The organism is Novosphingobium sp. 1529, assembly GCF_040544855.1.
Lineage (GTDB): Bacteria > Pseudomonadota > Alphaproteobacteria > Sphingomonadales > Sphingomonadaceae > Novosphingobium > Novosphingobium capsulatum.
Window position 1 is genome coordinate 1 of record NZ_JBEPKW010000003.1, and the last position, 57,671, is coordinate 57,671.

The 57,671-nt window shown below is 66.1% G+C and carries 40 protein-coding genes and 1 pseudogene (1 of these 41 running past the window's edge); 25 read left to right on the top strand and 16 right to left on the bottom strand.

Annotation, left to right across the window (positions count from 1 at the left end; translation table 11 throughout):
• Nucleotides 1-21: 21 nt before the first annotated feature.
• The 3 genes and pseudogenes from ABIC78_RS08160 to ABIC78_RS08170 form a co-directional block, all read right to left on the bottom strand.
• Nucleotides 22-597 carry a tyrosine-type recombinase/integrase gene (locus tag ABIC78_RS08160; protein ID WP_354488850.1) on the bottom strand — a complete coding sequence of 192 codons (576 nt, stop codon included), beginning with the start codon at nt 595-597 and terminating at the stop codon, nt 22-24.
• A 144-nt stretch (nt 598-741) separates the two neighbouring features.
• Nucleotides 742-792, bottom strand: a pseudogene (locus ABIC78_RS08165) (hypothetical protein); the annotation flags it as partial.
• Between the two features lie 25 nt (nt 793-817).
• Nucleotides 818-946 carry an Arm DNA-binding domain-containing protein gene (locus ABIC78_RS08170; protein WP_354488852.1) on the bottom strand — a complete coding sequence of 43 codons (129 nt, stop codon included), beginning with the start codon at nt 944-946 and terminating at the stop codon, nt 818-820.
• 330 nt (nt 947-1,276) lie between these two features.
• Here ABIC78_RS08170 and ABIC78_RS08175 point away from each other — a divergent pair, with 330 nt between their 5' ends.
• The 4 genes from ABIC78_RS08175 (at nt 1,277) to ABIC78_RS08190 (ending at nt 8,166) form a co-directional block, all read left to right on the top strand.
• Nucleotides 1,277-2,653 (top strand): alpha/beta hydrolase family protein, encoded by a 1,377-nt coding sequence (locus ABIC78_RS08175; protein ID WP_354488854.1) that lies wholly within the window; start codon nt 1,277-1,279, stop codon nt 2,651-2,653.
• Nucleotides 2,650-4,533: a tetratricopeptide repeat-containing sulfotransferase family protein gene (locus ABIC78_RS08180; protein ID WP_354488856.1), complete on the top strand. Its 1,884-nt coding sequence runs from the start codon at nt 2,650-2,652 to the stop codon at nt 4,531-4,533. The genes ABIC78_RS08175 and ABIC78_RS08180 overlap by 4 nt, the downstream gene beginning before the upstream one ends.
• Before the next feature lie 139 nt (nt 4,534-4,672).
• Nucleotides 4,673-7,147 (top strand): TonB-dependent receptor, encoded by a 2,475-nt coding sequence (locus tag ABIC78_RS08185; protein ID WP_354488858.1) that lies wholly within the window; start codon nt 4,673-4,675, stop codon nt 7,145-7,147.
• An 80-nt stretch (nt 7,148-7,227) separates the two neighbouring features.
• Nucleotides 7,228-8,166, top strand: a complete 939-nt coding sequence (locus ABIC78_RS08190; RefSeq protein WP_022678421.1) for a LysR family transcriptional regulator — start codon at nt 7,228-7,230, stop codon at nt 8,164-8,166.
• 102 nt (nt 8,167-8,268) lie between these two features.
• Here the strand turns inward: ABIC78_RS08190 and ABIC78_RS08195 are convergent, their stop codons facing one another.
• The 4 genes from ABIC78_RS08195 to ABIC78_RS08210 form a co-directional block, all read right to left on the bottom strand.
• A complete protein-coding gene (locus ABIC78_RS08195) occupies nt 8,269-9,156 on the bottom strand; it encodes a hypothetical protein (protein ID WP_354488860.1) in 888 nt (295 codons plus the stop codon).
• A complete protein-coding gene (locus ABIC78_RS08200) occupies nt 9,153-10,145 on the bottom strand; it encodes an isopenicillin N synthase family dioxygenase (protein WP_354488862.1) in 993 nt (330 codons plus the stop codon). Before ABIC78_RS08200 ends, ABIC78_RS08195 begins: the two co-directional genes overlap by 4 nt.
• Before the next feature lie 78 nt (nt 10,146-10,223).
• Nucleotides 10,224-10,886 (bottom strand): TetR/AcrR family transcriptional regulator, encoded by a 663-nt coding sequence (locus ABIC78_RS08205; RefSeq protein WP_354488864.1) that lies wholly within the window; start codon nt 10,884-10,886, stop codon nt 10,224-10,226.
• Nucleotides 10,887-11,064: 178 nt separating this feature from the next.
• A complete protein-coding gene (locus ABIC78_RS08210) occupies nt 11,065-12,282 on the bottom strand; it encodes an MFS transporter (RefSeq protein WP_354488866.1) in 1,218 nt (405 codons plus the stop codon).
• 109 nt (nt 12,283-12,391) lie between these two features.
• On the opposite strand from ABIC78_RS08210, the gene ABIC78_RS08215 reads away from it, so the two are divergent.
• The 9 genes from ABIC78_RS08215 (at nt 12,392) to ABIC78_RS08255 (ending at nt 21,707) form a co-directional block, all read left to right on the top strand.
• Complete coding sequence (locus ABIC78_RS08215) at nt 12,392-13,507, top strand: Gfo/Idh/MocA family protein (RefSeq protein ID WP_354488868.1); 1,116 nt, start codon at nt 12,392-12,394, stop codon at nt 13,505-13,507.
• A 14-nt stretch (nt 13,508-13,521) separates the two neighbouring features.
• Nucleotides 13,522-14,574 (top strand): sugar phosphate isomerase/epimerase family protein, encoded by a 1,053-nt coding sequence (locus tag ABIC78_RS08220; RefSeq protein WP_062783799.1) that lies wholly within the window; start codon nt 13,522-13,524, stop codon nt 14,572-14,574.
• Nucleotides 14,575-14,729: 155 nt separating this feature from the next.
• Entirely contained in the window at nt 14,730-15,365 is a 636-nt protein-coding gene (locus tag ABIC78_RS08225; RefSeq protein ID WP_354488870.1) for a gluconate 2-dehydrogenase subunit 3 family protein, read from the top strand.
• 20 nt (nt 15,366-15,385) lie between these two features.
• The gene (locus ABIC78_RS08230; RefSeq protein WP_354488872.1) at nt 15,386-17,071 is read left to right on the top strand and encodes a GMC oxidoreductase; all 1,686 of its coding nucleotides are present in this window, start codon (nt 15,386-15,388) and stop codon (nt 17,069-17,071) included.
• Nucleotides 17,072-17,073: 2 nt separating this feature from the next.
• On the top strand, nt 17,074-18,474 hold the full coding sequence (locus ABIC78_RS08235; protein WP_354488874.1) for an MFS transporter: 1,401 nt from the start codon (nt 17,074-17,076) through the stop codon (nt 18,472-18,474).
• A 48-nt stretch (nt 18,475-18,522) separates the two neighbouring features.
• A complete protein-coding gene (locus ABIC78_RS08240) occupies nt 18,523-20,004 on the top strand; it encodes a PAS domain S-box protein (RefSeq protein WP_354488876.1) in 1,482 nt (493 codons plus the stop codon).
• A gap of 266 nt (nt 20,005-20,270) precedes the next feature.
• Nucleotides 20,271-20,435: a CsbD family protein gene (locus ABIC78_RS08245; RefSeq protein ID WP_082349925.1), complete on the top strand. Its 165-nt coding sequence runs from the start codon at nt 20,271-20,273 to the stop codon at nt 20,433-20,435.
• Nucleotides 20,436-20,500: 65 nt separating this feature from the next.
• Nucleotides 20,501-21,364: a hypothetical protein gene (locus tag ABIC78_RS08250; protein WP_354488879.1), complete on the top strand. Its 864-nt coding sequence runs from the start codon at nt 20,501-20,503 to the stop codon at nt 21,362-21,364.
• A gap of 49 nt (nt 21,365-21,413) precedes the next feature.
• Nucleotides 21,414-21,707: a CsbD family protein gene (locus ABIC78_RS08255; protein WP_148291872.1), complete on the top strand. Its 294-nt coding sequence runs from the start codon at nt 21,414-21,416 to the stop codon at nt 21,705-21,707.
• A 62-nt stretch (nt 21,708-21,769) separates the two neighbouring features.
• On the opposite strand, the gene ABIC78_RS08260 is transcribed toward ABIC78_RS08255, so the two are convergent.
• Nucleotides 21,770-25,561 carry a GH39 family glycosyl hydrolase gene (locus ABIC78_RS08260; RefSeq protein ID WP_354488881.1) on the bottom strand — a complete coding sequence of 1,264 codons (3,792 nt, stop codon included), beginning with the start codon at nt 25,559-25,561 and terminating at the stop codon, nt 21,770-21,772.
• Nucleotides 25,562-25,762: 201 nt separating this feature from the next.
• Between ABIC78_RS08260 and ABIC78_RS08265 the strand changes: the two genes are divergently transcribed.
• From ABIC78_RS08265 to ABIC78_RS08295, 7 genes are all read left to right on the top strand, one after another.
• A complete protein-coding gene (locus tag ABIC78_RS08265; protein ID WP_179563479.1) occupies nt 25,763-27,649 on the top strand; it encodes a sialate O-acetylesterase in 1,887 nt (628 codons plus the stop codon).
• 111 nt (nt 27,650-27,760) lie between these two features.
• Nucleotides 27,761-28,834 carry a LacI family DNA-binding transcriptional regulator gene (locus ABIC78_RS08270; RefSeq protein WP_169041428.1) on the top strand — a complete coding sequence of 358 codons (1,074 nt, stop codon included), beginning with the start codon at nt 27,761-27,763 and terminating at the stop codon, nt 28,832-28,834.
• 523 nt (nt 28,835-29,357) lie between these two features.
• Entirely contained in the window at nt 29,358-32,360 is a 3,003-nt protein-coding gene (locus ABIC78_RS08275; RefSeq protein ID WP_354488884.1) for a TonB-dependent receptor, read from the top strand.
• 100 nt (nt 32,361-32,460) lie between these two features.
• A complete protein-coding gene (locus ABIC78_RS08280) occupies nt 32,461-33,954 on the top strand; it encodes a tryptophan halogenase family protein (RefSeq protein ID WP_354488886.1) in 1,494 nt (497 codons plus the stop codon).
• 16 nt (nt 33,955-33,970) lie between these two features.
• A complete protein-coding gene (locus tag ABIC78_RS08285; protein ID WP_354488888.1) occupies nt 33,971-35,518 on the top strand; it encodes a tryptophan halogenase family protein in 1,548 nt (515 codons plus the stop codon).
• Between the two features lie 143 nt (nt 35,519-35,661).
• The gene (locus ABIC78_RS08290) at nt 35,662-37,986 is read left to right on the top strand and encodes a glycoside hydrolase family 31 protein (protein ID WP_354488890.1); all 2,325 of its coding nucleotides are present in this window, start codon (nt 35,662-35,664) and stop codon (nt 37,984-37,986) included.
• A complete protein-coding gene (locus ABIC78_RS08295) occupies nt 37,986-39,638 on the top strand; it encodes an alpha-L-fucosidase (protein ID WP_168352936.1) in 1,653 nt (550 codons plus the stop codon). The genes ABIC78_RS08290 and ABIC78_RS08295 overlap by 1 nt, the downstream gene beginning before the upstream one ends.
• Before the next feature lie 30 nt (nt 39,639-39,668).
• On the opposite strand, the gene ABIC78_RS08300 is transcribed toward ABIC78_RS08295, so the two are convergent.
• Nucleotides 39,669-41,393, bottom strand: a complete 1,725-nt coding sequence (locus ABIC78_RS08300) for a DUF5597 domain-containing protein (protein WP_354488893.1) — start codon at nt 41,391-41,393, stop codon at nt 39,669-39,671.
• A gap of 156 nt (nt 41,394-41,549) precedes the next feature.
• On the opposite strand from ABIC78_RS08300, the gene ABIC78_RS08305 reads away from it, so the two are divergent.
• Genes ABIC78_RS08305 through ABIC78_RS08320 form a run of 4 tightly spaced genes read left to right on the top strand, consistent with a single transcriptional unit; the run spans nt 41,550 to nt 45,812 of the window.
• Nucleotides 41,550-42,680, top strand: coding sequence for a fumarylacetoacetate hydrolase family protein (locus tag ABIC78_RS08305; protein WP_022674699.1), 1,131 nt, complete (start codon nt 41,550-41,552; stop codon nt 42,678-42,680).
• Nucleotides 42,677-43,471 (top strand): D-xylose 1-dehydrogenase, encoded by a 795-nt coding sequence (xylB, locus tag ABIC78_RS08310; protein WP_309805825.1) that lies wholly within the window; start codon nt 42,677-42,679, stop codon nt 43,469-43,471. The genes ABIC78_RS08305 and xylB overlap by 4 nt, the downstream gene beginning before the upstream one ends.
• Nucleotides 43,462-44,376, top strand: a complete 915-nt coding sequence (locus ABIC78_RS08315) for an SMP-30/gluconolactonase/LRE family protein (RefSeq protein WP_354488896.1) — start codon at nt 43,462-43,464, stop codon at nt 44,374-44,376. The genes xylB and ABIC78_RS08315 overlap by 10 nt, the downstream gene beginning before the upstream one ends.
• Nucleotides 44,377-44,399: 23 nt before the next feature.
• A complete protein-coding gene (locus ABIC78_RS08320) occupies nt 44,400-45,812 on the top strand; it encodes a sugar porter family MFS transporter (protein WP_354488898.1) in 1,413 nt (470 codons plus the stop codon).
• A gap of 44 nt (nt 45,813-45,856) precedes the next feature.
• On the opposite strand, the gene ABIC78_RS08325 is transcribed toward ABIC78_RS08320, so the two are convergent.
• Both ABIC78_RS08325 and ABIC78_RS08330 read right to left on the bottom strand, forming a co-directional pair.
• On the bottom strand, nt 45,857-46,900 hold the full coding sequence (locus ABIC78_RS08325) for a glycoside hydrolase family 5 protein (protein WP_354488900.1): 1,044 nt from the start codon (nt 46,898-46,900) through the stop codon (nt 45,857-45,859).
• A gap of 351 nt (nt 46,901-47,251) precedes the next feature.
• Entirely contained in the window at nt 47,252-47,893 is a 642-nt protein-coding gene (locus ABIC78_RS08330) for a hypothetical protein (RefSeq protein ID WP_502915662.1), read from the bottom strand.
• 297 nt (nt 47,894-48,190) lie between these two features.
• Here ABIC78_RS08330 and ABIC78_RS08335 point away from each other — a divergent pair, with 297 nt between their 5' ends.
• A complete protein-coding gene (locus tag ABIC78_RS08335; RefSeq protein WP_354488904.1) occupies nt 48,191-49,357 on the top strand; it encodes a lactonase family protein in 1,167 nt (388 codons plus the stop codon).
• On the opposite strand, the gene ABIC78_RS08340 is transcribed toward ABIC78_RS08335, so the two are convergent.
• From ABIC78_RS08340 to ABIC78_RS08360, 5 genes are all read right to left on the bottom strand, one after another.
• The gene (locus ABIC78_RS08340; protein ID WP_354488905.1) at nt 49,323-52,427 is read right to left on the bottom strand and encodes an efflux RND transporter permease subunit; all 3,105 of its coding nucleotides are present in this window, start codon (nt 52,425-52,427) and stop codon (nt 49,323-49,325) included. The genes ABIC78_RS08335 and ABIC78_RS08340 overlap by 35 nt on opposite strands.
• Nucleotides 52,427-53,431, bottom strand: coding sequence for a hypothetical protein (locus ABIC78_RS08345; protein WP_354488907.1), 1,005 nt, complete (start codon nt 53,429-53,431; stop codon nt 52,427-52,429). The genes ABIC78_RS08340 and ABIC78_RS08345 overlap by 1 nt, the downstream gene beginning before the upstream one ends.
• Entirely contained in the window at nt 53,422-54,819 is a 1,398-nt protein-coding gene (locus tag ABIC78_RS08350) for a TolC family protein (protein ID WP_354488909.1), read from the bottom strand. The genes ABIC78_RS08345 and ABIC78_RS08350 overlap by 10 nt, the downstream gene beginning before the upstream one ends.
• A 215-nt stretch (nt 54,820-55,034) precedes the next feature.
• Entirely contained in the window at nt 55,035-57,425 is a 2,391-nt protein-coding gene (locus tag ABIC78_RS08355) for a TonB-dependent receptor (RefSeq protein WP_354488911.1), read from the bottom strand.
• Between the two features lie 41 nt (nt 57,426-57,466).
• Nucleotides 57,467-57,671 carry the final stretch of a phosphatase PAP2 family protein gene (locus ABIC78_RS08360; protein ID WP_354488913.1) on the bottom strand. Its footprint extends 452 nt past the window's final position, so the window shows 205 of its 657 coding nt (coding positions 453-657); the start codon falls outside the window, past its right edge; the stop codon is at nt 57,467-57,469.

Consider the following 57,671-nt stretch of genomic DNA (forward strand, 5'->3'; position numbering starts at 1 on the left):
CAGCCCAACCGCTGACGCCGTTCAACCATCGTACCGGGAGGCCACCAACCCTGCATCAGGGATGCGCAACCGACGCCGGACCGTTACCCCATCTAAAACCTGTGATAATAGAGGGACGCGGTGCGGGCGGCGCATCTTCATCTTCTCGGCCGGAATGTTCCACACGCTGCGATCGAAATCGAACTCTGCTGATTCGGCTTGGCGAAGTTCACCGGGGCGCACAAAGAGATGTGCTGACAGCTTCAAAGCGAACAGCGTGATGGCATGGCCGGTGTACCGCTCGATTGCCCTCATCAGTTCCCCAGCGCGGTGTGGAGTGGTGATGGCGGCGAGATGCTTGGATTTGGGGGCGGTCAGAGCGCCACGGAGGTCGCTGGTTGGATCGCATTCGGCTCGTGCTGTGGCGACTGCGTAGCGAAAAACGCGCCCCAGAACGCTTCGCATGCGGCGCGCGCTTTCGTAGCGGCCCGTCGCCTCAACCGCGCGTAAGACGACGAGAACTTCGTGCGCGGTTATCTGGGCGATCGGTCGCGTACCAATCTTGGGATAAGCCTTGTCTAGGAGCCAGCGAACTTTGCTGAGTGTAACCTCAGCCAACTGCTCACGCTCCTGCTTGGCAATCCACTCAAGCGCGACAGTCTTGAAGGTGCTGTTTTCCTCGATCCTGGCTTTGGCGGCGTCAATCTTTTGCTGGTGGGCGGGATCGATCCCGGTGGCGAGCAGGCGCCTGGCTTCTTCGCGCTTGGCGCGCGCGTCGGCAAGGCTAAGATCGGGCCATTGGCCCAGAAACAGGGTTTTCTGCTTGCTGAGCCAACTGTTAGGTCAGGCGCCACAGCTTTGAGCCATTTGGCTTGACGAAAAGATGCAGCCCGCCGCCATCGAACATCTTGTATGGCCGGTCTTTGGGTTTAGCGTTCGCAATCGTGGTCGCAAAGAGGGTGCTCATCTGGGTATCGCCTCGCCGAAGGGCGGAGAACGATACCCATCAGGATACCCATTTTGTTCCTGATTGGTGTCGCATTCGCCCGGATGTTGTCGGACGACTATACCACAAAATTTAGCTGATTTCGGCCACTTCACGGACGTCCACGGACGTCCGTGGAATGAGAGATGGTGCCAAGGGTGGGCAACGAATGGGTCGGGCGGCTGTTCCGCCAGCTTTTCCCGACGCAGGAATAACATGAAAGCACAGGCAATTGCCTATACGAGATAGCGTGCGAGCGAGGGGAGGGCATAGCATGGGGCCAAGAATGCAGGGCAGCGCGCCAGGAGGATCATGACACAGGAAACCGAGAAGACCGGTACAGTCGGCGCCGGTGCGCGCCGGGCAAGGCGCCTGACGCGTGCTAGCGCGCTGCTGGGCCTTGCCATGCTGACTGCCGCCGCTGCGCCGCCTGCCAGCAATGCGCCGGGCAAGCTGGCCATCGGCCTGGATCAGCCAGAGCCCGGCCTGCCCGAACTGGCTGCGCCTGGCCCCTATGTACCGGGCACCATGACGCGCACGATCGTGGCCTCGGGGCAACTGGATGCGACGGCGTCGGTCGCGGCGGGGCAAGTCGTGCGCGGCACGCGCACCCTGCCGTTGCGCATCTGGTATCCCGCGCGCGGCGCGGCCGGCGCGCACACCGTGACCTATTCTGCCAGCCTGACGGCAGAGCCGCCGCAGCCGCCGGTGCACTTCACCATAGCCGGGCGCGCGGTGGCCGATGCGCCGGCGGCGGGCCAGGGCTTTCCCCTGGTGCTGCTCTCGCATGGGTTTGACAACGATCCGGTGATGCTGCGCTGGCTGGGCGAAAACCTGGCGAGCAAGGGCTATGTCGTGGTGGCCATCGCCCATCATGATGGGCCGATCACCGATCCGCGCGGCGCCGTGCCGATGATGCTGCGCCGCCCGCTCGATATCGTGTTGACGTTGCAACGCCTGCGCGCCGGGTTGCTGGGGCCGCTGGCCGATCCGGCGCAGGTGGCGCTGATTGGCTATTCGTTTGGTGGCTATGGCGTGTTGACCGCAGCGGGTGCCCGGCTCGATCCCACAGCTGCGTGGCTGGCGCGCATGCCGGCCGCCCTGCGCGCGGCCTATGCCGGCAATGGCCCGGCCGCAGCCGATCTGCGCGCCGATGGCATTGCTGCTGTCGTGGCGATTTCGCCTGCTGGCGGCGGGCCATCGCCGGTGTGGGGCAGCGGCGTGGCGCAAATCCATGCGCCGCTCATGGTGGTGACCGGAACGGCCGATCGCACGGTCGGCTTTGATCCCGGCCCGGCCACGATCTTTGCCGGCGCCACGGGCAGCGATCGCACCATGCTGGCGTTCGAGGGGGCCGGCCATTCGATCGGCACCGATCCCGCGCCGCCGCAGATGCGCCAGGCCTTGTGGGACATGGACTGGTTCGAAGATCCGGTGTGGCGCAAGGCGCGGCTCAACGGCATCAGCCTGCATTTCATTACCGCCTTTCTGGCGGTGCATCTCAAGCACCAGGCGGCGATGCAGGCCTATCTCACCGTGCCGGCCGAACGCTCTGACAGGGCGGGGTGGACTGGCCCTGCCACGCCCTATGCAGCGGTGAGCCAGGGGGGCGAAAACCCCACCTGGAAAGGCTTTGTGCGCAACCATCAGGACGGCCTGATTCTGCGCCACCTGGCCCCCGCGCCATGAGCCTGGCGCGCGCCAAGGCCCTGCTGTCCAGCGATCCGGCGCAGGCGCGCGATCTGGCCTTGGCGGCAGGGCAGGGGTTGGAGGCGCGCTTCGTGGCGGCGGCTGCCATGCGCCGCTGTGGCGATGCCACTGGGGCGCTGCGTGTGCTGGCGCCGCTGGCACAAAGCACGGCCTGGGGCGTGCACTATGAACGCGGTGCTGCCCATGCCATGGCGGGGGAGGATGCCGCTGCGCTGGATGCTTTTAGTCTGGCACATCGCTTCAACCCGCAATCGGCGATCGCAGCCCATGCCCTGGCCGGCCAGCACGCCGTGCTGGGCCAGGCGCTGCCCCCGGCGCTGGCGCAGGCACAGCAACAGATCGTGGCGCAGGGCCATGCGCTCGCGGGGATAGACCGCGCCGATCCATGCTGGCTGCGCCTGCTGGCGGCGGCAAGCCTGGTCCAAGGTGGGCAGGATGCCGCCGAAGAATGGCTGCTGGCCGCCCTGGCCCGCGCCCCGGCCTTTTCTGCCGCCGCGCTCGATCTGGCGCTGCTCTATGAACGGCAGCAGCGCGGGCCAGAGGCGCTGGCCCTGGTGGCGCCGCTCGCCGCTCGCCATCCCGGCAATCCGGCACTACACGGCCTCGTGGCGGCAGCGCAGCTGCATGGCGGCGATGTCGATGCCGCCCTCGCCGCGCTGGATGCGGCCCTGGCATTGTCGCCTCATGACGCCGGTTTTTGGCACGTGCGTGGCCATGCCCTGGCCGCAGCCGGCGATGTGGCCGGCGCGGTCTTGGCCTACCGCCGCGCGCTGGCGCTGCGGCCCGATCAGGCAGAGCCGTGGTGGAGCCTCGCCAATCTCAAGACCTTCCACTCTGCGCCCGAGGATCATGCCGCGATGACAGCGGCACTGGCCGCGCCCGGCCTGGCGCCGGCCCAGGCCGCGCATCTCCATTTCGCGCTGGGCCGCGCCCTGCTCGATGCGCAGGAGCCGGCCGGGGCGATGGACCATCTCCACCGCGCCAATGCGCTGCGCCGCGCGCAGGTGCCGTTTGATATCGCCGCGCACGAGCGATTTGTTGCCGATACGATCGCCGCCAGCCCCGCGCCGTTTTTCGCCGCGCGTGCCAACTGGGGCGATCCGCGCCCTGGCCCGGTGTTCATCGTCGGCCTGCCGCGCAGTGGCTCAACCCTGGTCGAACAGATCCTGGCCAGCCACCCGGCGGTCGAAGGTCTGTCCGAGCTGGCCGATTTCACCCTGCTAGCGCGGCAATGGACCACGCGGCTGATCCGCGAAGGGCGCGCCCGCGATCGCGCGTCGGCACTGGCGGCACTGACCGCACCCGAAGCGCGCGCGCTGGGCGAAGCCTATCTGGCGCGGGTGGCGCGCGTGCGGCAGACCGATCGGCCGCTGTTCGTCGACAAGGCGCCGGGCAACCTGTTCAACCTGGCGCTGATCCGCGTGGCGCTGCCCCAGGCGCGCATCATCCACGTTTCGCGCGATCCCATGGCCTGTGGTTTCTCGCTTTATGCCCAGGATTTCGCGGACGGGCAGGGCTATAGCTATGATCTTGTCACGCTGGGCCGCTATTGTCGCGCCGCTGCCGCATTGGCCGCGCATATGCACAAGGGTTTGGGCCAGGCGATGATGGCAGTTGCCTACGAAGAACTGATTGACGACGCGGAAGGCACGGTGCGCCGCCTGCTGCGCCATTGCGGGCTGCCCTTTGCGCCTGAAACCCTGCGCTTTTTCGACAATCCGCGCGCCGTGCGCACGATCAGCGCGCAGCAGGTGCGCCAGCCGCTGCACCGCCAGGGCCTGTCGCGCTGGCAGGCCTGTGCGCCCTGGCTTGGCCCGCTGGCCCAGGCGCTTGGCCTGGCGGATGACAAAATCCGATGAGCGCATGCGATTAACACAGTTGTTGCACGCCAGCTTGGTGCGAAGCTGGCAATGCTCAAGACGAGTACCGGCCCAGACGCGGTCGAGCGGGTGGCGAGCGCCCGCACGGGGAGTCAAATCAGAAAGTGCGAGGGGTATAATGAACAATAGCGACCTCCTGTCCGCCATGCACCGTGCGCGCCTGTCCGCGCGGCTCCTGGCATCCACCGCCGTGGTTTCGGCCGCGATGCTGGCGACGGCGCCGGCCTGGGCCGATGAACAGGCCACCCAGCCCAGCGGCAAGATCGAAGATATCGTCGTTACCGCCAGCCGTTCGGGCGCGGAATCGGTGCAGAAGGTGCCGATCGCGATTTCGGTGGTGAACGTCGACACGATCACCAAGTCTGGCCAGGGCAACCTGTCGGATCTGCAGCGCTTTGTCCCCTCGCTCTCGATCACCGAAAGCGCGCCGGGCTTCAACAAGTTCAACATGCGCGGCCTGTCGACCGGCGGCTATCGCACGTCTGACACCTCGGACCGCTCGCTCGTGGCGGTCTATCTCGATGATACGCCGATCTCGGTGCAGGGGCAGACGCCCGATCTCAAGGTCTATGACTTGGAACGCGTGGAAGTGCTGCGCGGACCTCAGGGTACGCTCTATGGCGCGGGCTCGATGGCCGGCACCGTGCGCTTCGTCACCGCCAAGCCGCGTGCCGACGAGGTATCCGGCTCGATCGAAGGCACTGCCGCTTCCACCGAACATGGTGCGGCCAGCGGCAGCGTGCGCGGCATGATCAACCTGCCGCTGGTGAAAGACCAGCTGGCCGTGCGCGCCAATGTCTATGTCGGCCGCGATGGCGGTTTCATCGACAATGTCGGCGCCTATGCCGGGCAGAACCGCAACAGCAACACCACCGAACAGGCACGCGTGGCCCTGCGCTGGACGCCCAGCACGGCTTTCACGTTCGACGCTGCGTTCACCTATGAACACAGCAAGGCCAATGGCCTTAACACCGGCATGAGCGGGTTGGCGGACTACACCACGTTCACCAATGGCCCGGAAGGCACCAGCGACAAGTTCCGCCTCTACCAGGCCTCGGGCGATTATGACCTGGGCGGCGTGCACCTGATCATCAGCGGCGCGCATACCGATCGCGATGTCGGCTACCTGGCCAGCACCGAGCCGACCATCGGCTATTTCTTCCAGGATTACAGCGGCGGTACGCTGCCGGTTAGCAGCACGACCTATCCGCTCTACAAGGCGCCGACCAGCTTTGATCCGGCGGTGAGCAAGCTGATCCCCTATGAACAGTATTCGATCAACCAGAAGATCAAGGACACCATGCTGGAAGCACGCCTCGCTTCCGACAATACCGGCCCGGTGAAATGGACCGCCGGCGTGTTCTATGAAAAGCAGATCCGCCACCTGGTCCAGGACATTCCCGTCGCCGGGTTCGATACCCTGTCGTACATGAACTATTTCTATGGCCCGTTCCCGCAGACGGCCAATGGCCTTTATGATTCCAAGGCCGTGGACAAAGCGTTCAATTCCAATGACATCTTCTCGGGTCTTCAGGATACGGACGAACATCAGTTCGCCGCTTATGCCGATGCCACCTGGCACATCACCGACAAGCTCGATCTGTCGGGCGGCCTGCGCTACTTCAACTTCAAGGAAAAGTATTACCTGTTTGAAAGCGGCGTCTATGGCGTGATCAATCACGTGCCGCTGGAACAGAACGCCACGCTCAAGTCAAACGGCGTGAACCCGCGCGCCAACGTGTCGTACAAGGCCAGCCAGGACTTCATGGTCTATGCCGAAGTCGCCAAGGGCTTCCGCTATGGCGGGGCCAACCAGCCCGTGCCGATCGGCGACACCGGCATCTCGCAGACCTGCAAGAACAACCTGGCGTCCTATGGCTATTCCTCGGCCCCCAGTACGTTCGGCCCGGACAAGCTGTGGAACTATACTATTGGTGAAAAGGCGCGCCTGGCCGATGGCAAGGTGACGTTCAACGCCAGCGCGTTCTGGATCGACTGGAGCGACGTGCAAACGCGCCTGCTGCTCGATTGCTCGTACTTCTTCACCGACAACAAGGGCAAGATCCGCTCCAAGGGCCTGGAGCTGGAAACCACGGTGAAGCTTAGCCCGGAAATCACCTTCTCGGGCTTTGCCTCCTACACGGACTCGCGCGCCAACGGGAATATCCCCACGGTCGGCGCGTTTGACGGCAACCGCACGCCCTATTTCCCGCAATGGACCGCGTCGGCCTCGCTGTTCTACGATGCCAATGTCGGCACCGATCAGTCGATCCACCTGCGCGCCAGCTATCAATACCAGGGCGACCAGTTCACCACGTTCAACCCCTACAAGACCACGATCACCAATGGTCAGCTGGTGACCGATGGCCCCAGCGCAACCTATGCGCGGATCCCCGCGCAGAACAATGTCAGCGCGTCGATCAGCTATGACATCGGCCGCCTGGAAATCGGCCTGTTCGGCAACAACCTGATCAACGGCGTGAAGTATGTCGATGTGGCACGGGCGACCTATTACAAGGTCTATCAGCCGGGTGACCGCATCTCGTGGGCACGTCCCCGCACGATCGGCGTGCGCGCGCGCTACGCGTTCTGATGATGTGATCGGGGGGAAGCGGCTGTGCCTGCTTCCCCCTGACATTGCCGCCGGCCGGGCCTTGGCATAGGGTAAGGGTCATGCCGGCGCCCGATCCTCTGCTGCCCAATCCCTTGTTTGCCGCCCAGGTCGATTGGAACCTGCTGCGCCTGTTTGCCGATATCGTGAAGGCAGGCGGCATCGGCGCGGCGGCGCGCCGGCTCAACAAGCAGCAGCCCACGATCAGCGCCGCGCTCAAGCGGCTGGAAGAGCACGCCGGCGCGCGCCTGCTGCATCGCAGTGCCAGCGGGGTGGAACTGACCGCAGCCGGCCGCGCGCTTTATCTGCTGTGTGAAGACATGGCCCAGGCCGCGCGCGCCGCACCCCATCGTATTGCCCAGGCGCTGCAGCAGGTCGAAGGGCTGGCGCGCATCCAGGTCGTGTCCTCGATCGTATCGCCTGCGTTCGATGCTGCGATTGCCAGCCTGCATGCCCGCCACCCCGCGATCCGCATCGAAATCCGCGTCTCGCCCTGGCGCAGCGTGCTCGATGTGTTGGAACGCGGCGAGGCGGAACTGGGCGTGGGCACCGACAGCGGCGTGCGCGCCGGGCTGACCTACGAGCCGCTGTTCACCGAAACCCAGCAACTCTATTGCGCGCGCAGCAGCCCGCTTTACGGAACGCGCGTGGCCACCATGGCCAGCCTGCGCGAACAAGGTTTCGTGCTGACCGGGCAGGATGAGGTCGACACCATTACCCACCTGCGCCAGCGCTATCGCCTCGGCACGGTGGTGACGGGCCTGGCCGAAGACATCCACGAGGCACTGCGCCTGATCCGGCTGGGCACCGGCATCGGCTTCCTCCCCACGCTCGCCGCCGCGCCGGCCGTGGCGAGCGGGGACTTGTGGCCACTGCTGCCCGACGACCTGGCGCCATCCTATCCGATGTACCTGCTCACCCGCCAGGCGCCCGAGCGCGGCACGCCGGCGCAGCTGTTCCTCGACGAGATCACCGGCCACCTGCGCGCGCGGGAGGTCTAGGTAGCAAGGCAGCGGGACCCCGGATCAAGTCCGGGGTGACGAAAAAAACAATATATTACATGCACCTACCTCACCCCGGACTTGATCCGGAGTCCCGCTTTCTCAACGCAAAACCCGCGCATTGCGCTCCAGATGCTCGCGTTCAGCCTCCAGCCAGGCTTGCCCCCCGGACGTGGTGGGCGTCTGCGTGACAAAGGCAAACACCGGCTCGTGCACATCGAGGCTATAAACCAGCGTGCAGGCCATGCCGTCGATCGTGCAGTGCTGGTGCACCTGGCCATCGGCCTGGAGCGCGAAGTCACCGTGGAGCAGTGGTGCCCCGTGCCGTGCCGGGATGGTGGTGTGGGTGATGTGCGCGCCGTCGAGCGCGACCGAGACTTCGTAGCTCTCGATCTGCGCCGCGCTGGCGATGCCCTGGGTCAGGGCGTGGTCAAGGCTGGGCGTGGTGGCCAGCGCGGCGTCGATGGCCGGCAGGCGCGATCGCGCGAGGGCCATGTGCGCGCCGGCCACGATCAGCCCGCCGTCCATGGCATGGTCTGTCCCGGTCGCATGCTCGCGCAGCAGATGCAGCCGCAGCCCAAGCAGCGGGCCAGGCGTGGCGAGTTGCCGCCAATCCTCCACATAAGCGCCCGATGGCGCGAACTCGAGCACGCTGTTACCGATGAACGCCAGGCGCGCCGGTTCAGGCCATTGGTTGCGCGGTTGATAGCTGCGCGCCACCGACCACGACATTTCGCCGCGCTGCGCATCCCACAGCGTGTCGCCCACCCAGCCCTGGCGCGCGGTCAGTGCGGTGTCGTCGCGGCCGGGCAATCGCAGGTCGAGCGTGAAGCTGCGTGACTGGAACCAATAGACCGGCGTACCCTCGTCGGTCAGCCCGGTGCAGAAGGTGATGCTCTTGCGCCGGAACGCGCCGAGCAGGTGGCGTGGAAACGGCACCGTGCCCAGCGGCCGAGGCGGCAGCGCGGCCAGCAGATCGGCAACTTTCATGCACCCGCCTCTGGCCGGCCGAACGAGGCCAGCGGCACCGGATCGTTGAGCACCAGGTCGCCGCGCGCAATGCGCTGCTTGAGATAGGCGAAGGTCTGCGCCGTCTGGTTGAACAGGTGTTCCCCGCCCTTGATCGGGCGATAGCGCGGGGCTTCGCCGCGCACCACCGGGGCGATGACGTGGTCATAATCGCACGAGCAGAACAGCGGGAAGGAATAGCGCTCCTGCGCCACGGTCTTCACCCGGTGCTTGGTGGCCAGATAGCGGCCGTTGGACATGATCTCCATCATGTCGCCTACATTCATGATCAGCGCGCCATCGATCAGCGGCACATCGAACCAGGCGCCGTGCCGATCCACCACCTGCAGCCCCGGCGCGGTAACGTGCAGCAGGGTGAAGCATTCGTAATCGGTATGCGCGCCAATCCCGGGGCGGTCTTGCGCGGCGGGATCGTGGGGATAGTGGATCAGCCGCAACTGGCTGGGCGGGTGGCGCAGGTGCGCATCGAAATGCGTTTCGGCAAGGCCCAGCGCCAGGGCAAAGGCACGGAACAGCTGGTGGCTGATCCCGGTAAGATGGGCATACCAGGCCTGCACATCGGCGCGAAAGCCGGGCATCGCCGGCCACAGGTTTGGCCCCAGCAGCGGGCGGCGCTCGCTGCCGTGATAGTCTATGTTGATGTCATAGGCTTCCTTGAGGTCGGGCGGGCCGCTGCCGAACTGCTCCTCGCCCACCGGCACATAGCCGCTGTGGTTGTGCGACAGGCCGATATAGCCCTGCATCTTGGTGGCGAGATCCTGCGCGAAATAGTCCTGCGCCCGCGCCACCAGCCGCGCGCGCAGCCCGGCGTCGATCTGCGATCCCGTGACATAGAGAAACCCCGCCTCGACACAGGCGCGGTCCAGTTCCTGCGCCACGGCCAGGCGATCGGCGCGGCTTGGGCTTTGCAGGCGGGAGATATCGACAAGGGGCAGGGCGTGATCGGGCATGGCCGATCTTCTTCCCCTTCTGCCTGCCCCACGCCAGCCGGCAAATGCCAATGCCGGCCATCAATCTGGTCTATGGGCTCAGGCAGCCGCGAAATAGGCGGTGCACATCCGCCCCAGCTCGCGCTTGAGCACGTTCCAGTCATAGTTGGTGACCGACTCGCTGCTCGAACCCAGGCTCAACTGGCGGGCAAGGGTGGCAAAGATGATATGGTGCGCGGCCTTGGCGCACATTTCCGGGTCTTGCCCTGCAATTTCATCGCGATAGCGCATGAACGCCGCCAGCGCCTTTGCTTCGGCGAGCAGCGCGGCGCGCTTGCCCAGCGCGGAAATCGGCGGGTCGTGCTCGGCCCGCATCATCGTCAACCGCAGCAGCGGTGCGTTGCGGCGCAGCACTTCGGAATAGGCTTCCACATAGTGGGGCACGAATTCCTTGAGCGTGGCGCAGGAGGCGGCCAGCGCGGCCTGCATCGTGTCTTCTTCCTGCGCCAGCGTCTGCGTCGCGCGATAGAGCACGGCGCGCACCAGGCTGTCCTTGTTCTCGAACCGCAGGTAGATCGACCCGATCGAGACCTTGCCCCGGCTGCTCACCTCCTGAAGGGTGAAATCCTCGTTGCCGCGCTCCACCATCAGGGTTCGCGCGGTGGCCAGCATACGCTCGAGCGAGGCCTTGCTGCGCCCCTGCAACGGCGCCCGGCCCATGGATTCAAGCGACAATTCGACGGCATCCGCCAAGGCGGACATGTCCTGCGGCATCAAGGCAACCCCATGCTGGCACACGCTGAAACGGCGCGCGCATCCCTCTGCGCCTTAAAGGCATTTGTGGCGAACGCCAACCGGCCTGTCATACCGCTGCCACAGGACGCCGCCAGGCCCGGCCCAAGCCCATGCCCAGGCCCGGCGCGCCGCGTGGCTGCGGCGCTCAAGCGGGCTGCAACGCTGCTGGCCGGCGCAGGCCCAGGACGCCGCCCGCGATGGCGGCGATCAGCGCGACCACGCCGGCGACCAGGAACGCCCCCTGCATCGATCCCGCACCGCGCGCCACCAGGCCCACCACGATCGGGGAGACGGCCTGGCCCAGGAAGAAGCAGCTGGTCCACACCCCCATGCCCCGGCCGCGATGGCGGAACGAGAACTTGGTCTGCGCCCATGCGATCAGCGCCGGCACGGCCATGCCCGCGCCGGTCTGCTGCACCGCCAGCGCCAGCTGCATTTCCAGTATCGAATGCGCCAGGCCCACGCCAGCCAGGCCAATGGCGAACAGCACCAGGAACGTGGCGATCTGCACGGCATTGCCAAAGCGCGAGACGATGCGGAACAGCACCGCGCCGGCCAGGATGAAGAAGCTGGGCACGAAGGTGGCCTTGCTTACCGCCATCGGGCTGGTCACGCCCACTTCGGCCCAGGCGATGCTGCCATTGACGATGAACACGTAATAGAGAACCGAGCAGAACAGCGTCAGCCCGCCGACCAGGAAGGCCGTGCCGAACGGGAACGGGCCATCGGCCGCCGTGGTCGCCGGTGCACCGGCCGTACGAGTCTTGTCCTTAGCCTGGTCGGGCTCGAAAATGCACAGATACATCGCAACAAAGATCGGCAGGGCGATGAGATAGACCAGGAAGCTGCCGTTCCAGCGCCACGCCGCCACCGCTGCCACCAGCAGGAACACCATGGACTGGAACGCCGGACCGACCAGGCCCTGCAGCATCAGCCAGGTGCGGCGCTGGCCATCTTCCCAATAATCCGCGATCAGGGTGTTGACGATGGTGAGGATGCCGGCCTCGCACACGCCCAGCAGCAGGCGCGTGGCAAAGATCACATCAAGGTTTTCCAGGAAGAACGGCAGCGTGCCGACGATGCCGTAGAAAAACGTGCAGATCAGCAGCAGCGGCCGCCGGCCAAAGCGATCGACGAACAGCCCGGCAAACGGCGCCAGCACGGCAATGGCATAGCCCGGCGCCGTAACCATGGCCGGCACGCGGATCGCGGCATCGGGCACGTTCTTGAAATGGGTGATCATCGCGGCAACCACCGGGAACATCGCGATGATGGCAAAAACCGGCAGGAAGCCCGCCACGATCATCGTGGCGCCCTGGGGCTTGAGCGTGAGCGAGCCGTAAAACTTGCGGGCGAGCTGCATTCGATATTCTCCCGTCGGGGCCGTTCAGCCGGGGCCATTCCTGCTTGACGACGCAGGCCCTATCAAACTAGAATTTGGATTACAAACGAAACTGCGCGGGGAGAGTGACTTGCAGCGTCTGCGAATGGGCATGATCGGGGGTGGGCCAGGCGCCTTCATCGGGCCGGTGCACCGCTATGCGGCGGAAATGGACCGTGAGATCGAGCTGGTTGCCGGGGTTTTCTCCAGCGATGCCGCGCGTGGCAAGGCTGCCGCCGATGTCTATCGCGTCGATCCGGAACGCGCCTATCCCACGCTTGAGGCGATGTTCGCCGCCGAACGCGAGCGGGCCGATGGCATCGATTTCGTGGCGATCGTCTCGCCCAATCACCACCACCTGCCCGCCGCCCGCGCGGCGCTGGCCGCAGGCTTGCCGGTGATGACCGACAAGCCGCTGACCGCCACGCTGGACGAGGCAGACGAACTCGCTGGCCTGGTGCGTGCCGCCGGGCTGCCGTTCGGCGTCACCTATACCTATTCCGGCTATCCCCTGGTGCGCGAGGCGCGGGCGCGGGTGGCGTCTGGCGCGCTTGGCACCGTGCGCAAGATCGTGGTGGAATATCCCCAGGGCTGGCTTGCGACAGAGGCCACCGGCAAGCAGGCCGAATGGCGCGTCGATCCCGCGCGCGCCGGGCTGGGCGGCTGCATCGGCGACATTGGGGTTCACGCGTTTCACCTGGCTGAATTCATCAGCGGGCTGAAAGTCGTCTCGCTACTGGCCGATCTGGGCATTGTGGTGCCGGGCCGCGCGCTGGATGATGACTGTACGGTGCTGCTGCGTTTCGACAATGGCGCGCGCGGCGTGCTGCTGGCCAGCCAGATCGAAGTGGGCGAGCGCAACGGCCTGCGCATCCGGCTCTATGGCGATCGCGGCGGGCTGGCCTGGCGCCAGGAAACGCCCAACATGCTGGAACTGACCAAGCTGGACGGGCGCACCGAGATCGTTCACGCTGGCAGTGGCCAGTTGGGCCCCGATGCCCTGGCCCGCACGCGCACGCCGGCTGGCCATCCCGAAGGCTATCTCGAGGCCTTTGCCAATCTCTATCGCGATTTTGCCGCCCAGCTGCGGGGCGAACCTGCGCCGTTGCTGCCCGGCCTGGACGATGGGCTGCGCGGCATGGCGTTCATCGCCACTGCCGTTTCTGCCAGCCGCGCCGGTGCCGGCTGGGTGCCCCTGACTGTTTGACGGAGCCTGACACCATGAAGACCATCAAGGGCCCGGGCATTTTCCTGGCCCAGTTCGCCGGCGACGCCGCCCCGTTCAACAGCCTGGATGCGATCGGCACCTATATGGCCGGGCTGGGCTACAAAGGCGTGCAGATCCCCAGCTGGGACAAGCGCCTGTTCGATCTCGACCTTGCTGCGGAAAGCCAGACCTATTGCGACGAGGTGAAAGGCATGCTGGCTGACAAGGGGCTGGCGATCACCGAGCTTTCCACCCATTTGCAGGGACAGTTGGTCGCGGTGCATCCCGCGTTCGATGCGCAGTTTGACGCCTTTGCCCCGGCTGCCGTGCATGGCAACCCGGCCGCGCGCCAGGCCTGGGCGGTGGACCAGGTGAAGAAGGCGGCGATCGCCAGCCGGCGCCTGGGCCTGTCGGCCCATGCCACCTTTTCCGGGGCACTGGCCTGGCCCTATTTCTATCCCTGGCCGGCGCGCCCAGCGGGGCTGGTCGAGGATGCGTTTGACGAACTGGCGCGACGGTGGAAGCCGATCCTGGATGTGTTCGAGGACAACGGCGTTGATGCCGCCTATGAAATCCATCCCGGTGAAGACCTGCACGATGGCGTGACGTTCGAGATGTTCCTGGAACGCACGGGCAACCATCCGCGCGCCAAGATCCTCTATGATCCCAGCCACTTCGTGCTGCAGTGCCTGGATTACCTGGCCTACATCGACATCTATCACGAACGCATCGCCTGCTTCCACGTCAAGGATGCCGAATTCCGCCCCAGCGGCCGCAGCGGCGTCTATGGCGGCTATCAGGCCTGGGTCGATCGGCCCGGCCGGTTTCGCAGCCTGGGCGATGGGCAGGTCGATTTCCCCGCGATCTTTTCCAAGATGGCGCAATACGATTTCGCTGGCTGGGCCGTGCTGGAATGGGAATGCGCGCTCAAGCATCCCGAACAGGGCGCGGCCGAAGGCGCCCCGTTCATTGCCCGCCACATCATTCGCGTGACCGAGCATGCGTTTGATGATTTCGCCGCGGGTGGGGCCGATCGCGCGCTCAATCGCCAGCTGATGGGCTTTTGAGCGCGCCACGATCAAGTGCCTGTCATGCAAGCGTTTGCCCATTTGTGTCGGCGGGGCAGGCTTGACAGGCACGATGCAGAACAATAATTGAAATTCTAATTAAACGGGCGCACGTGCCGCGCTGGCGCCCGCACGATCGTACACCGGGAGGATGCATGACTGTCGCCGCCGATTCTCCACATCCAGCCGGTACGGGATGGCAGCGCCGGGATTTCCTCGCCGGGTTGGTGTTGCTGGGCCTTGCCGTTGGGCCGGCCGCTGCAGCCGTCGCCGCTTCTGCGCCGCAGGACGCGAACATCGTGCGCTACCAGGGCCTGATGCGCGATGTGGCACAGATCGTCATTCCGCGTACCGACACGGCGGGCGCGGGGGATGTGGGCGCAGGCGCTTTCGTCTTGCTGGGCCTGGCGCACGGGCTGGGCGGCGCGCACCAGCCGGTGACCACACCGGGGCTGGAGGGCTTTTCCAGCACCGATGGACGCTTTGACCATCCGCGCTGGCTGGCTCTCGAACTCGATCGCCGCGCCGGCGGTGATTTTGCCCACGCCGGGTTGTCGGCGCGGCAGGCCGCCGTGGCGGGCCTGGATCGCGATGCCTTTGCCGACGCGCCGATGGCGCAGCCCTGGCACACCATTAAGAACCTTGTCCTTACAGGGTATTACACCTCGGAAATCGGCGGTTCCAAGGAACTCAACTATGAACTCGTGCCCGGCCGGTGGGACCCCGACGTGCCCGTGACGCCCACCACGCGCGCCTATTCCAGCGACTGGACGGCGATCGACTTCGGCTGATGAGCAGACAGGATTTTCCCATGGATTTCGATGCAATTGTGGTGGGCTCGGGGATCAGCGGCGGCTGGGCGGCCAAGGAACTGACCCAAGCCGGGCTCAAGGTGCTGATGATCGAGCGGGGGCGCGAGATCCGGCACCAGCAGGACTATGACACCGAGATGAAGGCGCCGTGGGAGATGCCGTTCCGCGGGGAGGGCGATACCGCCCTGTACGAGCGCGAATATCCCGTGCAGATGCTCAACCGCCATTTCAACGAATTTACCGAAGGCCACTTCGTCAACGACGCGCAGAACCCCTATCAGACCGGGGACGGCACCGATTTCACCTGGTTTCGCAGCTATCAACTGGGTGGGCGCTCGCTCACCTGGGGGCGGCAGTGCTATCGCTGGTCAGACTATGACTTTGGCGCCAATGCCCGCGACGGGCATGGCACCGATTGGCCGATCCGCTATGCCGATCTGGCGCCGTGGTATGACAAGGTCGAGCGCTTCGTGGGCGTTTCGGGCGCGCACGAAGGCCTCAAGCAGTTGCCCGATGGGCAGTTCCAGCCGCCCATGGCGCTCAACGTGGTGGAACAGCACGCCCGCGCCGAAATCGCCAAGCGCTGGCCCGAACGCTGCCTGACCGTGGGGCGGACCGCCAACCTGACCGAGGCCAAGACCGAGGAAGGGCGCGCGCCGTGCCAGTATCGCTCGATCTGCGCGCGCGGCTGCTCGTATGGCGCCTATTTCTCCACGCAATCGAGCACGTTGCCTGCCGCGATGGCCACCGGCAACCTGACCGTGATCACCGACGCCGTGGTAGAGGCGGTGGATTTCGATCCCGCGACCCAGCGCGCGCGCGGCGTGCGCTATTTCGATACCAAGGCCCGCGTGCACAAGACCGCGAGCGCGCGGCTGGTGTTCCTCAACGCCGGTGCGTTCAATTCGGTGCACGTGCTGCTCAATTCCGCCACCGATGCCATGCCGCAGGGCCTGGCCAATTCCAGCGGTGTGCTGGGCACGCACATCATGGACCACGCCAATACCCTCTCGGCTACGGCGATCATGCCGGGGTTCGAGGGCCATACTTCGTTCGGCAATCGCCCGACCGGCATCGTCATCCCGCGCTACCGCAACATGGACACGCTGGACGGCATTGGCCACACGCGCGGCTATTCGTTCCAGGGTGGCGCGCTGCAAAGCACGTGGACGCAGGGCAAGCGGCTGGCGGGCACCGGCACCGATTACAAGAACACGCTGCGCAAGCCCGGGCCGTGGCGCATGGTGTTGGTGACCTTTGCCGATTGCGTGCCGCGGCCGACCAACCGCCTCACGCTCGATCGCAGCAAGACCGACGCCAACGGCCTGCCGCAGCTCAAGGTGGACTTTGCCTATGGCAAGGAAGAGCATGCCGCCCTGGCCCAGGCCAAGGCCGATGCAGCCGAAATGCTCACGGCGGCCGGCGGCCATGTTATCATGGGCTTTGACCGGCCGGGCGCAGGCGGCAGTTCCATCCACGAGATGGGCGGCGCGCGCATGGGCCGCGATCCCAAGACCAGCGTGCTCAACCAGTGGAGCCAGGCCCACGACGTGGCCAACCTGTTCGTCACCGATGGCGCGCAGATGAGCTCTTCGGCATCCCAGAACCCGTCGCTCACCTATATGGCCTTGACCGCGCGCGCGGCCGATGCCGCCGTATCGATGTTGCGCGAAGGCAAGATCTGAGCGTGATCGACCCCCATAGCCTGACCCACCGCCAAAAGACTCTTGCGCTTGCCACCCTGATCATTGCCCTGGTGCTCGAGATCGTCGACATGACGATCGTCAACACCGCGTTGCCGGCGATCAAGGCCAGCCTGGGTGCCGATGCCCAGGCATCGCAGTGGATCGTGGCGGGCTATTCGCTGGCCTTTGCCGTGCTGCTGATGGCTGGCGGGCGGCTGGGCGATACCTTTGGCTATCGCCGCATGTTCCTGGTGGGGGTTACCGGTTTTACCCTGGCATCGGCCGCCTGTGGGCTGGCGCATACCGGCACTGCCCTGGTGGCGGCGCGCCTGTTGCAGGGCGCGACCGGGGCGGTGATGGCGCCCCAGGCGATGGCCATGGTGCAGGTGATGTTTTCGCCGCTGGAGCGGGTGTCGCGCATGGCGCTGTTCGGCGTGATCGGCGGGCTTGCCGCGATTGCCGGGCCGGTGCTGGGCGGCTTGCTGATCGAGGCCAACCTGTTCGATCTGGGCTGGCGCGCGGTATTCCTGATCAACCTGCCGGTGGGCGTGGGCGCGGTGATCGCCGGCCTGGTCTTCCTGCCCGAGGCGCGATCGAGCCGGCCTGCGGGGTATGACCTGATCGGCATGGCGCTGTTCGGCCTGGCCATGGCGGCGCTGCTTCATCCCCTGATCGGCGCGGCGGAAGCCGGGCATGGCGGCGCCATGCTGTGGCCCCTGGTGGCGGTGGTGCCGTTGGGCGTGCTCGCCTGGCGCCACGCCGGCAAACGCGTGGGTGCCGGGCGGCCGGCGCTGTTCGATCCGGCGCTGTTCAGCATCGCCAGCTTTCGCCAGGGGCTGGCGCTGGCGATCGTGTTCGGCGCGGTGGGCGCGGGCTTTCTGCTGGTCTTTGCCTTTGCCATGCAGGCCGAACGTGGCCAGACGCCGCTGTTCACCGGGCTGCTCCACGTGCCTTATGGGCTTGGCGCGATGTTCGGCATTGGGGTGATGAGCCGCAATCTGCTGCCCCGCCTCGGCCGTTGGGTGCTCGTGCTGGGTGCAGGCGTGATGCTGCCGGCAACGGCGCTGGTGCTATGGGGGATTACCATGGCGCACTTGCCCTGGCTTGCCGTGGGGCTGTGCCTGATGCTGGCAGGCGCAGGCATGGGCATGACCTCGGGTTGTGTCGGCCCGGTGGTGGTCTCGCGCGTCGATCGCGATCATGCCGGGGCGGCCAGCGCGCTTTTGAAGACCAGCCAGCAGTTTGGCGCGGCATTGGGCGTGGCCCTGGTCGGCAGCCTTTATTTCGCCGCCGGCGCAAGGGCATTCGCCCCGCCCGCCATGGCCGCCCTGGCCGTGATCGCGGCATTGCAACTGGCGTGCATCGGCCTTGCCTGGCGCCTGCCGCACCGGCTGTTCGACTAGGCCGAAAAACGCCGGGATCGGCCTGCGCCCTCGGGCATTGAAGCGCCCATGGACAAGACAGCGGCAGACCCGTCGATCGAGCAGGAGCGCCTGCGCCATATCATTGGCGGCCTGAGCGAGGGGGTGCTGCTGGTTGACGCGGAACAGCGCATCGTCTGGGCCAACCCGGCAGCCCTTGTCATGCATGGCGTGGAACGGCTGGCAGACCTGGGCGCGGATGTTGACGATTATCGCCGCCGCTTCCAGCTGCGCTATCGCAACAACCACCGCCTGGAGCGCGGTGACTATCCGCTCGATCGGGTGATCGCCGGCGAGGCGTTCGATGAGGTGGTGGTCGAGGTGATCCCGCAAGGCGAGGACGAGCCGCGCTGGATCCACCAGATCCGCAGCCTGATCCTGTCCGATGCTGGCGGCACGCCCGATCTGCTGGTGCTGATCATCCAGGACGTATCCTTGCGGTATGAAGCAGAGCTGCGCTTCGAACGGGCATTCAACGTCAACCCCGCGCCGGCGGTGATCATGCGGCTGTCTGACCTGCGCTATGTCAAGGTCAACCAGGGTTTCCTCGATCTGACCGGCTACCAGAAGGACGAAGTGCTGGGCCGCACGCTGTACGAGATCGACGTGCTCAAGGACGCGGCCGATATCGACACGGCCAAGGAACGCATCCGCGAGGCGCGCACCGTGCCGCAGATGCAGGCCGATCTGGAACTGCCCGATGGTGGGCGCAAGCTGGTGATCGTGGCCGGGCAGCCAGTGGACCTGGATGATGAGCCCTGCATGCTGTTCTCGTTTGCCGACCTGGAGCCGCGCCGCCAGGCCGAAAACGAACTGCGCCACAGCGAAGAGCGCTTTGTCACCACGTTCCGCCTCGCGCCGGTGGCCATGGCGATCACCACGCGCGGCGATCACACGCTGTGCGATACCAATGACGCGTTCCACCAGTTGACCGGGTGGTCATCGGACGAGGCGATGGGCAAGACCATGCCCGCGCTCAAGCTGTGGGCCGATGCCACGTTCCTGCCATCCGTTGCCGAGCAGCTGGTCGAACGCAGCGCCTTTCGCGGGCGCGATGCGCAAGTGCGCGCCAAGGATGGCGGGGTAACCGACTGCCTGGTTTCGGCCGCGGCGATCCCCTTGCGGCGCGACACCTGCACGCTTTGGGTGATCCAGGACATTCACGAACGCCGCCACAGCGAGCTGGAACTGATCAGCGCGATAGAGGCGGTGATGAAGGATACCAACTGGTTCAGCCGCACCGTGGTGGAAAAACTCGCCAACCTGCGCGCGCCGCATGGCAGCGAGCGCCCTGCCGAAACCAGCGAACTGACCCGGCGCGAAAAGGAAGTGCTCAGCCTGCTGTGCGAAGGTGGTGACGATGCCACGATCGCACGCGAAATGGGCGTCTCGCGCAACACGCTGCGCAATCATGTGGCCCGCGTCTATGCCAAGATCGGCGTCAACCGCCGGGCGCAGGCCGTGCTGTGGGCGCGCGAGCGTGGCTATCCGCTGCAACGCCCGATCCGCTGACAGGCACGGTTGGATTGCAGCAGGCCCCCCGGATCAAGTCCGGGGTGACGCTAGGTATTTAAATACACCTAAATTTTCGTCACCCCGGACTTGATCCGGGGTCCCGCTTGATGTTTCGCAGAACGGCCGCCAGCACCAAACCCGCCCCGCCGATTTGGCCAGTTTGTACCATACGATTTGGTACTTCTGCATCTCTCGCGGGCGATTGGGGCGGCCTATCTCTCCATCATCGGCGCGATGGTCGCGCTACGTGATGGGAGGTTCCCATGAACGAAGACCGCATCGAAGGCGAAGTGCGCCAGGTGAAGGGCTCGATCCTGGAAGCGATCGGCAAGATCACCGGCAATGACCAGACCCGTGCCCAAGGCGCGGCGGAAAAGCTGGCCGGCAAGGTGCAGGCCAAGGCCGTGCGCAAGTCTGCCCGCCCATAACGCGCGCCCCGCGCCTTTCTTACCACCACCACACGAAGATACCTTTCTTCCCGCAGGAGATTTGCATGGCAACGACCATGATTGACGGTCGCATTGACGACCGTCTGGCCCCGCGCATGAACTGGTCGGCCCTGATGGCCGGCACCGTGATCGCGCTGGCCATTGAAGTGACGCTGGGCCTGCTTGGCGCCGGCATCGGCTTTTCCGCGATCAATCCCGGTTCGGCGAGCGGCGCCAGTGCCGGCGGGCTTGGCCTGGGCGCGCTGGTCTGGTGGACGGTCAGCAGCATTCTGGCGCTGGCCGCCGGTGCCTATGGCGCCACGCTGGTATCGCGCAGCCGCCGCCCGGTCGATGGCGTGATGCATGGCCTGGCAATTTGGGGCCTGACCCTGTTGCTGACCTTCTACCTGCTTTCTTCGGCGGTGGGCGGCATCGTTGGCGGGGCGTTCCGCGCGGTGGGCAGCGTGGCCACGGCAGCGGCCAGTGGTGCCAGCGCGGTCACGCCCACGGTGGCCAGGGCGGCCGGCGTGGACCAGGCCGATGTCGACGCGCAGGTTTCCGCGCTGCTCGATACCACGCCCAACGATCCGGCCGCGATGACGCCGGAACAGGGCCGCAAGGCGATCGTGGCGGAACTGCCGGCCATGGCCAAGGGCGGTGAAGAGGGGCGCGCGGCCGAACAGCGCGTGGCGATGATCGTGGCGGCGCAGAACAAGATCTCGCCCGACGAAGCCATGGCCCGCGTCGAAAAGGCCCGCCAGCAGTTCCTGGCCGCCAAGCAGAGCGCGATCGATACCGCGATCGACGCTGGCAGCAAGGGCGCCGATCTGGCCGCCGGCACTGCCTTTGCCCTGTTCGTGGTGATGATGCTGGGCGCCAGCGCTGCCGCCGCCGGGGGTGTTGCCGCCACCCGCCGCAACCACGCCTGAGCCAAGCCATCACCACTTTGACCAACGTTCCAACGCAAGGAGCATGATCATGAACGAACATCGCATTTCGGGCGCGATCAAGGAAGCGGCCGGCACCATCGAACAGGGCATCGGCACGGTTACCGGCGATGATGCCACCCGCCTGCGCGGCCAGAGCCGCCGCATCGAAGGCCGCGTGGAAGGCCTGGTCGGCAAGACGATCGACCGGGCGATCGACCGGGCAGTGGTTCTGATCGAACGCGGCGAGCAGCTGGTGCGCAACCATCCCCGGGCCAGTGCCATCGTTGCCGGCGTGGTCGCGCTGTCGCTCGGCCGCCGGTTGAGCGCGGCAACGCGGGGCTGATTGACGGAACCAGCGCGGCGGCGCGGAAGGGAGCGATCCTTTCCGCGCCGCTTTGCGCATGGTCACTGCACCGGTTCGAGCGTCGCCAGCGTGACATCGTTGCTATGCATCGCCACGTCGCGCATCAGTTGGCCATCGGCGCTGACGGTCACCGTCTCGCTCGCTTCGGGCTTGTCCTGGGCCAGTGCGGCCAGGCTGGCAAGCTGGGCCGGGGTCAGCCGCTCGGGCGCGCCCATGTCGATATAGGCGGAATAGGCATCGTTGGCGCGATAGCCGGTGCGATGCAGGGTATAGCGATAGCGACCGGGCGCGAGGTGGCTGAACGCCAGGCGCACCGGCGCCGCCGGATGATTGGGCACCAGCTTGCCAAAGAAACTGCGGTTGCTGGTCGGCTGGGCGGGCTGCTCGAAATCCCACACCACGGCGGCCACCTTGCGTCCGTCGCGCGCGATCCAGCTTTGCGCGTCGTCAGCCGGCACGCGGCGGCCCTGCAGGGCGTGGAGGTATTTGTAGGCAAACCACGCCGGCTTGCGGATGCCATCCTTGGTCATCAGGCCAAAGCCGCCGTGAAATTCGGTGGTTGGCGGGCCCGGCTCCTCGAACAGGTCGGAGTAGACCCAATAGCTCATCCCTTGCGCGGCGCCTTCCACGCTTTTGAGCTTGGACAGGATATAGGGCGCGCTGACGTAGGAATCGTGCACCAGGTCACGCGGGGTATAGCTGGTGCTCCATTCGGTGAAATAAAGCGGCAAGCCGGGAAAGGCCGAGGCGTCGATCTGCTGGCGCACACGCCGCACATCGCCGGTGATCGCCTGGGGGCTGGGATCGAGCTTGGTATCGTCCTTGCCCATTTCATCCAGAAACCCGCCATTCACGCCATAAGTGTGGGTGGTGACGAAATCGATCGTGCCGCCCTTGGCTTTCACTGCGGCGAGAAGTTCGGGCACCCAGGCCGCGCCCGCGGTGGACGGGCCACCGACCCTGAGCTGGGGATCGATCGCCTTGATGGTTCTGGCAGTCAGCAGATAGAGACCGAAATAGGCCTGCTGGTCGGCGTTTTCCCAGAAGCCGGCGAGATTGGGCTCGTTCCACACCTCGAAATACCATTGCCGCACGTCGTCCTGGCCATAGCGGGCAATCATGTGCCGCACGAAGGCGTCGATCAGATCGCGCCACGGGCCGGGCTGCGGGTGCGAGGTATTGCCTTTCCAGTAGAAGATCGTCTGATCAGAGGTTTTCAGCGCATCGGGGGTAAAGCCAAGTTCCACGAAGGGGCGCAGGTGCCGCGCCTTGAGATCATCGTAGAGCGCGTCGATCGCGGTCCAGTCATAGACGATCTTGCCGTTGACGCGCTTTACCGTGCCCAGCGCATCGTGGAAAATGTCGTGGAAGCGGATGGTGCGAAAGCCCAGTTCTTCGCTCGCGAGCTTGAGCTGCGCCATGTTTTCCGGGCGACGCAGCGTGCCGGGATAGTCTGACCCGATCGAGAGATCGAAGAACCGATCGATCGGCCCACCATCGCGCGCCACGTCAACGGCGATCTGGCGAGTGGCGGTGGCGGCAGGGACGGAGGCAGATGCGGCGGCTGCACCCGGTGCCGCGCCGGCCACGGGCAGCGGCTTGTTGGCCGGCATGCCCACCATGATGCCGCGCCCATGCGGCGCCAGATAGAGCGTGCCGGGATCGAGCATGTCCCCCGCGATCGCGCGCAAGGTGCCGAACTGCTGGTCCGGGCTGTTGATCCGCACCCAGTTGGCGCCGGCATCGTCAGACCGCCACAGCCCTTCCTGGCCCATGACCTTGCCCCACAGGAACACCGCGGGATACGCGTCCTTGACCACCGGCGCGCCAAAGCTGACGAGCCAGGCCTCGGTCACCTTGCGCATTTGGGTAACCTTGGTCTTGCTGTCGGGCGAATGGAACAGCCCCATCGGCAGCGCCAGCCACAGGTCTCTCACCCGGCCGGGCACCACTGCCAGCGTGCCCTTCTGCCAGCTTTCCACCTTGGGCAGGCCTGCGATCAGGGTGGTAAAGCTGCTGCCGCCATCGCCGCTGGCCAGCACCGCCGAACTGGCCTGGTCATAGACATAGAACAGCCCATCGGCGGCCTTGTCGGCCACGGGCAGATAGGACGTATCGGCCCGCGCGGCGATGCCGGTGGAAGGCTGCCAGGTCTTGCCCATGTCTTTCGAGACATAGAGCCCATCCTTCTCCGGCGCCCAGACCAGCGTGGTGCCCTTGGCCGATATCGCTGCCACGCCCGGCCTGCGCCAATCGCCGCCAGGGGCGGGCGAGTGATAGGCGGCGCTGGCAAACGGTGTCCACGTCGCGCCGCCATCGGTGGTGGTATAGCCATAGCTGGGACCATGATCGACCAGGCGCACCATGCTGCCCGGCTTGGCCCCGGCATAGTCGATGCTGAAATTGGTCTCGCTTGCCGGGGTGAACAGGCCCTTGCGCGGCGGGGTGCGCGCCAGGTCTTCCCAGGCGCCGCCACCCACGTCGCCAAAGGCGGCCAGCACGGCCGCGCCGCCGGTGGGAGAGGCCATCTGCAGCGTGGCGGCCTCTTCCAGATTGCCCACGGTAAAATCGAACGTCACCGGCTCGCCCGGCTTGGCCGAAGCAAGGTTGCGGCTGATCCACAGGCCATAGCCGGTGCCATAGATCATCTCGTCGGACTTGAACGGGTTGAATTTCAAATCGGCCAGCCAGTGGCCCATGGTGTCGCGGCCCTTCATGTAATCGACCAGCCAGGGATAGGCACCGGGATCGTGCCGCGCATGGGCCGAAAGCGCGTCCCAGTGCGCGCCGCCATCGCGCGAAAGATAGATATCATCGCCCGGCGCCCAGCGATCGATGGTCGAGACCGCCAGCGTGCCGTCGCTGGCCAGGTCCACGCCGGAGAAGCCGCCAGGCAGGCCGGGCGCGGGCGGGGTGGGGGTGATATCGTGCCAGGGCCCATCGTGGCCATCGCGCTTCCACACCGCGCCGGTCTTGATATTGCTGGGGTTGAGCGTGCTGGCCTGGTCGCCCCCGGCAAAGGTGACATAGAGGCTGCCATCGCGGCCGAACACCAGGTGTTGCGGCACCATCGCGGGCAGGCCCGGCACGGCGGCAAAGCTGGCGCCGCCATCGCGGCTCAGCATCAGCGCGCCCGTGCCATCCGTCGATCCGGCCCAGACCTGGCCGGGCGCCGCGGGATCGACCGCCACCAGGCTGAACCCGCCGACCTTTGCGCCGGTGCGGGCGAAAGTAAGGCCGCGATCGGTGCTCTTCCACAGGCCGTCGCGGTTGGAGCCGAAATAGAGCACGTCGCCCTGCCGCGGATCGACCGCCAGCCGCTCCCCCGTGCCGCGCCCGTCGCTGTTGCCACCTACGCCGATCGGCAGTTCGGTTTTCTGCCAGGTGCGGCCGCGATCGTCAGAGCGCAGGATCGCGCCCTTGCGGCTCCATTGCGTGAGATAGAGCCCGGCAGCGGCATAGACGCGGTCGGGCGCGTTGGGATCGACGGCAAAGCTCAGGATGCCCATCAGATCGCCATCGTCGCGGCCCAGGTGATCGAGCAGGGGAATCCAGCGTTTGTTCTCGAAATCAAAGCGGTACATGCCGCCGATATCGGTGCGGGCATAGAGAATGCCCGGCGTGCGCGGATGATAGAGAAACCCGTCGACAAAACCGCCCGCGCCAAATGGCACGGTCTGCCAGTGATAAGGCCCGCTCGCCAGCGGGGTGGCGGCGGCATTGGCCGCTGCCGGCGATTGCGCGTGAACAGGCGCGGCCACGCCGAGCGCCAGGACGCTGGCCAGGGTAGTGCAGGCCAACCGGCGCGCGCCACGGAACGGGATTCCAGGCATGACATTCTCCTTCCCTGGCGGTGGCGGGGGGAGCGGTGCGCTGCCCGGCCTTTGCCGTTGTGTTTTTGTTTGCGGGGACGAGGCATAATTTGCGCTCGAAATGTAGTCAAGATAGCGCTAACAATCCCGCGACAAACAAACCGCCGCTGGCCACTATGACGATGGTGCTGGGCTGGCCGTAAGAGAGGAGCCCTGTCGGCCATGCGTCCATTTCGCCTTGCTGTGCCCGTTGTTGCCGCCGCCTTTCCGCTGCTGGCCTTGCCGGTGGCGGCGCAGGCCGCGCCCTTTGCCCTGGCACCGGTCCTGACCGACAACGTGGTGTTGCAGCGGGGCAAGCCGGTGCCCCTGCGCGGCATGGGGGAGCCGGGCAGCGTGGTCCATGCCAGCCTGGACGGTGGCGCGCTGCCCGATGCGACCGTGGCGGCCGATGGAACATGGCAGATTGCCTTGCCGCCCCAGGCTGCGGGCGGCGGCCACCACCTGCGCTTTGCCACGTCGACCGGGCAGCAGACGCAGCTCGGCAACGTGGCGTTTGGCGACGTGTTCCTGTGTTCGGGCCAGTCCAACATGGAGTTCACGCTGCGCCACGCCACCAATGCCGACGCGGTGATTGCGGGCAGTGCCAATCCCGATCTGCGCCTGTTCAACGTGCCCAAGCAAAGCAGCCTGACACCGCAGCCGCAATTCGGTGCGGGTGTAGCCTGGGCGCCGGCTGGCCCGGCAAGCACGCCTGATTTTTCTGCCGTCTGCTATTTCATGGGAGCCAGCCTTCAGGCGACGCGCAAGGTGCCCGTGGGCCTGATCGCGGCATCGTGGGGCGGTTCGATCATCGAGGATTGGATGTCACCGGCGGCCGTGCGCCAAGCTGGTGGGCACGACGATGATTTGGAGCTGCTGGCCCTGCGCCGGCGCGATCCGGCTGCGGCCGAGCAGGCCTGGGGCAAGCAGTTGCGTGCCTTTTTCGCGCGCACGGCGGGGAAGGGGGCGGCCCGCAGCGCTGACGTGGGCAAGCTGTGGGAAGACTGGGGCGATCCGGCCTATGCCCGGTTTGACGGCACCGCCACCTATACCGCCACGGTCAGGCTTAGCGCGCAACAGGCCCGGGCGGCCCGCGCGCTGCGTCTGGGCGTGGTCGACGATATCGACCAGACGCTGGTCAACGGCGTGGCGGTGGGCGCGGGGGTGGGCTGGAACACGCAGCGCCACTATATGCTGCCGGCCGGCAGCCTGCACGCCGGCACCAATACGATCACCGTCAACGTGCTCGATACCGGCAGCGGCGGCGGCCTGCATGGCGATAGCCTGCCGGCCCTGGAACTGGCCGACGGCAGCATCCCGATTGCCGGATGGCAGGTGGTCCAGGGCATGCCGCTGGCGCGTGCCGGCAAGATTCCGATGCCGCCATGGATCGCGGCGAGCGGGCTGACCACGCTGTACAACGGCATGATCGCCCCGCTGGGCGATATCCCGCTGGCCGGCATCGCCTGGTACCAGGGGGAATCGAATGCCGGCGATGCAACCGGCTATCGTGGCTTGCTGCGCGCGTTGATCGCCGATTGGCGCAGCCGCTTTGCCACGCGGCCTTTCGGCATCGTGCAGATTGCCGGTTATGGCCCACTGGTGGCTGGCCCAACCGATGCCTTCTGGCCGCAGATCCGCGAGGCGCAGCGCGATGTGGCGGCCAGCGATCCCGACGCCGGCCTGGCCGTGGCGATCGATGTGGGTGACCCTGACGATATCCACCCCACGCGCAAGAAGCCGGTGGGCCAACGGCTGGCCCAGGCCCTGGCCGGCAAGTCGGTTGCCGCGCTGCCGGTGGTGCTGCGCGAGGGCAACGACCAGGTGCGGCTGCGCTTCAACCGGCCATTGCGGGTGATCGGCGATGCCGTGCCGATCGGCTTTGAGCTGTGCGATGCGGCAGGCCATTGCCGGTTTGCCCCGGCAAAGCTGGACGCCCCCGATACGGTGGCCATCCCCGTGCGCACTGGTGACGTGACACTGCGGTATCTCTGGGCAGATAGCCCGGTGGTCAACCTGTTCGATGCCGATGGCAGCCCGCTGAGCCCCTTCACTATGCCGATACCCTGATCGCCCCGTCTCTCGCCTGGCCGATACGCGCCGCGCGATAGCGGTATCAATTTGGTATCGGGTTGGCCGTTTCGCTTGCATGCCGCATTGGCGGGGCTTAGGACGGCGGGGATGACTGATCAGGACAACGGCCGCGTCAAGCGTGGGCAACGCCGGGGCGCGCGTGGGCCGACGGTGGCCGATGTCGCGCGCCTGGCGCAGGTTTCGCCGATGACGGTGTCGCGCGTGGTCAACAGCGATCCCAAAGTGCACGAGGCCACCCGCGCCAAGGTGGAAAAGGCCATTGCCGAACTGGGCTATGTCCCCAATCTTGCCGCGCGCAGCCTGGCCGGCGGCCGGCAGTGCCGCATCGGCCTGCTCCATTCCAACCCGAGTTCGGCCTATCTCAGCGAGTTCCTGGTCGGATCGAACGAGCAGGCCAACGCCATGGGCGCGCAGTTGCTGGTCGAGCATTTCGAGGAAGAGGCCAGCCGCGAAGCGCTGGCAGCCAAGCTCTTGTCGCACCGCGTTGATGCCGTGCTGCTGCCGCCGCCCCTGTCTGACGATGTGCTGCTGCTGGAATGCATCAACCGCGCCGGGCTCGTCATGGCGCAGGTCGCCACCGGGGCACCTTCGCCGCTGGCCCATGCCGTAACTATCGATGACGAGGCGGCCGCCTATGCGCTGACCGCGCGGCTCACCGGGCTGGGACATCGGCGGATCGGCTTTATCGGCGGCGCGCCCAACCAGACCGCCAGCGCCCTGCGCCGCAACGGCTATCGCCGTGCCTTGGCCGAAGCGGGCATCGATGGCGATCGGCGCCTGGAAACCACCGGCGATTTCACGTTCCGTTCGGGCATGGATTGCGCGCTGGCGCTCCTCTCGCTCGACGAGCCGCCCACGGCGATCTTTGCCAGCAACGACGACATGGCCGCCGCCACCGTCGCCGCGGCGCACCGTATGGGGCTGGACGTGCCGCGCCAGCTATCGGTCTGCGGGTTCGACGATACGGCATCGGCGACCAATGTCTGGCCGGAACTCACCACCGCGCGCCAGCCAGTGGCCGATATGGCACGCGAAGCCGTGCGCCTGCTGGTGGACAGCGTGTTTGACCCCAAGGCGCGCGCGCCGCGCCATGTGCGGGTCGATTTCTCGCTGGTGCTGCGCGCATCCGACGCCACGTTGACCGCGCCACGCGCCGGTTAATCCGTACCCGGCCATCCCGCGCAATGCGGGGGAACGGGTCACGCCATTTTCGCTACGCGCTCTTGCGGTGACCACGCACGAATAGTGGGTGACCGTTGCGGCTTTGCCACAGTCCTGCAATCGTTTTAGCGCTATCGCCAGGCCATTTTCTGCGCCTCCCGCACCGCAAAAGCGCGTGCGATAAATCCTAGTTATCTCATTGATACGATAATTCTAAACCATTGAAATAACACAAATGATGCAAAGCGGCATAAATTACCGATTTGTTGCCGAATGCGGCTGTCCAGCGGCAAGCCCGCAGCACGGCGGGCGTTTGGCAATAATCCGGTTTGCGAATCATGTGTTGAAATGGTAGCGTTAACGCAGATGAGGTGCTCTGACACACGGAGCAATCAGGAGGGGGCTCTAAGGGAAATAGATCTGTTTCTCGCCATTGCCGCGCGTCTCTCACGACGCTGAGATCGGCATGGAAATATCTGTAAAAAATACATTTCTTTAGAGATAGCCTTAATTGGGAGGGGTTATGCACAACGTTTTCGGGCGCAGCACGCGCCGCAATGCGCGCAAGATCGGTTTTCTTGTCACGTCCAGCATGGTGATGGCCGCCTCGCTGGTGGTCGGCACCGCCCATGCGCAGGAAGCCGCTGCCGCCACAGACGCCGGCAAGGCCGCCGCTGCCGATGAGCCGAACGTGCCGTCTATCATCGTTACCGGTATTCGCGGCTCGCTGAGCAACGCGCTCAACACCAAGCGCAATTCGCAGGTGATCGTGGACTCGATCTCTGCCCAGGACATCGGCGCGCTGCCCGACCGCACCGTTTCTGAAGCGCTGCAGCGCGTGCCCGGCATCACTCTGCAGCGTACCGGTGACGTCAACACCCTGGAAGGCAGCGACCCCGGCCGCGTGCCGGCCGAAGGTGGCGGCGTGTTCATCCGTGGCCTTTCCTGGACGCGCAGCGAAATCAATGGCCACGACGTGTTCTCGGCCAACAGCGGCCGTGGCCTGAGCTTTGAAGACGTCTCGCCCGACCTGATGGGCGCGGTCGACGTCTACAAGACCCCGTCGGCCGACATGGTCGAAGGCGGCATTGCCGGCATCGTCGACCTGCGCACGCGCAAGCCGCTCGACAGCAAGAACTTCGTCGCCGTTTCGGGTGACTGGAACTATGCCGACAAGCGCAAGGAAGGCTTCTTCTCGGGCAATGCCGTGGTAAGCCACCGCTGGGACACGCCCGGCGGCACCCAGATCGGCCTGCAGCTTTCCGCGTCCACCGGCAAGACCGGCAACCGCACCGATGCGATCCAGACCGGATCGATCAGCACGACAACGCTGCCAGCGGCGCAATCGGGTCTCCCGGCCGGCACCACCGTGGCTCTGCCCAGTGGCCTGGGCTATCGCTCGGTCGAATGGACGCAGGTGCGCCACTCGTATGACGCGGTGCTGCAGATCAAGCCGTCGTCCAGCCTGCTGTTCACCTTTGAAGGCATGATTGCCAAGGTGACGCCGCGTGACGCTGAAAATGCCGTGCAGATCAACGACCAGAACGGCGGTTTCAGCCTCGATCCCAGCTTCACCTTCACCGGGCCGCAGCATACCCTGGCCTCGGGCACGCTGACCAATGCGCAGCTGGTCTATGACAGCCGCGTTGGCCAGCAGGACAAGGTCACCCGCGAATTCTATGGCAGCATGTTCTGGACGCCGACCGATCACCTGACGGTGAGTGTCGATGTCGATCACGTCAACTCGCACGCCAGCGTCTATAGCATGACCGCGTTCGACGGTTTCGGCCTGAACGGCGGCCGGCCCAACGTGGCGTTCAACCTGACTGGTGACCGGCCCAGCCTCACCTTCAGCGAAAATGGCCTGAGCCTGAGCGATCCGGCCAACTATTTCTGGTACGCTGCCATGCAGCACAACGAGAACAACCGCGCATCCTCGTGGGCGGAACGCGCCGACGTGACCTACACGCTCGATGACGGCAACTTCTTCAAGTCGTTCAAGGTTGGCCTGCGAAACACTGCCAAGGACTTGGTCACCCAATCGACCAACTACAACTGGGGCCTGCTCAGCACCGCCTATTGGGGTGGCGGCACGCCGATCTACCTTAACCAGGACCCGGGCAACGTGGGCCTGCCGGGCCAGACTACGCGCCTCAATTTTGGCAACTTCATGGGCGGGAACGTCAATGTGCCGGGCGGCTGGTTCCCTTCGGTTGGCTTGCTCGACAAGGGGGCAGCCAATGCCTACAAGTATCTGGTTACCACGCAGAGCGGCAATGGCGGCTGGTCGCCGCTGACCGATGCGGCCTTCAATGGCAGCGCTGGCAACAACAACGCCTATGGCACCAATACCCAGACCGAAAAGACGCTGGCCGGTTATGCCATGGCGAGCTTTGGCGAAGACAGCGGCCTGCTCGGCCGGTTCGATGGCAACATCGGCGTCCGCGTGATCCGCACCCGCACCACGGCGGTTGGCGCCATCTTCCTGCCCTCGCTCAGCTCTTCGTCGTCGAACTCGCAGACGGCGGCGGCGTGTATCGCCACCAATGGCGCCGCGGCGTGCCAGGCGCTGGTCAATGCCGCGACGTTCGTGGGCGATGGCAGCAAGACCCCGGTCGACGCGCGCAACAGCTACACCGACGTGCTGCCGACGCTCAACACGCGGTTCTACCTGAACGACAAGACCATCCTGCGCTTTGCGGTGGGCAAGACGATTTATCGCCCGAGCTTCACCGACCTGCAGGCCAACCAAACCTATGCCTATACCTTCCAGGCGGACGGCTTCACCCCGGCGGTGGTCGCCCCCCGTACCCTGACGGGCGGCAACCCCTATCTCAAGCCGATCCGCGCCTGGAACTTTGACGCCAGCTTCGAATACTATTTCGGCAAGGCCAATGCCGTGACGCTGGCCGCGTTCTTCAAGGACGTGTCGAACTACATCAGCCCCCAGGCATCGACCGTTACGCTGACGCGCAATGGCGTGACGCAGGATTTCCAGGTCAACATCCCGGTCAACGGCGGGCATGGCACGATCAAGGGCGTGGAAGCGGGTTACACCATGTTCTTCGATAGCCTGCCCGGTGCGCTGTCGGGCCTGGGCTTCAACGGCAACTATACCTTCATCGCCAGCACCGGTGGGCGCAACCCGTCCAACCCGCAGCTGGCGCCGGGCAGCCTGCTGCCGGGCAACCTGCCGATGCAGGGCCTGTCCAAGCATTCGTTCAACGCGGCTCTGCTCTATGAAAAGTATGGGATTTCGGCGCGCCTCGCCTACAACTGGCGCTCGGAATACTTGGCCAACGCCAACGGTGCCAACGTCAACCAGCCGGTGTGGAACGAAGCCTATGGCCAGCTCGACGCATCGTTCATCGTCGATGTGAACAGCCATCTCAAGGTCGGCCTCCAGGCGCAGAACCTGCTCAAGGCCAAGACCTATATCGATGTTGGCCCGGCCAGCCTGCACCCGCGCTATGCCTGGGAAGAAACCGACCGCCACATCGCGTTCCTCGTCCGCTCGAAGTTCTGATCGCGGCGGTATCTTGCTCCACACGGCCGGCTCCGGTTATCTCATGCCCCTGTTCCGCACAGGCGCATGAGACCGGGGCCGGAACGGGGAAGAGGATGTGATGAACGAGGCAGCGATCCGATCGATCACCATCCTGGGCGGTGGCACGGCCGGTTGGATGGCGGCCACGCTTCTGGCCAAGGCGTTCGATGGGCAACCCTTGCGCATTACCCTGGTGGAATCCGAAGAGATCGGGATCATCGGGGTGGGCGAGGCGACCGTGCCGCTGTTCCGCCTGTTCAACGACAGGCTTGGCCTGGATGAGCATGCCTTCCTGCAGGCGACGATGGGCAGCTACAAGCTGGGCATCGAGTTCTGCGATTGGGGGCAAGTGGGCAATACCCACTTCCATGGCTTTGGCGATTATGGCGAGCCGATCGGCGGGATTGCCCCGCACCATCATTGGCTGCGCCTGGCCCGATCGGGCGAAACCGCACCGATCGACGATTATTCCGCGCCTTATGCCTTGGCACAGCGCGGCAAGTTCACGCCGGCCGATCCGCGCCAGCCCCGCTATGCCCACGCCTATCATTTCGATGCGGTGCTCTATGCCCGCTATCTGCGCACGCTGGCTGAAAGCTGGGGCGTTACCCGCGTTGAAGGCCGCGTGGTCGATGTGCCGCTCGATCCGCAGACCGGGCATATCCGCGCCTTGCACCTGGCCGATGGGCAGGTGGTGGATGGCGAATTCTTCATCGACTGCACCGGCTTTGCCGCCGAGCTGATCGGCAAGCGCCTGGGCACGGGCTATGTCGATTGGTCGCACTGGCTGCCGTGCGACAGCGCCATTGCGGTGCCATCGGCGCGGCACGATCCGCCTGCGCCGTTCACCCGCTCCACCGCGCTGGCGGCGGGTTGGCAATGGCGCATTCCGTTGCAGCACCGCGAAGGCAACGGCATCGTCTATGCCTCGGCTCACATGAGCGATGCGGCGGCAGAAGACGCGTTGCTCGGCAGCCTGGGCGGCGCGCCATTGGCCAATCCGCGCCGCTTCCGCTTTACCGCCGGGCGGCGCGAGGCATTCTGGCAGCGCAATTGCGTGGCCCTGGGTTTTGCCAGTGGGTTCCTGGAACCCCTGGAATCCACCGGCATCCAGCTGATCCAGAACGGCATCGGCCGCTTGATCGAGTTTTTCCCCGACAAGCATTTCGATCCGCGCGTGGCGGCCGAATACAATCGCGTGTGCCAGGTGGAATGGGACCGCATCCGCGATTTCATCATCGCGCACTATTGCGTGTCGCAGCGGCCCGAGCCGTTCTGGCAGGCGGTGCGCGCCATGGACCTGCCCGATACCCTGCAGCAAAAGCTCGATAGCTGGCACGCGACGGGCAAGATCCCGCTGCTCGATGGGGAATCCTATCAAGAGCCGAGCTGGGCGGCGATCCTGCTGGGCAATGGCGTCTGGCCACAGCGCCACGATCCGCTGATCGACGCGCTGCCGATCGACATGCTGCGCGCGCACATGGCACGCCGCCGCGAGGATCTGGCGCGCATGGGCCGGTCTGCACCCGATCACCGCTTTTACCTTGCCCGCCATTGCCAGGCCGCGGCCTGACCGATCGGATCACCCCATGCCGCACGACACCGCGCCTTCCCACATCCGTTCCATCGTCATCGCCGGTGGCGGCACCGCTGGCTGGATGGTGGCTGCCGCGCTTTCGCGCACGATTGCCCCGCACCGTTGCCGCATTACGCTGGTCGAATCCGAAACCATCGGCACGATCGGGGTGGGCGAAGCGACCATCCCGCCGATCCAGACCTTCAACCAGGTTATCGGGCTGGACGAGGCGGCGTTTCTCCAGGCGACCAAGGGCACGTTCAAGCTGGGCATCGAATTTGCCGGCTGGCGCGCCAGGGGGCACCGCTATTTCCATCCGTTCGGGCGGCAGGGCAACGATTTTGGCGGCACGCAATTCCACCAGCACTGGTTGCGCGCCCAGGCGCTGGGTGATGATACCCCCCTCGGCGCGTTCTCGCTCAATGAACAGGCCGCCTATTCCGGTAAGATGCGGCAGCCCGATGGCGATCCACGCTCGGTCTATTCGACCTTTTCCTATGCCTATCATTTCGATGCCACGCTCTATGGTCAGCATCTGCGTACCTTGGCCGAAGAGCGCGGGGTGGAGCGCCGCGAAGGGCTGATCGAAGAGGTCGTGCTCGACGGGGAGAGCGGCCGCATCGCCAGCCTGCGGCTGGACGATGGCGGCATGCTCGATGGCGATCTGTTCATCGATTGCACCGGCCTGCGCAGCCTGTTGCTGGGCGAGGCGCTGGGCGTGCCGTTCGAAGACTGGACGCACTTTCTGCCGTGCAACCGGGCATTGGCCGTGCCGACAGACTGTGTCGACCTCATGCGCCCTTATACGCGCTCGACCGCTCATGAGGCCGGCTGGCAATGGCGCATTCCGCTGCAACATCGCATGGGCAACGGCATGGTCTATAGCGCCGAACATTGGAGCGATGACCAGGCCCATGCCGCGCTGATGGCCAATTTGGATGGCCAGCCGCTGGCCGATCCGCGCCTGATCCGCTTTACCACCGGCCGCCGGGTGCAGAGCTGGGCCAAGAACTGCGTGGCGATCGGCCTTTCGGCCGGATTTCTGGAGCCGCTGGAATCGACCAGCATCCATCTGGTCCAGATTGCCGTGGCCAAGTTGCTCAACTGGTTTCCCGACATGGGCTTCGACCCCATGACCATGGCCGAGTTCAACCGCCAGATTGCCAACGAATACGACCGTATCCGCGATTTTCTGGTGCTGCACTATCACGCCAACGAGCGCGAAGGGGAACCGTTCTGGGACCAGTGCCGGACCGGCGCGATCCCGGATTCGCTGGCGGAAAAGATCGCCATGTTCCGCCGCAGCGGGCGGCTACTGTCACGCGAAACCGATCTGTTTCAAGACGCCAGCTGGCTGGCGGTGCTGCTCGGCCAGGGCGTCATGCCCCAGTCCCACGATCCGCTGACCGAAAGCCTGCGCCCGCTGGAACTGGACCAGATGCTGCGCGGCATGCGTGACCTGATTGGGCGCGCAGCACAGGCCATGCCCAGCCAGGCCGATCACCTTGCCAGGATCGGCGGGACGATCGCCAACGCCCAGCGGGAAGCGGCGCTGGGCTGACCACCGGCCGGGAAAAGGCAAGGCGCGATAACCAGTTGCCAAGCCAGCATCGGCACCATAATGATAGCGCTATCACTCGACTGCGCGGGTTGAACCACGGTTTGGCTGCGACAGAATTAACGAGACGGGAAGGGACCAATCGCATGAAGGCCAAGGCACGTATTTTCACCCTCGCGCTGCTGTTGCAGGCCGGTTGCGCGGTGCCGGCCCTGGCCGCGCCGCTGGCGGTGCTTGATCGCAACGGCGCGGCGGTGAGCATCGAACCCTATGCCCCCAATATCGTGCGCGTCACCATCGCCACTGATCCCGACGTGGCGCGCAGCGCGCCTGGCGAAGGGCCCAATGCCACGCCCGATGCCGCTGGCTGGACCCATGCCATCGCCAACGGGGCTGACGTGTTCCGTTCCGGCGATCTGGAAGTGCGCGTCGATGCGCAGCCCTGGCCCAGCGCGCCGACGATGATGGCGCGCTATTTCGCGCCGTCGCTACCCAGCGTCTCGATCGGCTTTGCCCGCCCCGGCGGCGCCGCGCTCACGCGCATGAACAGCTGGGAAATGAGCCCGCACGATGTGGCGGGCGAGCACACGTTCCGCGTCGGCGCGAGCTTTTCCACCACGGCTGACGAGCATTTCTGGGGCCTGGGCCAGAACCAGCAAGGCTATGCCGATCTGCGCGGGCGCACCATCGATTGCCGCCACAATTATGACGCACCCGAGGGCGAAAGTGTGTGCGTGCCCTTCATGGTCACGAGCAAGGGCTATGGCATCGTCTGGGACAACCCTTCCGCCACCACGGTTTCGGCCGGGGTCAACGGCAAGACGCACTGGCAATCGAACGTGGGCGAGCGCGTCAGCTTTTTCCTGATCACCGGCAAGACCACCGACGAGATCTATGCCGGCTATGCCCGCCTGACCGGCGCCACGCCGCTGCCGCCCAAGGCCGCGCTGGGCCTGATCCAGTCCAAGGCGCGCTATGAAACGCAGGCCGAGCTGCTCGACATTGCCAAGGGCTATCGCGCGCGCAACCTGCCGCTCGATATCATGGTGCTCGACTGGTTCTATTGGACGGCGCTGGGCAACCTCGACATCGATCGCAGCGCCTTTCCCGATCCCAAGGGCATGAATGCCCAGCTCAACGCCATGGGCATGCGCTCTTTGATCAGCGTGTGGCCGCGTTTTGAAAAGGTTTCCAAGAACTTCGATACGCTCGCCGCCAAGGGCTGGCTGCTGCACGACAAGGATGGCAAGCCGGTCGATGGCCTGCCGATCCGCTCTGACCGCGCAGGCGCGCTGATCGATCCCACCGTGCCGGCCGCGCGCAAGTGGTTCTGGAGCCAGATCCGCGACAATATCCTGAGCCAGGGTTTTGACTGGACGTGGCTGGACGAGACCGAGCCCGATCTGGTGCCGGATGGCTATTTCTATTCGATCGGTTCGGGCGATCGCTATCACAACCTGTTCCCGCTGTTGCACACGCAAAGCGTTGCCGATGGCTCGGCACAGGACCGGCCCAACAAGCGCAACATGATCCTGTGCCGCGCGGCCTATCTCGGCGCGCAGCGCAATGGCTGCCTGTTCTGGTCGAGCGACGTGGACGCCACGTGGGAAGCACTGCAACGCCAAGTGCCCACCGGCATCAACGCCACGGCCTCGGGCATGACTTATTGGAGCAGCGACACCGGCGGGTGGCAGTATCCCGGCGGCGCGGGCGAGGCGACGACGGCGCCGCTGGTCGATCCGGCCGGCGCCACGGCGATGGCGCCTGCTTACAAGGACTATCCCGAACTGTTCGTGCGCTGGTTCCAGTACAACACCTTCACCCCCACACTGCGCATCCATGGCCAGCGGCCGGGCACCGCGCTGTGGCAATATGGCCCGGCGGCAGAGGCGATCCTGGCTGATACGCTGCGCCTGCGCTATGCGCTGCTGCCCTATACCTATGCCGCCGCGCGCCATGCCTATGACACCGGCGCGCCGATCATGCGCGGGTTGTTCATGGACTTCCCCGGCGATGCCCAGGCCTTGACGGTGAAGGACCAATATATGTTTGGCCCGGCGTTCCTGGTGGCGCCGGTCACGCGACAGGGGCAGACCCACCGCCCGGTCTATCTGCCCAAGGGCACCGACTGGTATGACTGGTGGACCGGGCGCAAGTTTGCCGGCGGCCAGACGATCGAGGCCGATGCCCCGATCGCCCAGATCCCGCTGTTCGTGCGCGCGGGCAGCGTGGTGCCGCTGGGCACGCCGATCCTTTCCACCGCGGAAAAGCAGGGCATTGCCAAGCTGCGCGCCTTTGCCGGCGCCAATGGCGAAGCCACGCTTTATGACGATGATGGCCAGACCAATGCCTACAAGACCAGCCAGGCCGGCAAGACCGTGGTGCGCTGGAACGATGCCAGCGGCCAGGTGGAATGGCCCGCCGGCATGAAGGGTAGTGCGGCGCGTCCGCCGGTCGAGGTGGTGCGCTGATGGCCGGGGGATGGCTCGGCGCCAGCCGGCGCGGCGTGCTGGGTGGCGGGCTGGCGGCGCTCGCCGTGGGTGGCGCGGGCCAGGCGCGCGTTGCTGCGGGCGGCCATCGCGCCCGGTCGGGCACCCTGGCGCCCGACTGGCAGTCTCTGGCCGCCGGTTATCAGGTGCCGGCGTGGTTCAGGGAGGCGCGCTTTGGCATCTGGGCGCACTGGGGCCCGCAGTGCCAGCCCGAGCGTGGCGACTGGTATGGCCGCTCGATGTATATTCCCGGCACCCCGGCTTACCAGCATCAGGTTGCTACCTACGGCCATCCCACGGCGCACGGCTTCATCGACGTGATCGGCGATTGGCACGGTGAGCATTGGGATCCCGATTTCCTCGTGCAACGCTACAAGGCGGCGGGTGCGCGCTATTTCATGGCGATGGCCTGCCACCATGACAATCTGGACCTGTTCACCAGCGATCATCATGGCTGGAACAGCACGCGCGTGGGGCCAAAGCGCGATGTGATCGCCGGCTGGGAAAAGGCGGCACGCGGGGCGGGCCTCAAGTTCGGCGTGTCGAACCACGCCAGCCACGCCTGGCACTGGTGGCAGACCGCCTATGGCTATGATGCGCAAGGGCTCCATGCCGGGCAGCGCTATGACGCCTGGCACCTGCGCCGCGAGCACGGGCAGGGCACCTGGTGGCAGGGCCTCGATCCCCAGGCGCTTTACACCGGACCCAACATGGCCCCGCCCGATGGCATCACCAGCGATGCCGCGATGGACAAGTGGCACCAGGCCAACGACGGGCAGTGGCTGGAAACCGTGCCGCCGCGCAACCCGGCCTTTGCCGCACGCTGGCTGGCGCGGCAAAAGAACCTGGTGGAGCGCTACCGCCCCGACATGGTCTATTTCGACGACTACGGCCTGCCGTTCGACCACTACGGCCTGGAAGCCGCCGCGCATTTCTACAACCAGGCCACTGCCTGGCATGGCAGCCCCGACGTGGTGCTGACAGCCAAGCGGCTGAGCGATGACCAGCAGCGCGCCGTGGTGGAAGACGTGGAGCGTGGCTTTGCCGCCGATATCCGCCCGCGCCCGTGGCAGACCTGCACCTGCATCGGCGATTGGCATTACAACCGCGACCGGTTCGCGCAGAAATCCTATGTGCCGGCCCATCAGGTGATCCAGCGCCTGGTCGATGTGGTATCCAAGAACGGCAACCTGCTGCTGTCGATTCCGCTGCGCGGCGATGGCACCTATGATGCCGAAGAGAGCAAGATCCTGGACGGGATCACCGCCTGGATGGCGGTGCACGGCGATGCCATGATCCATGGCAGCCGCCCGTGGCGGCGCTATGGCGAAGGGCCAACCAAGCTGGACACCGGCATCATGGCAGAGGGCAAGTCTGGCCCATTCACCGCGCAGGATATCCGCTTTACCACCAAGCACGGCGCGCTGTTTGCCGCGATGCTGGAATGGCCCGATGCGCCGGTACGGATCGCGTCGCTGGGCCAGCAGGCGGGCCAAGTGGCCTCTGCGCGCCTGCTCGGCGGCGGGCCGGTGCCGTTCCGCCAGGATGCCGATGGCCTGGTCTTGACCCTGCCGCCGCGCCCGGAAGGCGGCATGGTGCCCGTGGTGCAGTTGGACGGGGCCGGCCTGATCTGACGCGTCAACGTCTGTGGCCGGCCGCCTGCCTCAATGCTCGGCGCCGGCTGCGATCACGCCGGTGCCCTTCATCCGCGCATAGCGCACCTTGAGCACCTGGCCGATGCTGGTGAAGTTGAAGCCATAGTCGATCTGATCACCGTTCCACACCCGATCGAACACCCAGGTCTGCCCGCCCTTGCCGTCCGGGGCGTAATGCCCTTCCTCGGCACGCAGCAGGGTTAGCGTTTCGCCGGGCGCGGGCGTGGCGAGGTTGAGCGTGACGCGGGTATCGAACCCGGTGATCAGGAATTCATCCGGGCCAAGCTGGGCAATGGCCGCGCCGCCGGTGGGCTGCGGATTGCCGCGCGGCGGATCGAAGCCAAACGCATCCTGGCCAAAGCCCAGCGTCGCCTTGTAGCGGCCAATCAGCAGTTCGCGCTTGTGGCCCGCCGCCGGATCGGCCGGTTCGCTGGCCGCGTGCACCTGTCCTTGCGCCGCCGCCTTGGCCCAGACCGCCTGCATCGGGGCAAACAGGTGATAGATCCGGGCAAAGCCGTTGATCGTGTCGTCGATGCCCTTGGCGCCCAGCGGAAAGTTGTAATAGCCGGTCTGGTCCATCCCGAACGGGGAATAGCCGATCGTGCCCTTGCCCAGCGCGTCCCAGAAAAAGCGCGCATATTCCGCGTCGTTGCCGATTTCGGGGACCATCAACGGGTTGTCTGGCCGGCCATAGAGATCGAGATAGGCGTGCACAGCCTTTTCGTCGCGGTTGTAGATATCGGGCGCCACCAGATCGAGCGCGGGCGCGGCCACCTTGTAGATATCGATCACGTGGTGCACCGGGCCGCCGCTGGAATAGGTCGTCGCGCTCTGTCGGCCAAATGCCGAGGCGAGCGCGGCATTGGCGTACATCGGCAGGTTCTTTTCCGCCTTGCCGGCCTTGGCCACCGTATTGAGATAGCTGGCGACATACCACGCCTGGAAATATTCGTCGGCATCGCTGCCAAAGGCCTGGGCCCAGCTCGATCCAGCCGGCTTGCCATAGTGCTTGAGCAGGGCCTGCGGCGCCGGGCCGGCAAACAGCTTTTGCGCCATCGGCGAAAAGTCGCGCACGTTGCCATAGCTGCCGACCTCGTTTTCCACCTGCATCATGACGACGGTGTTCTGCGGGTCGATCTGGGCGATGTGGTGCATCAGCGCGGCAAAGGCGCGGGTATCGGCCTTGAGCGTTTCGCTGCCCAGCGGGCTCATCGCATAGTGCACATCGCCTTTGGCCGTGAGCATATGGGGAAAGCGCTTGGGATCGAGCTTGACCCATTCCGGGGCATAGGCCGGCGCAGTGTTCTTCCACGTGGCAAACCACAGCAGGATCAGGCGCTTGTCATGCTTGCGCGCCTCCCCCACGACATGATCGACCCAGGAAAAGTCGAACTGGCCCTCGCGCGGCTCGATCTGCTCCCAGGCGACCGGGATTTCCAGCGTGTTGGCGCCCATGGCATCGATCGTGGGCCACACTTTCTTGAGCGGCTCGGGATAGTTGCTGGAATTGTTGGCTTGGGCGCCCAGCATCAGGAACGGCGCGCCATCGACCATCAGCATCGCGCCCTTGGCTGTGCGTTCTATGCGGGGAAGGGGGGCGGCGGCTGGCGAAGCAGCGTCTTGCGCCTGCGCCGCCATCGGCGCCATCAGGCTGGCCAGGGCCGCGATCAGGGTCTTGGCCGTGCGCCGGCGAGGCCGAATTTCCGTTTGGCTGTTGGGCACAACACAAAGCATCGTCTTCTCCCTGTTGGTAAGTTCGGCTCTGGCCCAGGGCGGACCGGCCGTGTTCTTTGCCGTGCCAATTCAAAACCACTTGACAGCGAGCCACATTGCATGATGGTAGCGCTATCAGAATTTGTCAACGATTGCCCGAGGGTTGGGGAGAAGGAAATGGACGGGGTGTCATCCATCGCAGCGCTGCTGCCGGCAGACTGGGAATCCGGGCGATTCCTCGGGCGGGTGGAAACCGCGGCCGGGCCAAGCCCGATTCTGGTGGAACAGGGCGTGGCCTATGACATGGCCGGCGTGGCGCCCACCGTTGCCCAGCTCGTCGACATGCTGCCGCTCGACGCCAGCGCCGGGGTCGCGCTCGGCCGGCTCGATTCGCTGGCGCTGCCGCTGCTCAGCCCGATCGACCTGCAGTGCGTGAAAGCCTGCGGGGTAACCTTTGCTACCTCCACCCTGGAACGCGTGATCGAAGAGCGCGCGCGCGGCGATGCTGGCAAGGCGCAGGAAATCCGCGCCCGCATCGAAGACCGCGTTGGCGGCTCGATCCGCTCGGTCGTGCCCGGCTCGGCCGAGGCAGAGGCGCTCAAGGCGCTGCTGATCGAGGATGGCCTGTGGTCGCAATACCTGGAAGTGGCGATCGGGCCCTATGCCGAGGTGTTCACCAAGGCGCCGGTGCTGGCGACCGTTGGCCCGCTGGCCGAAATCGGCGTGCGCAGCGATTCGACCTGGAACAATCCCGAACCCGAAGTGGTCCTGCTGGTTAATGCCGCCGGCACGGTGGTAGGCGCCACGCTGGGCAATGACGTGAACCTGCGCGATATCGAGGGGCGCAGCGCGCTGTTGCTGGGCAAGGCCAAGGACAACAACGCCTCGTGCTCGCTCGGGCCGCTGGTGCGCCTGTTCGATGATGGCTTCACGCTCGACGATGTGCGCCAGGCCGAAGTGGACCTGCTGATCGAAGGCACCGATGGCTATCGCCTGGAAGGCCATTCCAGCATGAACCAGATCAGCCGCGATCCGCTCGACCTGGTGCGCCAGACCTTGAGCGAACATCACTATCCCGATGGTTTCTGCCTGTTCCTGGGCACGCTGTTTGCCCCGGTGCAGGACCGCGACGATCCCGGCCGCGGCTTTACCCACAAGGTGGGCGATGTGGTGACGATCGCCACCCCGCGCCTGGGCAAGCTGGTCAATACCGTGGTCACCTGTCCGCAGGCCGCGCCCTGGACCATGGGCATCACCGCGTTTTATGCCAACCTCGCCCAGCGCGGCCTGCTGGGGCGCGCGGCATGAGCGGCGCCAACGGCGCGCGCAACGGTGCATCCCACCGCGCGATCTATCCGAGCCTGGCGGGCAAGCGCGTGTTCATCAGCGGTGGCAGCAGCGGCATCGGGGAAGGCCTGGTCGAAGCCTTCGTGGCCCAGGGCGCGCATGTGGCGTTCTGCGACATCGCGCAAGAGCAGGGCGAGGCCGTGGCGGCGCGGCTGGGCAACAGCGCCGCGCCCGCGCCGCTGTTCCTGCCCTGCGACTTGCGCGATGCCGATGCGATCGCCGCGATGATGGCGCAGGTAGAGGCGCAGTTGGGCGGGATCGACGTGGTGATCAACAACGCCGCCAACGATGATCGCCATGCCGTGGACGAGGTTTCGCCCGCCTATTGGGACGAGCGGATGGCGGTGAACCTCAAGCACCAGTTCTTCGTGACCCAGGCCGCCGTGCCGGCGATGAAGCGCGCCGGTGGCGGTGCCGTGATCAACCTGGGGTCGATCAGCTGGCACCTGGGCCTGCCCGATCTGGTGATCTACCAGACGGCGAAAGCCGCGATCGAGGGGTTGACCCGTGGCCTGGCGCGCGAGCTGGGCCGCGACAACATCCGCGTGACCGCGATCATTCCCGGCAACGTCAAGACCCCGCGCCAGGAACAGTGGTACACGCCCGAGGGTGAGGCCGAGATCGTGGCATCGCAATGCCTTGATGGGCGCCTGATGCCGGCCGATGTGGCGGCGCTGGCGCTGTTCCTCGCCTCTGACGATGCGCGCCTGATCACCGGGCACGAATACTGGGTCGACGCCGGATGGCGCTGAGCGCAGCGCACGTTCCGGCCCATGTCCCGGTCATCGCCGGGGCGACGCCGCAGGCGGTGTGGCCACTGGCGGCCACGCTGGGCGAAGGCCCGGTATGGGCCGCACACGAGGGCGCGCTGTGGTTCGTCGATATCAAGGCGCCGGCGATCCATCGCTTTGTCCCGGCAAGCGGTGAAACCGCCACGTGGCCGGCGCCCGCGCAAGTAGGCTGGGTGTTGCCCTGCGCCGATGGCACGCTGCTGGCCGGCCTGCAAACCGGCGTGCACCGCTTCGATCCGGCAAGCGGCGCCTTTACCCTGCTCTGCGCGCCCGAGGCGCATCTGCCGGGCAACCGCCTCAACGATGCCACGGTCGCGGCCGACGGCGCGGTGTGGCTGGGCTCGATGGACGATGCCGAAACCGACGAAAGCGGGCGGATCTATCGCCTCGATACAGATGGCTGCATCGATAGCGGGCTGCCGCCGGTTTCGATCACCAATGGGCCCGCCTTCTCGCCCGATGGGCACACGCTCTACCACCACGATACGCTGGGTCGACGCATCTGGGCGAGCACGGTGCACGACGGGCGCGTGACCGGCACCCGCCTGTTCGCGCAAATCGAGGACGGCGCCGGCTATCCCGATGGACCGGTGGTGGACGCGCAAGGCTGCCTGTGGGTGGGCCTCTTCGCCGGTTGGGCCGTGCGCCGCTATGACCCGGCGGGAAAATTGATCGGCGTCGTGCCATTTCCCGTGGCCAACGTGACCAAGGTTGCGTTCGGTGGCCCGGATCTGCGCACCGCCTATGCCACCACGGCAACCAAAGGCCTGAGCACGGCAGAGCGCGCGGCCCAGCCATTGGCGGGTGCGCTCTTCGCCTTCGATCCCGGGGTGGCCGGCTTACCGGCCCATCTCGCGCGGGTATAAAAAGACATATGGGAGAGGACAGGATGAACGATTTGGCACCAGGCGCGGTCAACATGCGCCTGATCGGCGCCATCGTGGCGGTCGCCACGATCGGCGGCTTCATGTTCGGCTATGATTCCGGGGTGATCAACGGCACGCAAAAGGGCCTGGAGGCTGCGTTCGAACTGGGCAAGGTGGGCATCGGTGTCAATGTCGGCGCCATTCTCGTCGGCTCTTCGATCGGCGCATTCGGGGCCGGGCGCCTGGCCGACCAGATCGGCCGGCGCGGGGTGATGAAGCTGGCGGCGGTGCTGTTTCTGGCCAGCGCGATCCTCGCTGGCGCTGCCGGCTCTTCGCGCATCTTCATCGTCGCACGGGTGATCGGCGGGCTGGGCGTGGGCGCGGCCAGCGTGATTTCGCCAGTCTATATTTCAGAAGTGGTGCCGGCCAACGTCCGCGGGCGCCTGTCGAGCGTGCAGCAGGTGATGATCATCACCGGGCTGACGGGCGCCTTTATCGTCAACTATATCCTGGCGCATGTTGCGGGAGAATCCACGGCGATCCTGTGGGCCGGGCAGCCGGCGTGGCGCTGGATGTTCTGGCTGCAGGCGCTGCCGGCGGCGATCTATTTCCTCGCGCTCATGGGCATCCCCGAAAGCCCGCGCTATCTCGTGGCCAAGGGCGATGACGCTGGCGCGCATGCCGTGCTCACCCGCCTGCTCGGCGCCGCCAGTGCCACCCGCACCGTTGCCGAAATCCGCCAGAGCCTGGCAGCAGACCACCACCGCCCCAAGCTTTCCGACCTGATCGACCGTGCCACCGGGCGCATCCGTCCGATCGTGTGGACGGGCATCGGCCTCGCCGTGTTCCAGCAACTGGTCGGCATCAACGTGGTGTTCTATTATGGCGCCACGCTGTGGCAGGCCGTGGGCTTTTCCGAAAGCTATGCGCTGCAAACCAACATCATTTCGGGGGTGGTGTCCATCGCGGGCTGCCTCGCCACGCTGCTGCTGGTCGATCGCATCGGGCGCAAGCCGCTGCTGCTCACCGGCTCGGCCGGCATGGCGGTGACGCTGGGGATCGTTGCCTGGGCGTTTTCGACGGCGGTGCATGGCGCCGGTGGCGCGGTGTCGCTGCCGGGCAACAATGGCGTGATCGCACTGCTGGCCGCCAATGCCTATGTCGTGTTCTTCAACATGAGCTGGGGACCGATCATGTGGGTCATGCTGGGTGAAATGTTCCCCAACCAGATCCGTGGTTCGGGCCTGGCGGTTTCGGGCTTTGCCCAATGGATCGCCAACGCCGCCATTTCCGTCAGCTTCCCGGCGCTGGTCGTGTCGCCGGGCCTGGCGGTCACCTATTCGTTTTATGCGGCGGCGGCGGCCGTGTCGTTCTTCTTCGTGCGCGCCATGGTCAACGAAACCAAGGGCGTGACGCTCGAACAGATGCAAGGCTGATTGCCGCGCGCCGGGCCTGTTTCCGCCATGCGGAGCAGGCCCGGTCAGCGCTTGGGGCTGGTTTCCGGCAGGCCGATAGCGCCGCGCAGGCCGGGAATCCATTGCCCCTTGTGCGCATCGAAAAACGGAAACGTGTTGGTATAGGCCCAGACGCAGATCGGCACGCCCAGCGGGTGGAACGTTTTGAAAACGCTGCGGTAATAGGCGATGCGCTGATCTATGGGAATGGATTCGAACGCACCGGTTTCGCCCATCAGCGGGATCTTGCCGGTGCGCGCGACATAGGCCTTGATCCGCTGCACATCCACCGGCAGCCGCGCCAGATCGGCCGGCTCGCCATACGTCCGGCCCAGCGGCGGGGAGGGCGATACCCAGGTGGCGCCCTGGTGGGTGAAGGCGAAGGGTTCGTAATAGTGGAACGTGGGCCAGACCTGCGGATCATCGGGCAGGTTCAGCGTGGCGAGCGAGGTGATATTGCTCCATTTCTCGCCGCCGATGATCACCGGGCGATTGGGATTGTGGCGGCGAATGGCCGCCAGCGCCGGCGCAAACGTGGTGACAAGATTGGCGTTGTCCAGCGCGTCCTTGGGTTCGTTCTCGATCTCGAACCACAGCGTCTGGCGCGGGCGGCTGGCATAGTGATCGGCGATCTGCTGCCAGACGGCAGTAAACCACGGTTGCGCGCCCACCGGATCGGTGTTGATCGCCTCGAAATTGTGGCTGTTGAGAATGACTTTGAGCCCGGCGTGCAGGGCGCCATCCACCACCTGGTCCACCCGAGCAAACCACGCCGGATCAATCGTATAGGGCGGCGTTGCCAGGCTGTGGCTCGACCAGTTGACCGGCAGGCGCACCGTATCAAAACCCGCTGCCTTGATCCGCGCGAAATCGGCCGGGCCGAGGCGATTGTGCTGGATTTCCCCGCCATGGGCCATGTCCAGGTGGTTGCCCAGGTTGATGCAGGTGGCCATCGGCAAGCTGGCCGGCTTGCGCGCCATGGCGGCGTGCGGGACAAGCGCGGCACCGGCGAGCAGCAGCGTGGCGAGAGCCTGGCGCAGCGGCGCAGGAAAGCGAGGCATTGCAGGCATCGTCATTCGCCTCCATCATCTCCAGGCAGCGGCACGTGGCCGGCCGGACGAGTATGTAATGCCTGCTATGGCGTGCCAAGCCTGTGACAGCAAAGGATTTTACCGCTGCGTCACGCCATTAGCGCACAACCCAGGCTGTGGTATAAGTTCCATAATAAAGGTTATGTTAAATGAAGTTTCCAGTTAGTTGCATGCCGTGCAATCGTACTGGCCTGTTTCGCACTTGCGGAATATGCTGAAATCACCCATTTGGAACGGGCCTTTCAGGCATCCTCTCCCAAACTTTCAAAGGCCAGCCTTCGGGCTGGCCATTTTTTTGTCTACAGCACGCGTCAACCAGGTGTCGGTGGTTCAGGCGGCGTGGCCAAGCGCGCGTTTGACCGCTGGTATAATAGTATAAACCGCTTCGCGCTGCGCGCCACGGTTTTCATGGTCGACGCAATAGCCCTGGTAATGCCGCCGGATCAGCCCGGCGCGCACCAGATCGGACACTGCGCGGCTGACATTGGTGCGCCCGGAATGGCGTAGCCGATCCCGCAATTCGGTGGCGATGGCCTGTTCGGCCTGCGCCGGATCAGCCGGCAATGTCCCTTTCCGCGCCAGTTGTGCGCGCACTTCTTCCACCACGGCGCGCCGCCGGGCGTCACGCTGTGCCATCGGGATCAAGGCATCGCTCAACCAGTCGCGCACGGGAATGGCTTGGCCCCCTTCGCGCACATAGGGCCCCGCGCTGTCTGACGTGCCGGCGGCTCGGGCAATCAGATTCAGCACCATGAAGGTATAGCGCGGCCGGGTGGATACTTCGGCCAGCTTTTCCAGTACGGCCGGCAGATCGATGTCATGCGGCGGCTGGACCCGCGCCGCAGCGGCGCCGCCATCCGGCCCAGCCACGGGCGCGCCCTTCCCCGCCAGCACACGCCTTGGCCGCCGTCCGGCCTGTGAGGGCGGCAGCGACGTGGCAGGCTCCGAGGCAAAGAGATCGGGCTGAAACATGCGAACATTTCAAGCACAAACCGCCGCCCTTGTGAATCCCCTGGATGCACGTGCGGCCAGGCCCGTGTCGATTAGCCAGTGGTGACACTTTACCCAAGCGCCTGGGTAAAGTGTCAGTCGTGGCGCTTCGCGAGGTGCGCTGCGGCCGACCGTGCGCTCTAATGCTGCCAAACATGGTGGCCCCAACCAGTTGATGGATGCGGCCAAACTGGCCGCCTGACCTGCTGCGCCCTTGACGGCAGCCGGCGTAGCGGCCAGTCCGCGATCGGTTTGGTTTCAATAGAGGGCAGCGCGGATATGGGTTTCAAGGTCTTGGCGCAAAGCCTGGCGACCGCGATGGTTGCAGCGCTGCTCGTTCCCAGTGCGGCCGGGGCCGAACCGCTGCTGGTCGGTGGCTATACCGGCGGGGGCGGCCAAGGCATTGCCGTCTATGATTTCGATGCCCGCACCGGCCATATCGCCGCGCGGCCGCAGCAGGTCATGCCGGCGAGCAATCCGTCGTGGCTGACGCTTTCGGCAGACAAGCACCACCTCTATGCGGTGAACGAAAACAGCGACGGCCAGCCCGATCCGGTTGGCCGGGCATCGGCCTATCGCGTCGATCCGCGCAGCGGGCGCCTCGCGTTCCTCAACCGCGTCGGGTCACTGGGCGCAGAACCCACCCAAGCCAGCCTCAGCCGCGATGGCCGTTTCCTGTTCATTGCCAACTATTCGGTTTCGGCCGATCCGGGTGGCACGCTGGCCGTGGCCCCGGTCCTGGCCGATGGCCGCCTGGCGCCAGTGGTGCAGATCAAGACCCACCGCGCCAGCATGGTCGACGTCGATCGCCAGGCTTCGCCTCATGTTCACTCGGTGGTCTCGTCCCCGGATGGCCAGTTTGTGTTTGCCCAGGATCTGGGCGCCGATCGCATTCAGATCTACCGCTATGACGCGGCGCATCCCGAGCATCCGCTCAGCGCGCTGCCGGGGCAGCCGTTCCTGGCCCTGCCGCCGGGTTCGGGCCCGCGTCACATGGTCTTTGCCCCCGGTGGGCGGCAGGCCTATGTCACGCTGGAAATGGCCGGCGCGGTCGCTGTGCTCGACCATGCCGATGGGCATCTTACCCTGCGCAAGGTGATCCCGCTCACCCCACCCGGCTTTGCCGGCAAGGTAGGTGCAGCAACGCTGCATCTCTCGCCCGATGGCCGCTTTCTGGCCGTGACCGATCGCGGCACCGACAATATGCTGGTCAGCTTTGCGATCGATCCTGCCGATGGCAGCCTGCGCCAGGTCGATCGCCACGCGGTCGATGGCGTGCAGCCGCGCGAATTCACCTTTTCGCCCGACGGGCGCTTCGTCCTAGTGGGCAACCAGGGCAGCAACGCCATTGTCGTGTTCCGCCGCGATCCGCAGACCGGGATTGTGGGTGAAAAGGTCCAGACGGTGGCGTTCAGTCAGCCGTCGGCGCTGTTGTTCCTGCGCTGAACCGCCAGCGCCACACCAGCGCGGGCAAAAGCAGCAGGGTCAGCAGCAGCGAGGTGGCCAGCCCGCCCAGGATCACCACGGCCATCGGCCCCTGGATCTCGCGGCCGGATTGGCCGGTCTCGATCGCCACGGGCAGCAGGGCAAAGGCGGTGACCAGCGCCGTGAGCAGGATCGGCGTCACCCGCTCGCGCGTCGCTTCCAGCAGAGTGTCGAGCGTCCACGGCCGCCCTTCCCCCAGGACGAGCTGATCGACATGGGCGACCAGCAGGATGGCATTGCGCGCGGAAATGCCGAACAGCGCGATGAAGCCGACCAGCGCGCCCAGCGAAACCACGCCCCCGGTCAGCGCCACGGCCAGCACGCCACCGGCCATTGCCGGCGGCATCCCCGCCAGGATCAGCAAGGCCGGCCGCACCCCGCCAAAGGCCAGGATCAACAGCGCCACCATCGCCACGCCGGCCAGCGCGACATGCGCGAGCAACTGGCGCTGCGCCGCAGCCGCACCTTCGGCCGTGCCCGCCCATGACAGGAACACGCCGGGCGGCAAGGCCACATCGCGGGCGATGCGGCCTTGCGCGGCCTTGACCACATCGGCCACGGCATGGCCGGGCACGACATTGGCCGTGACAATCTGCCGACGCAGCCCGCCCTCATGGGCGATCAGCGCGCGCGCCTCCCCCGGTGAGATCGTGGCGATATCAGCGAGGCGCACCGCGCCGCCGCTGGCCCCGCCGGCCGAGGCGCGCACCAGTGTGTCGCCCAAGGCCTCGGGATCGCGGCGCAAGTCTGGCGGCAGCGTGACGGCAACATCGATCGCGCGATCGGCCAGCACGACCTGGCCCACCGTCTGCCCGGCGAAGGTGGCGCGAATGGCATCGCCAGCATCGGCCGCGGTCACGCCATGCAGCGCCATGCGTGCCGGATCGAGCGTAACCCCCAGCATCGGCGTGCCGGGTGCAGCCTTCATCGTCACATCGGTGGCGCCGGGCACGCCGCGCAGCGCCGCGGCAATCGTGGCCCCGGTGCGATCCAGAGTGTCGAGATCGGCCCCCTGCACGCTGATCGCGATGGCGGCGGTTTCGCCCGAGAGACTTTCGCTGATGCGGTCACCCAGGAATGTCGTCACTTCGCCCTGCAAGGCCGGGGTGGCGGCCAGGGCGGCGCGAATTTCAGCGAGGGCAGCGTCTTCGCCGCGCCCGCCCACCGATTTCAGGCGCAAATGGAACTCGCCCTGGCTCGGCGGCCAGGTATCCTCCCCGGCTTCGGCGCGGCCGATCTGTTCTTCCACACTCAAGACTTCGGGAATGGCGAGCAGGCGGCGCGACAGCTCTTCCCCGGTGCCGCGCATCCAGGCGAGCGAGGCGCCCGGCGGCCCGCTCACCTGCAAGACATAGTGCCGCTCGCGAAACGTGGGCAAAAGCTCGCTGCCGAACGACAGCGTTCCGACGAGTGCAAGCGCGCCCAGCGTCGCAATCGCCCCGGCGGCCACGCCGGGCCGCGCGCAAAGCCGGCGCATCAGCCCTTCGTGCCAGTTCTTGAACCGTTCGAGCAGCGCCGGTTCGGCCACCGGGTTGCGCCCGCGCAATAGCATCAGCGCCAGCGCCGGCGTTACCGACAGCGCGACCACCAGCGAGGCCATCGTGGCGAGCAGGAACGCCAGGCCCAGCGGCGCGAAGAATGCGCCTTGCAGGCCGGTCAACAGGATAACCGGCAGCATGGTCAGCGCCAGGACGAACGTGGCATGGACCACCGGCGCGCGCACCTCGATCGAGGCGGCGGCGATGATCGCGCGGCGGTCGGCCTCGTCCGTCACGCCGCGCAGCCGGCGCACGATATTCTCGATATCGACGATGGCGTCATCGATCACCACGCCCAGCGCCACGGCGAGGCCACCCAGCGTCATCGTATTGATCGTCTGCCCGGTGCGATCGAGCACGATCAGCGCCGCCAGCAGCGACAGCGGGATCGATACGAACGCGATCATCACCACGCGCACATCGCGCAGGAATACCAGCAGCACGACAAAGACCATCACCGCGCCGATCGCCAGATCGACGGTGATGCCCGAAAGCGCCACTTCGACGAAGTTGGCCGGGCGATGCAGCGCCGGGTAAAGTGTCACGCCCTGGGCACGCAAGGCGGGGGCGATGTCATCGATCGCGCGTTCCAGGGCGCGCGTGGTGTCGAGCGTGTTGGCGCCATACTGGCTCGACAGCGTCATCAGCACGCCGGGCTTGCCCATGATCAGCGCATCGCCCACCGGCGGCGCAGCGGCGTCCGCCACTTGCGTGACATCGCCGATGCGCACGGTTCCGCCCGGGCCAGTGGTCAACACGGCAGCGGCAATCTGCGCGCCGGTGGTGGCGCTGGGGCCGGGATCGACCAGGATGCGCTGGTTGGGCGTATCGGCAAAGCCGCCGCCATTGACATTGACCGCCGCGCTCACCGCCTGGCCCAGATCGGCAAAGGTGATGCCGCGCGCGAGCAGGCGGGCGGGATCGGCACGCACTTCGATCCGGCGCTGCTCTCCGCCAAACACGTTGGCGCGGGCCACGCCGGGCACGGCGAGTAGGCGCGGCTTGATCGTCCATTCCGCCAGATCGCGCAGTTGCATCGGCGACAAGCGCTTGGAAACCAGGCCGATCTTGAGCAGGTCCATGGTGGACGACACCAGCGGCGTCAGGCGCGGGGTATCGACGCCGGGCGGCAGGCGCGGGATCGCATCGGCCAGTGCTTCGGAAACCTGCTGGCGCGCGCGATAGGCGTCGTTGCCCTCGCGAAAGGTGATATCGATCACCGACAGGCCCTGGATCGATTGCGAGCGCACCGTCTCCACGCCATTGGCGCCGTTAATCACCGCCTCGAGCGGGCGGGTGACGAGCATTTCCACCTGCTGCGGCGAAAGACCCGGCGCTTCGGTCTGGACGCTGGCCTGGGGCGGCACGAATTCGGGAAACACGTCATAGGCCGCGCTGCGCAGCGTAGTCACGCCCAGCGCCAGCAGCACCACCGCGCCCAGCAGCACCAGCCAGGGATGGCGCAGCGATTGCCTGACCAGCGCCGACAGCATCAATCGTCCCCGCCGTCGGCCGAGGGCTGCGGTGCGGCGTGATCCAGGCCGAGCAGCGTGCCGGCGCCGGCGACGACCACCTGATCGCCGCCGTGCAGGCGCCCGATCGGCACGAACCAGCCTGGCGCCATGGCGCGGCCGTCTTCCAGTGGCACGCGTTCAAAGTGGTCGAGGCTGGTGGCGCGCCACACGAACAGGCCGGCATCGGTGCGCACGATCGCGCTGCGCGGCACGATCACGCCCTGCCGCACCGGCCCGGTGGCCGAGGTGGTGGCCGCCAGGATGCGGCCCACGCCGATGCGCGGCGCCTGCGGCCCGGTCAGCAGCGCCAGCGCGCCGCCGCTCTGCAACTGGGTGTCCCCCGCTGCGGCCGGGCCAAGCACGCGCACCTGCGCGCTGCCTGGCGCGAGGTCGATCTGCACCATGGCCCCGGCAGGCGGCGCGCCGGCGGGGAAATCGAGGCGCAGGATCGCCACCTCGCCCCGGCTGGCCTGCCGCGCCAATGCTTCGGCCGCGCCGCAGCCCAGGTGCGACAGGCCAGCACCGAATTCAAAAGTCACGCGCTGGCACGCCAGGTTGAGGCGGGCAGCATCGGCGCGGGCCTGGGCGCGGGCGCTTTCCACCTCGCGCTGCGCAGCGCCGGCATCAGCCCCCGCCAATGCGGCCAGACGTGCGGCTTCCCTAGCAGAGGCGGACGCGGCCGCCCGCGCGCTGTCGATCTCTGCCCCGATCGCGGCCAGCGGCCCAAGATCGAGCGCGCGGGCATAGCCGGTTTCGCCCTGGCTCTGCGCCGTGGTGGCAAGCGCTGCGGTGACGATTCCGGCGCGCCGGCGCGTGGCATCGTCCACCACGAGTGCGCCCGTCGTGTTGGCGGGTGCGGCCGGCGCCGCGTGGGGCGCATCATCGCCATCGGGCGCCGCGAAATGGGCATAGCCCCACCCGCCCAACGCGCCCAGGGCGATGCCCAGCAGCAGCGCGGAAAAGGCGCCGCGACCTAGAGCCATGGCTGCACCAGTGCGGGGTCGATCATCGTTTCGGGTCCATCAAGCGGGCGCCGCAGCGCGTCTTCCAGGGCAAGATCGGCGCTGCGCACGCGGGTAAGCGCGTCGACCTGAGCCAGTTGCGCTTCCTGCGCGGCAATCTGCGCGGCGGCCCAATCGGCCGTGCCGATCGCGCCAAGCTTCAACTGCAGGTTGGCCTTGTCAGCCGCGCGGGCGGTGGCGGGCAGTTCTTCCCCGCGCAGGCGCGCCAGTGCTGCCTCTGCCGCAAGCCGCTCGGTCTGCGCCGCCTCGATCGCGGCCTGCGCATTGGCCAGCGTGGTCTCGATCGTGGCGCCGGCCTGGGCACGGTGCGCTTCGGCTGCGGCAATGGCGGCGCGGTTCAAGTCCCAAGAGGGCAGCGAAAGGTTGAGCGCGAACGGCAGCTTCACCAGGCCGCGCTCCCAGGTGTAACCCGGCCCCAGGCTGATCGCGGGATAGCGCTGCGCCACTTGCGCGCGCAGGTCCGCCTCGGCCTGGTCATAGCTGGCGAGCGCGCGCAGCACATCGGCGCGCGCGGCAATCGCCCGTGCCCGCTCCGCCGCCGACAGCGCCGGCAGGCTGGCCTGGGGCGCGGTGAAATCGTTCCACAGCAGCGCTTTACCATCAAGCGCACTGACCGGCACACCCAGCACGCCGGCCACGGCCGCGCGTCCGCCAGCGGCCCGTGCGTGCGCATCGTTGAGCGTGCGCAGCGCCGCCGCCCGGGCCGCGCGATAGGGATAGAGGTCAAGACTGGCGATTTCCCCGCGCCGCGCCCGGTCTTCCAGCACCGCCAGTTGCCGATCGCGCAGCGCCAGGATGCCGGTGCCCAGCCGTACCTGCTCGGCCCCGGCCATGGCATCGATCAAGCCGCGCTGCAGCGCCACGCGTTCCGACCAGACCGTTTCGGCCAGATCCTGGCGCGCCACCAGCACGGCCAGGTCGGCCTTGGCCAGGCGCGCCGATCGCCGCCCGCCGATATCGAGCGGCAGGTTAACCGAGCCACCCAGCAGCCACGGCGAGGACGTGCTGGGATCGTTGGCATATTCGCTCGACAGCGTGAACGTGGGCGCGGCCACCTTGTGCGCGGCGCGGGCATCGCGCTGGGCGGAAAGCACCGCCGCGCGCGCCTCGGCCACGCGCGGGTCTTGCGCCAGGATCGCGGCGAAGAGGTCGAGCCGGTCGAGGCTGTCAGCCATCTGCGGCGCGGCAGGGGCAATGCCTTGGGCGATCTGGCGCAGCTTTGGCTCTTCAAGCTGTGTTGTAACCCGCGCTGCGCTGCGGGCCGTCAGGTTGACCGGCGCGGGCGGCACCGGCGCGCAGCCGGCCGTGGCGGTGAGCAAGGCAGCGGTGATGGATAGTCTGCGCCTCACTGTTTTCGCTTTTCTATTTCTGTGCTTGGCCCAGCACCACCCCCAACCCCCTCCTCTGAAGAGGAGGGGGCTATGAACCCGCTCTCCCCGTCCGCTTCAGAGGAGGGGGTCGGGGGGTGGTGTGAAGCCTCACGCAATGTCTGCCATTCCCAAGCAACAAGGCGTAACCGCCCTGCCGCTTCAAGAAAAGTGACCATTGCGCAACATTGGCTGGATCAGAACGTGATGCGCGCATCCACCATGAACGAGCGCGGCGCCAGGAACTGGAACTGGTCGTCCACGCCATAGGTCTTGCCATTGGCGATCGAGGTGATCGCGCGGTTGTTGAACACGTTCGACACCGTCGCGCCGAGGCGGAAGCGGTTGGCGATCATCTGGCTGATGGCGAATTCGCCCACGCTGTAGGGCGCGATGCGATAGCTGCGCGGGCCAGTGGCACCGGCCGTCGCTTCGGTGGCGTATTGCGGGCCGGTGAACTTCTGGCTGAACGAAACGCGCGTGCCATTGTGGTTGTAGAACGCGCCCAGTGCGGCGGTGGAGAACGGCGCGCTGGCGATCTGTGCTCCGCTCGTCACCGAATGGGCATAGTTGTACGAGCCATTGGCAAACAGGGTCAGGCCGGTCACCGGCACGAAGCTGACCTGGCCTTCCACGCCCTTGTAGCGCACCTGCCCGATATTGACGAGCGCGTTGGAGGGCGCCCCGGTAGAGGTATCGGCCGCGATCTTGTTGTTGACGTTGATGATATAGCCATCGACGTCAACCGAGACGTGGCTGCCGTGCCACACCGTGCCGACCTGATAGTTGGTCGAGGTCTGCGGTTGCAGCTTGGCCAGGTTCTGCTGCTGCACGGCCTGGTCGGTCGAGGTGCCCGACGGCGTGTAGAAGCTCGACAGGTCAGGCACGTACATGCCCTGGGCATACTGGCCATAGAACGACCAGTTCTCCTTGGCCTGCCAGTTGATCGTGGCGAACGGCAGCGTCTTGGTCCAGGTGGCGGCCGTGTCGATCGGATTGCGGCTCTTCTGGTTGACCGGCCCGCTGATCGAGCGGTTGAAGTGCACGTACTTGACGCCCGGCGTGATCGACAGCGCCTCGACCGGGTGGAACTCGAACTCGGCAAAGAGCTGGTACTGGTTCCACTTGGAATATTGCAGGTAGTTGATGTTGGCATAGGCCGCGCTGGGCAGCGTGCCGACGCCGGTTACCGGCGCGAACTTTTCGTTGTACGACGGCATGCCGGTGGTGCGATCAAGGTCAAACCGCGCGCGGTCGGTATCGGCGTGCTCGTACCAGCCGCCCACGCGGATCTTGCCGAGCGCGAAATCATAATTGACCTGGCCAATATAACCCAGCACGCGATACTTGTTGAGCTTGTAGTACCCCGGAATATCGCCCGCCACCGTCGTGGTCTTGTAGGGCGAAGCCACCGTGCCAGCGCCGCTCAACGCCAGGACCGAGCCGGTGTTCCCCGACAGCGTGTTGTTGGTATAGCCATACATATAGGCGCGGTTGTCGAGCGACAGGCCCGGCGCCAGCTTGCTTTGCAGGCGGATGTACGAGAAATCGGTAGTCTTGTCGGTGCGGTTGTACTGCCAGTAATCCTGCTTGGTCGGATCGCTGCCCAGGCCATAGTTGAGGCCATATTGCCCGATCTGCGAGGTGGGCGTGCAGTTGTCAGCCGTCAGCTGCGTGCCGGCGGCCAGCGCGGTGCCGCCGGTGCCGCAAGTGGCGCCCTTCTGCAGGTCAGACTGGTAATAGAAGTTGCGATTCCAGGTGCTGAGCAGCGTCAGCGTGTTGGCCGTGCCGAGGGGGATTACCGCCTTGGCGAACAGGTTCTTGGAATTGACCGGCGAATTGGTCAGCGCGCCGTCCGAGCGCAGGAACTGCCCAGCGAGCACGAACTTGGCGCCGCCCAGCTTGTCGATCGCGCCGCTCTGGAATTCGCCGCGGCCGATGAAAGTGTTCCAGTTGCCGAGCAGGCCCTGGACCTGGCCGCCCATCTGGTCGCTCACCGCGCGCGAATACATGTTGATGTTGCCGCCATAGGTGGCCTGGCCCAGCTGGCTGGCATTGCCCGGGCCGCGATCGACCACGACGGTTTCGATCGTGGTGGTGGGGAAGAAAGCGGTGGAATGGTGCGTCGGGTTGTTGGTGTCGGCAAACGGGATCGAGTCATAGGTGACGTTGTAATCGCCATCCTGGAAGCCGCGGATCGTCGCTTTGGTTTCGGTAAAGCCGGTGCCGTTGTTGCTGCCCGAAATGCTCACGCTGGGGGTCAGCGCGATCAGTTGGTTGAAATCCGACGCGGCGTTGGCGTTGTCGATGAATTCGCGGCTGACCGCGGCCTGCGGCTGCGTGGTGGTGAGCGAGGCAGTGATCGGCGCCACTTGCGCGGCGCGGCTGCCGGTCACGATGATGTCGGACGAGGTGAGCGACTGCGCGTCGTTGGCCTGGCCGGCCTGGTTGGCGGTGGTGGATTGCGGATCGGATGCGGCCGGGGCCGCTTCTGCGGCGGCAGTGGCGGGGGCATCGGCCGCGTGGGCTGTGCAGGCGAGCAGGCTGGAGGCAGCCAGCAGGGCGCCGCGCAAGGGGTGCTTGATCATGATGTTCCTCAATTTATCATCAGGAAGAAGGGGATCGGGTGTCAGTGCGCCGGCCACTCGGCGCGGGCAGCCGCGACCATCGGGGCAAGGCGGGGATCGGAAAGCAGGGCCTGGGCAGCGGCGGTCGCCATGCCGTGGGCGGCCTCTACGTCGGTGGCAAAGTGCACGCCGCAGATCTCGCGGCTCAGCGTGTAATCCTGCGCCTTGGCCATCAGTGCGGCAGCGCGGTCGGGCGCGAGCTGCGCC

What these genes read in the sequence shown, in the direction of transcription:
- ABIC78_RS08220 (WP_062783799.1), top strand. Translation starts at nt 13,522, where the DNA reads ATGAAGACCATCAAGGGCCCGGGCATTTTCCTGGCCCAGTTCGCCGGC.
- ABIC78_RS08200 (WP_354488862.1), bottom strand. Translation starts at nt 10,145, where the DNA reads ATGCCCGATCACGCCCTGCCCCTTGTCGATATCTCCCGCCTGCAAAGC.
- ABIC78_RS08295 (WP_168352936.1), top strand. Translation starts at nt 37,986, where the DNA reads ATGGCCGGGGGATGGCTCGGCGCCAGCCGGCGCGGCGTGCTGGGTGGC.
- ABIC78_RS08355 (WP_354488911.1), bottom strand. Translation starts at nt 57,425, where the DNA reads ATGATCAAGCACCCCTTGCGCGGCGCCCTGCTGGCTGCCTCCAGCCTG.
- ABIC78_RS08290 (WP_354488890.1), top strand. Translation starts at nt 35,662, where the DNA reads ATGAAGGCCAAGGCACGTATTTTCACCCTCGCGCTGCTGTTGCAGGCC.
- ABIC78_RS08320 (WP_354488898.1), top strand. Translation starts at nt 44,400, where the DNA reads ATGAACGATTTGGCACCAGGCGCGGTCAACATGCGCCTGATCGGCGCC.
- xylB (WP_309805825.1), top strand. Translation starts at nt 42,677, where the DNA reads ATGAGCGGCGCCAACGGCGCGCGCAACGGTGCATCCCACCGCGCGATC.
- ABIC78_RS08245 (WP_082349925.1), top strand. Translation starts at nt 20,271, where the DNA reads ATGAACGAAGACCGCATCGAAGGCGAAGTGCGCCAGGTGAAGGGCTCG.
- ABIC78_RS08170 (WP_354488852.1), bottom strand. Translation starts at nt 946, where the DNA reads ATGAGCACCCTCTTTGCGACCACGATTGCGAACGCTAAACCCAAAGAC.
- ABIC78_RS08325 (WP_354488900.1), bottom strand. Translation starts at nt 46,900, where the DNA reads ATGCCTGCAATGCCTCGCTTTCCTGCGCCGCTGCGCCAGGCTCTCGCC.
- ABIC78_RS08275 (WP_354488884.1), top strand. Translation starts at nt 29,358, where the DNA reads ATGCACAACGTTTTCGGGCGCAGCACGCGCCGCAATGCGCGCAAGATC.
- ABIC78_RS08260 (WP_354488881.1), bottom strand. Translation starts at nt 25,561, where the DNA reads ATGCCTGGAATCCCGTTCCGTGGCGCGCGCCGGTTGGCCTGCACTACC.
- ABIC78_RS08300 (WP_354488893.1), bottom strand. Translation starts at nt 41,393, where the DNA reads ATGCTTTGTGTTGTGCCCAACAGCCAAACGGAAATTCGGCCTCGCCGG.
- ABIC78_RS08335 (WP_354488904.1), top strand. Translation starts at nt 48,191, where the DNA reads ATGGGTTTCAAGGTCTTGGCGCAAAGCCTGGCGACCGCGATGGTTGCA.
- ABIC78_RS08340 (WP_354488905.1), bottom strand. Translation starts at nt 52,427, where the DNA reads ATGCTGTCGGCGCTGGTCAGGCAATCGCTGCGCCATCCCTGGCTGGTG.
- ABIC78_RS08330 (WP_502915662.1), bottom strand. Translation starts at nt 47,893, where the DNA reads ATGTTTCAGCCCGATCTCTTTGCCTCGGAGCCTGCCACGTCGCTGCCG.
- ABIC78_RS08270 (WP_169041428.1), top strand. Translation starts at nt 27,761, where the DNA reads ATGACTGATCAGGACAACGGCCGCGTCAAGCGTGGGCAACGCCGGGGC.
- ABIC78_RS08280 (WP_354488886.1), top strand. Translation starts at nt 32,461, where the DNA reads ATGAACGAGGCAGCGATCCGATCGATCACCATCCTGGGCGGTGGCACG.
- ABIC78_RS08285 (WP_354488888.1), top strand. Translation starts at nt 33,971, where the DNA reads ATGCCGCACGACACCGCGCCTTCCCACATCCGTTCCATCGTCATCGCC.
- ABIC78_RS08230 (WP_354488872.1), top strand. Translation starts at nt 15,386, where the DNA reads ATGGATTTCGATGCAATTGTGGTGGGCTCGGGGATCAGCGGCGGCTGG.
- ABIC78_RS08250 (WP_354488879.1), top strand. Translation starts at nt 20,501, where the DNA reads ATGGCAACGACCATGATTGACGGTCGCATTGACGACCGTCTGGCCCCG.
- ABIC78_RS08225 (WP_354488870.1), top strand. Translation starts at nt 14,730, where the DNA reads ATGACTGTCGCCGCCGATTCTCCACATCCAGCCGGTACGGGATGGCAG.
- ABIC78_RS08265 (WP_179563479.1), top strand. Translation starts at nt 25,763, where the DNA reads ATGCGTCCATTTCGCCTTGCTGTGCCCGTTGTTGCCGCCGCCTTTCCG.
- ABIC78_RS08190 (WP_022678421.1), top strand. Translation starts at nt 7,228, where the DNA reads ATGCCGGCGCCCGATCCTCTGCTGCCCAATCCCTTGTTTGCCGCCCAG.
- ABIC78_RS08205 (WP_354488864.1), bottom strand. Translation starts at nt 10,886, where the DNA reads ATGTCCGCCTTGGCGGATGCCGTCGAATTGTCGCTTGAATCCATGGGC.
- ABIC78_RS08210 (WP_354488866.1), bottom strand. Translation starts at nt 12,282, where the DNA reads ATGCAGCTCGCCCGCAAGTTTTACGGCTCGCTCACGCTCAAGCCCCAG.
- ABIC78_RS08305 (WP_022674699.1), top strand. Translation starts at nt 41,550, where the DNA reads ATGGACGGGGTGTCATCCATCGCAGCGCTGCTGCCGGCAGACTGGGAA.
- ABIC78_RS08175 (WP_354488854.1), top strand. Translation starts at nt 1,277, where the DNA reads ATGACACAGGAAACCGAGAAGACCGGTACAGTCGGCGCCGGTGCGCGC.
- ABIC78_RS08180 (WP_354488856.1), top strand. Translation starts at nt 2,650, where the DNA reads ATGAGCCTGGCGCGCGCCAAGGCCCTGCTGTCCAGCGATCCGGCGCAG.
- ABIC78_RS08185 (WP_354488858.1), top strand. Translation starts at nt 4,673, where the DNA reads ATGAACAATAGCGACCTCCTGTCCGCCATGCACCGTGCGCGCCTGTCC.
- ABIC78_RS08255 (WP_148291872.1), top strand. Translation starts at nt 21,414, where the DNA reads ATGAACGAACATCGCATTTCGGGCGCGATCAAGGAAGCGGCCGGCACC.
- ABIC78_RS08315 (WP_354488896.1), top strand. Translation starts at nt 43,462, where the DNA reads ATGGCGCTGAGCGCAGCGCACGTTCCGGCCCATGTCCCGGTCATCGCC.
- ABIC78_RS08240 (WP_354488876.1), top strand. Translation starts at nt 18,523, where the DNA reads ATGGACAAGACAGCGGCAGACCCGTCGATCGAGCAGGAGCGCCTGCGC.
- ABIC78_RS08345 (WP_354488907.1), bottom strand. Translation starts at nt 53,431, where the DNA reads ATGGCTCTAGGTCGCGGCGCCTTTTCCGCGCTGCTGCTGGGCATCGCC.
- ABIC78_RS08195 (WP_354488860.1), bottom strand. Translation starts at nt 9,156, where the DNA reads ATGAAAGTTGCCGATCTGCTGGCCGCGCTGCCGCCTCGGCCGCTGGGC.